This window comes from Streptomyces sp. NPDC002623, assembly GCF_053592635.1.
Window position 1 is genome coordinate 1 of sequence record NZ_JBSFWB010000032.1, and the last position, 55,056, is coordinate 55,056.

The window sequence follows — 55,056 nt, forward strand, 5'->3', positions numbered from 1 at the left end:
GAAGACCAAGACCGGCTACACCACCGACGCCGACGCCCTGGCCTGAAGGGGCGCGGGGCGCTGACATCTGCGGCTCCGCCGCGATGGGGGTCCCCCCCGGTCGAGCGCAGTCGAGAGTGGGGGAGCGACCGGCCACGATGGCGCCGCAGCGGAACGACGGCGCATCGCGGCCCCGCGGCGGAGCCGCATATCGACACGGTCAGCGGAGCGCTCAGCTCTCGAAGCTGACCACGGCGCGGACGCGCTTGCCGACCGGCACGCGCTCGGCGGTGACCTCCGCCGCCAGCGCGTGCACGATCTCCAGACCGTGCCGGCCGATGCGCTCGGGGTCCTTCGGGAAGCGCAGGGGCAGCGCGTCGCTGCTGTCGTAGACGCACACGGTGACCGAGGCGTCCGTACCCTCCAGCTCCAGGATGTACGGGCCGTTGCTGTGCCGGTCGGCGTTGGTGACCAGTTCGCTGACCACCAGCATCACCTCACCGCTCGCCCGCGCGCCGATCGCGGCGCACCATTCCGTTCTGAGCTGGTCGACGAAGTGGGCGGCGAAGGCGCGGGCCTCGGCTATGCAGCCGGGTTCACCGGTGTAGTGCTCCGCCCGCCGCAGCGGTTCCACGGGTACGTCGAAACCAGTCGGTACCACTGCCCCGTCCAGGTGCTCGATCATGCGTTTCTCTCTCGGAGGCCGGACTGGCCGGACGCTGCTGTGCACCTGTGCTCGTACCCCGTGCCGGGCCGTGCAGTCCCCGTCCGTCGTCACACCGTCCCCGCGCCGCTCAGGCGGCTCCTCACGCAGCGGAGATCGCGGGCGCCGACCGGGACTCCGGCAGCGAGGAGAGCGAGCTCTCCGGCAGGCCCGTGACACCGGGCACCAGGCCCGGCGGCGAGCCGAAGCCCGGGGGCTCTGCGCTCCGCAGCGCGGAACTCGGGGGCTCGGACGACGGCGGCTCGGGGCTCTCTTCGTCGGAGCCCGGGGGTTCCGGGGCCGGCGATTCGGACGACGGGGACTCGGGGGCGGGCGACTGCGAGGGCGGAGGCTCCGACGACGGGGGTGTCGACGGGGACGGCGAGGACGTCCCGGACGACGACGGCGGCACACAGCCCGACGGCTTGCCGCTCGCGTTCCCGGGCGGCGGGACGCACTTCGACGGGGAGGTGGGCGAGCCGGGGCCGGTCGACGGGCTCGGTTCGCCGATGATGATGGACGGCGTCTGCTTGGCCGGCGGCTTCGTGGGCCGGTCCTTGTGGACGTCGTCGCCCCGCGGTCGGGCGATCCAGTGGTGGTCGGGATCGGGGTCGTAGAGCACGAAGACGTCGATCACGGTCCTGGACGGGCTGACGACCACGGTCGTCGAGGGGCTGTACGACGGCCAGGTGCTGCCGGTCCGCTTGTAGCCGCCTTGCTGGGCGACGGGCGGGGTCAGCGGGTTGCCGCAGGCGCAGCGCACCTTCGGGACGCCGTACGCGTCGATCAGGACGGCCGTGCCGGCCTGCAGGACGGCCTGGTAGGCGGTCGCGGCGCCGTCGCGGTATCCGTGGTTGGTGACACGGGTGTCCAGACGCAGCTGCACGGGGGTGAGGGAGCGCAGGTAGGCGGGGACCTGGGAGGGGGCGACGCCGGCGACGCCCGCGAACGCCCGGTTCTTGGCGGGGACGGCCGTGAGGGCCTTGATCTGATGCTCCACGTCGCAGCTGGAGACGTTGAGGGTGCCGCCGTACAGTCCGGCCTGTCCCCCGTCGACTGCGGGGACGGTGTTCGCGGGCGGGGTGGAGGACGACGGCGCGATGGAGGCCGGCGAGGCGGAACTCCTGGTGGGGGACTCCGTGTAGCCGTCCGGGCCCGGGTCGCCGGCCGGCAGCATGAAGACCTCGCCGGCCTGGTGGGAGGAGCTGTCGCCGCCCGGCAGGGTGAGCACCAGGGCGAGGGCCGTGGCGGCCACGACGGCGGCGGTGATCAGCGCGACCCGGGGAGCGGACCGCCACCACGGCCGTCGCGGTTCCCCGCCGCCGTCCGAGGAGTCGGCGGAGTCGTCGTCGGGCGGCGGCGGGGTGGGCGGCTGGGAGGGCGGTCCGGAGGGGTTCGAGGGCGGCTCCGAGGGGCCCGACAGCGGTCCGGAGGGCGGCCCGGCCGGTTGCCCGCCGGAGCGGCCGGTGCTGGGGTCTGTGGGGCGGCCTGATGACGGCGGTCCGACGCTCACAAGCACTCCCGACGTGGGTTTTCCGCGACGGTTCATCCGATGGAACCGATCCGAGCCCGCTCGGCGGCGGGGTCGTCCGAGAGGTCGTACGCGGGGCCGTGCGGCCGTCCTGACCGGGCCCATCCGATATACGCCGCTTTCTTCCACAACGAACCCATTGTGTGCTCCGGTCGGGCGCCGCTCGCAAGCCGGGCGTCCGTCGGGCGCCGGGCGGACGCGGACGGCCCACCCGACGGGCGCGCGCCCCCGGGGCTGCTTAGCGTGGACAGGGTGAGCGTGCGCACCCTGCATGACCAGGCAGTATCCCGCCACGGGTGGGTTCAGGCGGTCGCCGCGGCACTCGCCGGGCTGATCGCCATGGTGGTCATGGCCGCGCTGGGTCTGTGGGCGGCGGGCGCCTCGGATCTGCCCCAGGGCGCGTTTCCCCAGGTGGTCGCGGCGACCGTCGTCACCGCCGTGGGCGGCACGGTCGAGCTCTCCGGCAGTGCCGGTGGACTCGCCGACACCCAGGTCGGACTGACCGTGACTCCGCTGTCCGTCACCCTCGTCGGGGCGCTCGTCGTCGGCGCGGGATTCCTGCGGCCGCTGCGGCACCGGGCGGTCGCCGGGGCCCCGGAGCTGGCCGGCTGGGCCGTCCGGATCGCCGTGGTGTGGCTGCTCGGCCTGCTGGGCCTGGCGCTCGCCGCCAGCAAGACCTTCACCGTCGACCTCGGCGACGACACGCTCAGCCAACTCGGGGACCTGTTCGGCGTCCGCCCGAAGGTCGGGTTCACCACGGACGTGCCGCTCACCCTGCTGTTCGGGCTGCTGTGGCTGGCCGCGGTGCTGGCGCTGGCGCTGCTGGTGTCGCGCGGGGCTCCGCTGCCGGCCCGGCTGCTGCGCTTCCAGGAGTCGGTGCGGCCCGCCGCCCACGCGATGGTCGTGCTGCTGCTCGCGTGCGTCGCCCTGGGGCTGGTCATCGCCCTGGTCGTGGCGGCGACCCGCGGCCAGGCCCGGGAGACCTTCGCGGTGATCCTGCTGGGCCTGCCCAACCTGGTGTGGCTGGCGTTCACCATCGGGCTGGGGGCCACCTGGAACGGGCATGTGCAGGGCCCGTTCGGGCTGCCCATGCCGCATGTGCTGGACGAGGTGCTGCGCGGCGACGACACGGCCGCGCTCAACCTGAGCAGCATGGCCGAGTACGACGGCCGGGTGTGGTGGCTGGTCGTGGTGGACGCCGTGCTGCTGCTCGGGGCGGCGTTCGTGATGGCGGCCCGTTCCCCGGCCCGGATGCGGGCCTGGCAGCACGCCGTGCACATGGCGCTCGCGCTGGTGCTCACCGTGCTGACGCTCTGTCTGATCGGCCGGATCACCGCGCACTACGGCCTGACCGTGCTCGGCGTCAACGACCTCGCGGGCCTGTCCGGCGACCTGTTCCTGCATCCGGACATCTGGCCCGCCCTCGGCCTGGCCGCGCTGTGGGGTCTGGTCACCGGCTTCCTGGGCGCCCTGGCGGCCCGACCGGTGCACCGCCGGGGCGAGACGCCGTCGCCTTGACGGCGGTTCAGGGCTGACGCGGGTCGAGGACCGGGCGGGCCCAGCTCGGGGGGCGGGGTACGGGGCCCGACGGATCGGCCGGTTCCGTCGGGGGGCGGGGCGTGCGGTGGCCGCCGGTCTCCGTCGTCCTCAGTTCCGCGACGAAGGCGGCGCAGGTGGGGTGGCGGGACTCGGGGTTCTTGGCGAGGGCCCGGGCGAACACCCCGTCGACCTCCCGGGGGAGGTCGGGGCGCACCTCCGTCAGGGGCGTCGGGTCGGCGTTCTGGTGGGCCCAGAGCAGGGCCATGTCGTCGTCGCGGAGATAGGGCGGTCGGCCCGCGAGGCACTCGTAGACCACACAGGCGAGTCCGTAGACGTCGCAGCGGCCGTCGACCGGCCGGCCCGAGATCTGCTCGGGGGCGACGTAGTCGAGGGTGCCGACGAACTGGCCGACCGTGGTGAACCCGGTCAGCGACAGCGACTTCTTCGTCAGGCCGAAGTCGGTGAGGTAGACGTGCTCGGGATGGTCGCTGTCGGTGCCCCGGGACACCAGGATGTTGCCGGGCTTGACGTCGCGGTGCACCAGCCCGTGGTCGTGGGCCGCGTCCAGCGCGGAGGCGACCTGCGCGGCGATCCGGACGGCGGTCGACAGCGGCAACGGACCCTTCCGGTCGAGGAGATGGCGCAGGTCGCTCCCCTCGACGTACCGCATGGCGATGTACAGCACGCCGTCGGTCTCGTCCGCCTCGAACACGGGCACGATGTGCGGGTGGTCGATCGCCGCGGCCACCCGTGACTCATGGGTGAAACGCTTGCGGAAGGTGTCGTTGCGGGCCAGTTCCGGGGCGAGCAGTTTGAGCGCGACCGTCCGGTCCAGGCGCAGGTCACGGGCGCGGTAGACGACGGCCATCCCCCCGCGTCCGATCTCGCGCTCGATGCGATAGCCGGCGACCTGGCGGCCCACCGGTTCGGAGGGCCGGCCGGCGAACGGGCTGGTGCCGCGTTCCATCAGGGTTCCCGGTCGGGGTGCACGATCCGGGTGGGGGCGTGGGACTGGCCGTCGAGCACGTCGGTGGCGTCGGGGTCGCCGGTCCCGGCGGTCGCGTCCCTCGCGTCGAACGCGTCGTCGGCCTCGGGCGGCCGGTCCGTGGCGTAGGTGCTGAGGCGGGTGCCGTCGCCGTACACCCAGCGCCTGCGGGCGAAGTCGTACAACCACATGTCCTCGCCGTCGACGACCACCCCGATCCGCAGGCCGTGGGTGCGGCGGCGGAAGGACTCGCCGTCGAGGCCGCCGTCGGCCATCTCCTCCACCGCCGCCCGGTAGCGGGCGAGGGACTGTTCGGCGCGGCCGAGGAGGGGGCGCGGGTCGGCGGAGGTCGCGAGGGCGCTGTCGGAGCGGGGCGGGTCCTGGGGGACGGCGACCAGGAAGCGGCCGTCCACCCAGGCCGACCAGCCGTTGGAGCACAGCACATGCCCCCAGTCGCCGCGCCGCTCCATGAGCCGGACCGGCAGCAGCGCGTCGAGCGGCACGGTGGGCCGGGTCGGGTCGGGGGCCTCCCAGGCGGGCATGCCGTGCTGGGGGACGACGTGCGTGGGACGGAATCCGGGAGTCGTCATCGGCCGCCCCTTACTTCCGCATCACGACGGGCTCGTGGCGGCGCAGCAGCCGGGACACGGCGAATCCGAAGACCACCGAGAGCACGACGAGCATGCCCATGTTGACCAGCCACACCCCCGTCGAGTGCTCGAACAGCGGGTCGGCGGTCTTGGCGCCGGGCACGATCCGGGCCAGATCGATGGTGCCGGCCATCGCGCCGAACGCCCATCGCGCCGGCACGAGATAGGCAAACTGCTCCAGGACGGGTTTGCCGTCCAGCTTCAGCAGTGCGCCGCAGAAGACCACCTGGACGACGGCGAGCAGCACCAGCAGCGGCATCGTCACCTCCTCCTTGCGCACGAGTGCGGAGACGAGGAGGCCGAGCATCATGGCGGCGAAGGAGAGCATGGCGACGGCCACGGTGATCTCGAGCAGCGGCGGCATCAGGACGCCCTTGCCGCCCGGTGCGTTGAGGTCGACGCCGAGCAGGGCGACGAGCGTCAGCACGACCGCCTGGACGACGGTGATCGTGCCCAGCACGACGACCTTGGACATCAGGTACGCCGATCTGGACAGGCCGACGGCCCGCTCCCGCTGGTAGATCACCCGTTCCTTGACGAGTTCGCGCACGGCGTTGGCGGCACCGGTGAGCACGCCGCCGACGCACAGGATGAGCAGCGCGTCCATCGCGCTGTCCAGCCCGAGCTTGCTGCCCGCCAGGGCGCGGTCCATGGCGCCCATGATGAACGGCAACGCGATCATGATGGCCAGGAAGGTGCGGTCGGCGCTGAGCGCGGCCGTGTAGCGGCGGATCAGGGTGCCGAGCTGGGCGCCCCGGCTGCGCGGCCGGGGCGGCGGCAGGACGATCACCGGGCCGGAACGCGGCAGCCGGGGCTGCTCGCTGGAGTTGACGACGTACTCCCGCCGGAACGGCGACTCCTGGAACTCCCCCGCCCAGTCCCGGTCGTGGTCGCCCTCGAACGCCTCGAACGCCTCGGGCCAGTGCTCGAAGCCGAAGAAGGCGAGGGCGTCCTCGGGCGGGCCGAAGTAGGCGACCTTGCCGCCCGGCGCGAGCACCAGCAGCCGGTCGCACACCTCGAGGCTGAGGACGCTGTGGGTGACGACGATGACCGTGCGGCCGTCGTCGGCGAGGCCGCGCAGCATGTTCATCACCGAGCGGTCCATGCCGGGGTCGAGGCCGGAGGTCGGCTCGTCGAGGAAGAGCAGCGACGGCTTGGTCAGCAGTTCCAGGGCCACGCTGACCCTTTTGCGCTGGCCGCCGGAGAGGCTGTGCACGGGTTGCTCGGCGCGCTCTTCGAGGCCCAGTTCGCGGATGACCTCCTCGACCCGTTCACGGCGCTCGGCCTTGGCGGTGTCCTGCGGGAAGCGCAGTTCTGCGGCGTAGGAGAGGGCGGCGCGCACGGTGAGCTGGGCGTGCAGGATGTCGTCCTGCGGGACCAGTCCGATGCGCTGGCGCAGCTCGGCGTAGTCGCGGTAGAGGTCGCGGCCGTCGTAGACGACCGTGCCGCGGTCGGCGGGGCGCTGTCCGGTGAGGGCGTTGAGCAGGGTGGACTTGCCGGCGCCGCTGGGTCCGACGACCGCGAGCAGGCACTTCTCGCCCACCGGGAACGACACGTCGTCGAGGAGGACCTTGCGGCCGTGGTCGACGGTGACGGTGAGGTCCTGGACGTCGAGGGAGACCTCGCCGGTGTCGACGTACTCCTGGAGTTCGTCGCCGACCAGGCAGAACGCGGAGTGGCCGATGCCGACGACGTCGCCGGGGCCGAGCGGGGCGCGGGTGACGGGCGCACCGTTGAGGTAGGTGCCGTTGTGGCTGCCCAGGTCGAGGATCTCGTGGCCGCCGTCGGGCAGCGTGCGCAGTTCGGCGTGCCGGCGCGAGACGACGAGGTCGTCGACGACGAGGTCGTTGTCGGTGGCGCGGCCGATGCGGACGGTGGTCGTCGGCATCGGCCGGACGTTGGTGGGCTGTTTGAAGGTGCTCGTCAGCGCGGGCATGGAGACGGCCGTCGGGCGTTGCACCGCACGCGGTCGGCGGTCCGACAGGGAGACGCAGGGCCCGTCGGACGGACTGCCGAAGCGGATGACGCTGCCCGGGCCGACGCCCCACTCGCGGATCCGGCGGCCGTCGGCGTAGGTGCCGTTGGTGCTGTGTTCGTCCTCGACGGTCCAGTGGTCGCCCTCGGGCCGCAGCACGGCGTGATGCCAGGAGACTCGGGTGTCGTCGATGACGACGTCGCTCAGTGGGTCCCGGCCGACGTGGTAGTCGTGGCCCGGGAACAACACCAGGGAGCCCGACTCGGTCTCCAGCACGAGTTCGGGCGCAGTCGAGGAGACCGGACGCTCCGCCATGCCCTGATTCTATCGATTGATCACCTTATGTGCCCGACGGGAAGATCCGTGCCGGGCGTCAGCCGACGGAGACGACGAGGGCCGGGAGGGTGCGCTGCATGCGCAGCGCGTCGACGGACTCGGCGAGCAGTTCGTACTCGGTGGTCTCGTCGCCGACCGCGATCCGCACGAGCCGACCGCCCGCCAACTCGTCGGCCACCAGCTCCTGCCGGTCCACGTCCGCGCACCAGGCCCGCAGCAGTGCGGGCACGTCGGGCACGGTGTCGGCCACCGGGACCAGGGCCCCTCGCGGGAAGTGCTCGCTCTCGGGCTGCGGATCCAGCCGTTCGGCCATCCAGGACGCCCGGTCGCGCAGCCACCACAGGGCGAGCGCCAGCGTCGGCGCACGATAGGTGCCGAGCGGTACGCCGATGCGCCGACCGTCACAAACGCCGTACGCCGTGACATGGCACAGGAATTCGTCGTGCACGTCTCTCTCCCCCGGTGCTCGCCTGTCGGTTGCGCCTCGCTTCCGTGCGGCTCCTGTGAGTGAAGTGCCTTGACGTTCGAGTATGTTCACTACTGAAACAGTGTCACCATGACTTTCCGGCCAGTCTCTTGGCATATTCGCCGATGTTCATGGCCGAAATACGGCGAGCGCCCAGGCGCGACGTCATCACCTGACGGAAAATCGACCAGGGCGGCGGGCGCGGGCAGGCCGGTCACCTCGCGATGACACCGCGATCACACCGGATCGACGAAGGCCGCCGATCCCGGTCCTGACCAGGGTCGACGGCCTCGGCGCGGGCAGGTTTCCCCCTGCCCGCGCCTACTGAGCGTGACGAAAACGCCGTGGCTGACTGCTTCGAGGCCGAAACGCGCGCCGCGGAGTCGTTCCTGGCCCTCAGCCGTTGATCACCGCGTCGATCCGGGTCAGCTCGGCGTCCTCGAAGTCCAGGTTGTCCAGGGCGCCGACGCTGTCCTCGATCTGCCGGGCGCTGCTCGCGCCGACCAGCGCGGAGGTCACCCGGCCGCCGCGCAGCACCCAGGCCAGGGCGAGCTGGGCGAGGGACTGACCGCGGGACTTGGCGATGTCGTCGAGGGCACGCAGCTTGCCGACGAGCTCCTCGGTCAGCGCCTCGGAGTTCAGGAACGGGCTGTCGCTCGCCGCGCGCGAGTCCTCCGGGATGCCGTCCAGGTAGCGGCCGGTCAGCAGACCCTGCTCCAGCGGCGAGAAGACGATCGAGCCGACCTGGAGCTCGTCCAGGGCGTCGAGCAGGCCCTCGCTCTCCGGGCGGCGGTCGAGCATCGAGTAGCGCGGCTGGTGGATGAGGAGCGGGGTGCCCAGCTCGCCGAGGATCCGGGCGGCCTCGCGGGTCTGCTCCGCCGAGTAGTTCGAGACGCCGACGTAGAGCGCCTTGCCCTGCTGCACTGCGGAGTGCAGGGCGCCCATCGTCTCCTCCAGGGGAGTCTCCGGGTCGGGGCGGTGCGAGTAGAAGACGTCGACGTAGTCGAGGCCCATCCGGGTCAGGCTCTGGTCCAGCGAGGACAGCAGGTACTTGCGCGAGCCCCACTCGCCGTACGGGCCGGGCCACATCAGATAGCCGGCCTTCGTGGAGATGATCAGCTCGTCCCGGTAGGGCGCGAAGTCCGCCTCGAGCGCCTCGCCCAGCGCGGACTCGGCGGCGCCGGGCGGCGGGCCGTAGTTGTTGGCCAGGTCGAAGTGGGTCACGCCGAGGTCGAAGGCGCGGCGCAGGATGGCCCGCTGCGTCTCGACCGTGCGGTCCGCCGGGCCGAAGTTGTGCCACAGTCCGAGCGACAGCGCGGGGAGCTTCAGGCCGCTGCGTCCGGTGCGCCGGTAGGGCATGTCCGCGTAGCGGTCGGGGTGTGCGGTGTACAACGCGTCTCCAGGAGATCGGTTTCAGCGAGATCAAGTTCTTGCAGATGACATCCACTCTGGCGCTGCCCACAGCAGTGGTCCAACAGAAGAATCCGATGAGATTCAGCGGATAGGCTTCTCAATCATGGAACTGCGCCACCTCCAACACTTCGTCGCGGTCGCCGAGGACCAGCATTTCACCCGGGCCGCCGAACGCCTGATGGTCTCCCAGTCGGGCCTGTCGGCATCGATCCGGGCCCTGGAGCGGGAGCTGCGCGCGCCCCTCTTCGTGCGGACCACCCGGCGGGTGACGCTGACGGAGGCGGGCCGGGCGCTGCTCGCCGAGGCGGAGCGGGTCCTGGCGCAGGTGCGGGCGGCCCACGAGGCGGTGGCCGCCGTGCAGGGCGTGGTCCGCGGCACCCTGTCCGTGGGCACCGAGCAGTGCATCGCGGGGGTGCATGTGGCGGGGGTGCTGGCGGCGTTCCGACGGCGGCATCCGGACGTGGAGATCCGGCTGCGGCAGACCGGCTCCGGCGCGCTGGGCGAGGAGGTGGCGGCCGGCCGGCTCGACCTGGCCTTCGCCTACCGCACCCAGACGGACACCGATCAGCTGCGCTGTGTACCGCTGGCCACCGAGCCGATGTACGTGCTGTGCCATCCCGACCACCGCCTCACCGCGGCGGCGGCGCTCACTCCGCAGGACCTGGCCGGCGAGGTGTTCGTCGACTTCCACCCGGACTGGGGCCCGCGCCGCGCCACCGACGTCGCGTTCGCCGAGGCGGGGGTGCGGCGCACGGTCGCCCTGGAGGTCAACGACGTGCACAGCCTGCTGGACCTGGTGGACGAGAACCTCGGCGTCGCGGTCGTCCCGCGGCACTTCCGGCACAAGCGCGAGGGGCTCACCGCGCTCGCCCTCAAGGGCACCGGCGAGGCCCGGTACGAGACGGTCGCCCTGCTGCCGCCCGCCCGCGCGACCAGCCCGGCGGCCCGGGCGCTGATGGGGCTGCTGGAAACAGGGGGCGCGTGAGCGCGCGCTGCGCGATGGTGGACGTATGCATGCGAAGGACATCCTCATCGACGGGTACGACCGCATCCGGGAAGAGGTCCACGCCGCCGTCGAGGGCCTGGCCCCCGACCGCCTGGGCGCCCGGCCCGGCGACTCGGCCAACTCGATCGCCTGGCTGATCTGGCACCTCACCCGGGTCCAGGACGACCACATCGCCGACGCCTTCGGGCTCGACCAGGTGTGGCTGACCCAGGACTGGGAGAAGCGGTTCGGGCTCGACCTGCCGCGCCATGACACCGGGTACGGGCACAGCGCGGCACAGGTGGCGAAGGTGCAGGTGTCCGAGGGCGGCCTGCTGACCGGGTACCACGACGCCGTGCACGCGCAGAGCCTGACGGCGCTGCGCACGCTGACGGCGGCGGATCTGGAGCGCGTCGTGGACGAGCGCTGGGATCCGCCGGTCACGCTGGGCGTACGGCTGGTCAGCGTCCTGTCCGACGATCTCCAGCACGTCGGACAGGCCGCCTATGTCCGCGGACTGCTTCAGAGCGCTACCGCGTAGCCCGGCAGGACGACGTCCTCGATGAGGGCCTTGCGCTCGTCGAACGGGATGAACGCGCTCTTGAGGGCGTTCACGGTGACCGTGCGCAGGTCGTCGACGGTCCAGCCCGCCTGCTCGACGAGCAGCGACATCTCGCGGGTCATCGTCGTGCCGGACACCAGCCGGTTGTCGGTGTTGAGGGTGACCCGGAAGCCGAGGTCCTTCAGCGCGGTGATCGGGTGCTCGGCGATGGAGTCGGCGGCGCCGGTCTGGAGGTTGGAGGTCGGGCACATCTCCAGGGCGATCCGGCGGTCGCGCACCCAGCCGGCCAGCCGGCCGAGCTTGCCGTCGACGATGTCCTCGGTGATGCGCACGCCGTGCCCGATGCGCTGGGCGCCGCACACCTGGAGGGCCTGGTGGATGCTGGGCAGCCCGTGGGCCTCGCCGGCGTGGATGGTGAAGGGGACGCTCTCGCGGCGCAGGTGCTCGAAGGCCTCGAGGTGGTCGGCGGGCGGGAAGCCGTCCTCGGCGCCGGCGATGTCGAAGCCGACGACGCCGGCGTCCCGGAAAGCGACGGCCAGGTCGGCGGCCTCACGGACGCGGTCGAACATCCGCATCCCGCAGAGCAGGGTGCCGACCCGGACGGGGGTGCCGGCGGCCGCGGCCTTGGCCATGCCCGCCGCGAGGCCCTCCTGGACGGTCTCGACGACCTCGCCCATGGTGAGACCGCCGTTGGTGTTCAGCTCGGGGGCGTAGCGCACCTCGCCGTAGACGACACCGTCGGCGGCGAGGTCGAGAACGTACTCCTCCGCGGTGCGCAGCAGGCCCTCACGGGTCTGCATGACGGCGAGGGTGTGCTCGAAGGTGGCTATGTAGCGCACCAGGTCGCCCGAGTTGGCCGCGTCGAAGTACCAGTCGGCCAGCGCGTCGGGGTCGGTGGTGGGCAGGGTGTGGCCGACCGCTTCCGCGAGCTCGACGACGGTGGCGGGGCGCAGGCCGCCGTCGAGGTGGTCGTGCAGGACGGCCTTGGGCAGCCGGCGGAGCGTGTCGGTGTCGATGCGGGGCGCGGTCATGTGCGTGTTCCTCGGCAGGTGGTTCGGGTTCGGCAGGTGGTTCTCAGGCGGTGGCGGGCTGGAGCAGGTCCCAGCGGTTGCCGTACAGGTCCTGGAAGACGGCGACGGAGCCGTACGGCTCGTGGCGGGGCTCCTCCAGGAAGGTCACACCGGCGGCGAGCATGCGGGCGTGGTCGCCGGCGAAGTCCTCGGTGTGCAGGAAGAACCCGACGCGGCCGCCGGTCTGGTCGCCGACGCGGGCGCGCTGGGCCTCGCCCTTGGCGCGGGCGAGCAGCAGTCCGACGCCGTCCTGGCGGTCCCCCGGCCGTACGACGACCCAGCGGGCGCCGTCGGGGCGGGGTTCGTCCTCGACGAGCCGGAAGCCGAGCGCCTCGGTGTAGAAGCGGATCGCCGCGTCGTAGTCGTCGACGACGAGGGTGACCAGGGCGATGCGACTCATCGGGGCCTTTCGGGGTGCGTGCGGAAGGCTTCGGGAGCCGTTCCGGAGGTGCGATTGACGGGAGACGTTATACGTAAAACTACGCGGACGCCAGTCGCCTCCGCGCGGGCGGTCCCGACGGTTCGCCTAGGTCGCAAGTCCGAGGCGGAGGCCGGGCCGTGGCCCGAGGCGGGTGGCTCTCTTCGCGGCTACCGTCCCGGACATGAAGATCACCGAGCCGCCCCGCAGTCCCGAGCGGCGCAAGCAGGACCTCCTGGACCGGCTGGAACGCGAGACGGACGTCTGGGTCGCCACGGCCGACCGGGAGGGCCTGCCCTGCCTCGTCGCCCTGTGGTTCGTCTGGGACGGCGCGCACCTGTGGCTGGCCACGCGGCCCACGAACCCCACGGGGCGCAATCTCCGGGACGGCCGGCGCGCCCGGCTGGCCTTCGGGGACACCCGGGACGTGGTGCTCGTCGACGCGGAGGCGGAGACGTTCCCGGCGCAGGACGTGCCGGCGGCCGCCGCCGAGGCGTTCCTGGCGAAGACGGGCTGGGATCCGCGCCGGGAGCGCGCGGAGTACGCCTGGTTCCGGATGCGGCCCATGGCGGTCCAGGCCTGGCACGAGGTGCATGAGCTGCCCCAGCGGCAATTGATGCGGGACGGGGTGTGGGTCGTTCAGGACCCGCGGTGAGCCGCGTTCCCGGCGAGACGGCCGGGGTTGCCGGCACCTGTGCCGGGGAGCGGTGCGCGGCGGCCCGGCCACCGGCAGCGCGGCGCCGGGCCTCCCGCGTCCGTGTCGTTCAGTGCAGCGGCTTCTCCAGCACCGCCTTGCGGTGGCCGAACGTCTCGATGGAGTAGCGCCCGTGGTAGCTGCCCATGCCGCTCTCGCCCACGCCGCCGAACGGCAGGTCGGAGACGGTGAGATGGGCGAGGGGCAGACCCAGGCCGAGTCCGCCGGAGGAGGTCTCGGCGGCGATGCGGCCGCGCGTGTCGTCGGATTCGGTGAACACGTACAGGGCGAGCGGCTTGTCGCGGTCGTTGATGAAGGCGATCGCCTCGTCCAGGCCGTCGACCGTCACGATCGGCAGGATCGGGCCGAAGATCTCCTCCCGCATGACGGGCGACGCGGGGTCGACGTCGGCGAGGACGGTCGGCGCGATGTACTTGTCCGTACGGTCGTGGGCCCCGCCGACCACGGTCCGGCCGGAGTCGAGCAGCCCGGCGAGCCGGTCGAAGTGGCGTTCGTTCACGATGCGGCCGTATTCGCCGGAGGTCTGCGGGTCGGCGCCGTAGACCGCCTCCACCGCCCGCGTCAGCAGGGGTTCGAGGGCGGCGGCCGTCGCCGGGTCGGTGAGGACGTAGTCGGGGGCGACGCAGGTCTGGCCGGCGTTGAGGAACTTGCCGCGGGCCAGCCGCTCGGCGACGACGGCGAGATCGGCGTCGCGGTCGACGAACGCCGGGGACTTGCCGCCGAGTTCGAGGGTGACCGGGGTGAGGTGCTCGGCGGCGGCGCGCAGGACGATCCGGCCGACGGCACCGTTGCCGGTGTAGAAGATGTGGTCGAAGCGCTCGGCCAGCAGAGCGGTGGTCTCCGGGATGCCGCCCTCGACGACGGCGACCGCGTCGGTGTCGAGGTGGGCCGGCAGCAGCCGGGCCAGGGCGGCGGAGGTGGCGGGCGCGAGCTCGCTGGGCTTGACGACGACCGCGTTCCCGGCGGCGAGGGCGCCGACCAGCGGGGCGAGCAGCAGCTGCGCCGGGTAGTTCCAGGGCGCGATGACGAGGACGACGCCGAGCGGGTCGACCTGCGTCCAGGCCCGCGCGTCGGCGCCCAGGTGGGCCGGGACCGGGGCGGGCTCGGGGCGCAGCCACTCGTCCAGGTGGTCGAGGGTGTGGTCGATCTCGCGGACGGTGAAGTCGATCTCGGTGCGGTAGGCCTCGGTGGAGCTCTTGCCCAGGTCGGCGTGGAGGGCGGCGGCCAGTTCGGCGCCGTCCTTCGTGAGCAGCTCGCGCAGTCGGCGGAGCTGGTCCGTGCGCCAGGCGACGGGCTTGGTGCGGCCGGTGCGGAAGGTGGCGCGCAGCCGGGCGACGACGTCGGCGGGCTGCTCGGGGCCGGCGGACTGCTCGGGGGTGGCGGCGGTGGTCACGGTGCCTCGCTGGGGTGCGCGGGCCTGTCGGCCCTGGGTTCTCGGGGTTTTCCGGGGCGAGCGGGAAGCTCGACGGAAGCTCGGTGTATATGCCAACCTTTCACGTACCAAAATACATTCCCGGGACGAGGAGGTTCTCAGGGACCCCGGCGGGCGAGCTCGCGCACCCGCCGCTCGAGGAAGGCACGTTCCGCCGGGTTCTCGCTCAGCGCGAGGGCCGTCCGGTAGGCCCCGACGGCCTCGGCGGCCCGGTCGAGGCGACGCAGCAGGTCGGCGCGGACCGCGTGCCAGACGTGGTAACCGTCGAGGTCGAGCGCGTGGACGAGGTCCAGGGCCGGCCCCGGTCCCTCGGTCTCGGCCACGGCGACCGCCCGGTTGAGGGCTGCCACCGGGCTCGGGGCGAGCGCCATCAGCTGGTCGTACAGGGCCAGGATCTGCCGCCAGTCGGTGTCGGCGGCGGTCGGCGCGTCGCTGTGGACGGCCTGGACGGCGGCCTGGATCTGATACGGCCCGGGCCGGTCGCGGCGCAGGCAGCGCCGCACGAGCGTCTGTCCCTCGGCGACCAGCTCCCGGTCCCAGCGGTCGCGGTCCTGCTCGGGCAGCGGCACGAGCGTGCCGTCGGCCGTCTCGCGTGCGCCCCGGCGGGACTCGACCAGCAGCATCAGCGCCAGCAGTCCGGTGGCCTCGGGCTCGTCCGGCATCAGCTCGGCGAGGAGCCGGCCGAGGCGCAGGGCCTCCGCGCACAGGCCCGGATCTCCCCCGTACCCCTCGTTGAAGATCAGGTAGACGACGGCGAGCACGCCCTTCAGCCGGTCGGGCAGATCGGCGTCGCGCGGCACGCGGTACGGGATGCGCGCGTCGCGGATCTTCGCCTTGGCGCGGACCAGGCGCTGGGCCATGGTCGGCTCGGGAACGAGGAAGGCGCGGGCGATCTGCGCGGTGCCGAGACCGCCGAGGAGCCGCAGGGTGAGGGCGACCTGCGCCTGCGGGGCGAGCGCGGGGTGGCAGCAGGTGAAGATCAGCCGGAGCCGGTCGTCGCGCACAGGGCCCTCCTCCACGGGCGGGTCGGCCTCGTACAGCAGGGCGGCCTCGGCCTGACGGGCGTCCCGGGTGGACTCGCGGCGCAGCCGGTCGACGGCCCGATTGCGGGCGGTGGTGATGATCCAGCCGGCCGGACTGGGCGGCACACCGGTCTGCGGCCAGCGCCGGACGGCCGTGGTGAAGGCGTCCTGGACCGCTTCCTCGGCGAGGTCGATGTCGCCGAGGAAGCGGACGAGGACGGAGACCGCGCGCCCGTACTCGGCACGGAAGACGGCCTCGACGTCGGTGGTGTCGGGCACGGTTCAGTGGCTGTCGGCGAAGGGGCGCACCTCGATGGGGAGGGTGGTGGCCAGGGCGGCCTTCCTGCCCCACTCCAGGGCCTCGTCCAGGTCGGCGGCCCGGATCAGACAGAGGCCTCCGAGGTACTCCTTGCCCTCGGCGTACGGCCCGTCGGTGATGAGCACGTCGCCGTTTTCGGGGCGCAGCACGGTGGCCGTCTCCGGTCCGTGCAGTCCGCCGGAGAAGACCCAGACCCCGGCGGCGCGCAGCTCGTCGTTGTAGGCCGCCACCCGGTGCATGATCTCCGCCAGCTCGTCGGGGGGCGGCGGCGTGCCGCCCGTGGGCTGGACCACGCTGAGCAGGTAGTGCTGCATGACGTCCTCCTTGGCGTCGTTCGGTCTGTGTCACCTCCTACACGAACGGCAGTCCCCCGGATCGACACCCCACACCGGGAATCGGGAAAGAATCTTGCCCATGACCGCACCGCACCCCCTCCTCGTCCGGGCCCGCCGCCTCGCCGACGACCTGCTCGCCCCGCACGCCGAACAGGTCGACCGGGCGGAGGTGCCGGTCGGCCATCTGACGGAGATCAGGCGCTCGGGTCTGCTCGGCCTGAACGCGCCGCACGAGTACGGCGGGGCCGCGGCCCCCGGCTCGGTGGTGCGCGAGACGGCGGAGATCCTGGCCGGGGCCTGCTGCTCGACCTGGTTCGTGCAGACGCAGCACCACACGCCGGTGCTGACGCTGGTCAGGAGCGAGGGCCCGGTGCGCGAGCGGCTGCTGGGCCGGCTGGCTACCGGCGAGCTGCTGTCCGGGGTGGCGTACGCGCATCTGCGGGCGCACCCGCGCACACCCGTGCGGGCCACCCGGGAGCGGGGCGGATGGCGCTTCGACGGGACGGTGCCCTGGTACACGGGGTGGGGCCTGAACGATGTGCTGCTGCTCGCCGGGGTGACGGAGGCGGACGAGGCGCTGTTCGCCTTCGCCGAGGCGCGGGAGCAGCCGGGTCTGCGGGCCTCGGCCCCGATGCGCCTCGCCGCGCTCACGGCGGCCCGCACGGTCTCGCTGGAGCTGGACGGACTGTGGCTCCCGGAGGAGGCGGTGGCGCTGCGCACCCCGTACGCGACCTGGTCGGCGACGGACCGGCTCAAGACGGTGAACGCCAACCCGGCGGTCTTCGGCATCACGGAGACGGCGCTGACCCTGCTGGACGAGGACACGGCGAGCCCGCTGCACGCCCGCCTGACGACGGTCCGCGACCGGGCCTACGCACTGATCGACACCGCGAAACCCCACGAGCACCTGGCGGAACGTCTGGCCCTCAAGACACAGGCGTCCGAGGTGATGCAGGCAGCGACCACGGCGGCGGTGGTCACGGGCGGCGGCCGCGCGATGCTCCTGACGAGCAGGGCCCAACGCCTGGCGAGGGAAGCCCTGTTCCTCCTGGTCCAGGGCCAGACGGTGGAATCGCGCAGGGCGCATCTCGACGCCCTGGTCTTTTAGGGGCGCGGGGAACTGCGCGAGCAACCACCCACGACATGCAAGCCGCCATTCAACGGATCCCCCGTCTCAGTGGGCGAACGGCACCTGCACCGACGCCACCTGCTTGCCGGCCGGATGCTCCCAGACCCGCTCCTCGGCCAGCCGCGGCAGCACCCCCTCGCCGAACCAGTAGGCCTCCTCCAGATGCGGATACCCGGACAGCACGAACTCCTCGATGCCCAGCGCCGCGTACTCCTTGATCCGCTCGGCGACCTCCTCGTGGCTCCCCACCAGCGCGGTCCCCGCGCCCCCGCGCACCAGACCGATCCCGGCCCAGAGATTGGGGTGGATCTCCAGCCCGTCACGGCCGCCGCCGTGCAGCGCGAGCATCCGCTGCTGGCCCTCGGACTCGCTGCGCGCCAGCCCGGCCTGCACGGACTTCACGGTGTCGGGGTCGAACCCGGCGAGCAGCCGGTCGGCCTCCGCCCAGGCCGCTTCGGAGCTGTCGCGGGTGATGACGTGCAGCCGGATGCCGAACCGCAGGGTGCGCCCTTGCTTCGCCGCGAGCGCCCGGATCCAGGCGATCTTCTCGGCGACCTGGGCCGGCGGCTCGCCCCAGGTGAGGTAGACATCGGCGTGCCGCGCGGCGATCTCCCCGGCGATCGGCGAGGAGCCCCCGAAGTACACCTCGGGCACCGGATCCGGCACCCGGGCCAGCTTCGCGTCCTCGACCCGGAGGTGCTCACCCTTGAGGTCGACGGTCTTGCCCTCCCACAACTTCCTCACGATCTCCAGGAATTCGCCCGTACGGCGGTAACGGTCGTCCTTGTCCAGGAAGTCGCCGTAGGCCCGCTGCTCGTGGCTCTCGCCGCCGGTGACGACGTTCAGCAGCAGCCGTCCGCCGCTCTGCCGCTGGAAGGTGGACGCCATCTGCGCGGCGAGCGTCGGCGAGACGAAGCCGGGCCGGAAGGCGACGAGGAACTTCAGCCGCTCGGTGTTCTGGCTGACCATCGCCGTCGTCAGCCAGGCGTCCTCGCACCAGGCGCCGGTCGGGGTGAGCGCGCCCACGAAACCCAGGTCCTCGGCGGCGCGGGCGATCTGGCTCAGATAGGCGACCGTCGGCGGCCGGTCCCGTCCGGAGGCGGTGGCCGGGGTGCCGTGGCCGCCGCCGACGACATGGCGGCTGTCGCCGTTGGTGGGGAGGAACCAGTGGAAGGTGAGAGACATATGGGGGGTCTCCGATCGAGGGTGGGGGCTGGACTTCAGCTCGCCGCGGCCAGGTACGGCGTCCGTCCCAGCGCGGCCGAGAACTGGTCGACGACCTGGGTGAGCGCCTCGGTGGCGGCCGGGGCGACCGTGACGGAGCCGTCCTCGTGGGCGGTGATGTCCTTGTCGAGGGTGAACCAGCCCTGCACGATGTGGGCCGCGCCCATGGAGTTGAGGACGGGACGCAGGGCGTAGTCGATGGCCAGGACATGGGCGGTGGAGCCGCCGGTGGCCAACGGCAGGACCGTCTTTCCGGTGAGCGCGTACTGCGGCAGCAGGTCGAGGAGCGCCTTGAGGACGCCGGAGTAGGAGGCCTTGTAGACGGGGGTGCCCACGACGACGCCGTCGGCGCGTGCGAACAGCTCGGTCGCCTCGACGATCGCCGGGTGCCGGAAGTCCGCGCCGAGCAGGGCCTCGGCCGGGATCGTCCGGACGTCGAGCGGGATCACCTCGTGGCCCTGGGCCGCGAGCCGCTGGTCGAGGTGGCGCAGCAGACGGCCGGTACGGGAGAAGGCGGAGGGGCTGCCGGAGACGGACAGGACGGTGGCCATGGGTCCTCTTTCACGGAACGAAGCGAAGCGATGCGATGCGGTGCAGTTGCGGTGCAGTTGCGGTGCCGCACGGCATGCGGGAATCCTGGTGCGGAGTGTTTTCGGGCACGCCGAATTCGAAGGGCGCGTCGACGCCCGGGATGCAGGGTTGCCAAGACGCAGGCGGACGCGGCGAATTCAGGCGGGGAAAGAAAAAGCGCGGCGGATCTCCGGAAGGGGATCAGGCCGCGACGCAACAGGAGGCGCTGGAGACGCGCGCGAGATCGACATGGCGTCGCCGCGTGAGGTCCAGTCGCTTCTTCATGCTCTTGATCGTGGCAGCCGTCCGCGACGGCAGTCAAGGAAAACCCGACCGGTCTCGGATCGCGGACCAATGCGTGGCGTGGACCTTCGGTCGGGTCGGCTCCGGACGTGTCGCGGACAACCGTCGTCAGAAGTGCGCCTGCCGGGGATCGGCGCGATCATGTTCGGGCCGATCGGCCAGGGCTGCGCGCGGCGACCGCGTCCGTCCCCCGCCGTCGGTCATCATCGGCCACCATGAACGTCTCGCTCGTCCTGTTCACCTGTGATCTGCGCCTGCACGACCATCCGCCGCTGCGGGCCGCCCTCGCCGGATCCCGGCGGACAGTGCCGTTGTTCGTGCGCGACCGGGCCGTGGCCGAGGCCGGGTTCTGCGCGCCCAACCGGCTGGGGTTCCTCGCCGACTGCCTGCGGGATCTCGACGCGGGGCTGCGGGCGCGGGGCGGGCGGCTGGTGGTCCGCTCCGGTGACCTGGTGGAAGAGGTGTGCCGGGTGGCCACCGAGACGGGGGCCGGCGAGGTGCATGTGTCGGCCGACGTGAGCGCGTACGCGCAGCGCCGTGAGGAGCGGTTGCGGCGCGCGCTGGCGGCGGGCGTACGACTGCACGTGCATGACACGGTGACGACCGCGGTCGCGCCCGGAACGCTGACCCCGGCCGCGTCGGACCACTTCGCGGTGTTCACGCCCTACTTCCGGCACTGGTCGCGGCAGCCGCTCCGCGACGCGCTCGGCGCGCCCCGGACCGTGTCGGTGCCGGACGACGTCGCCTCCGAGCCGCTGCCCTCGCACCGGGGTCCGGCGCCGGGCGGGGAGATCGAGGGGCGTGCGCGGCTCGACGGCTGGCTGCGGGACGGCATCGCCTGCTACGAGGACCGGCACGACGACCTGGCCGGCGACGCGACCTCCCGGCTCTCGCCCCATCTGCACTTCGGCGCCCTCTCCCCCGTCGAACTCGTCCACCGGGCGCGGACCATGGGCGGCCCGGGCGCCGAGGCGTTCGTACGGCAGCTCGCGTGGCGCGACTTCCACCGCCAGGTGCTGGCCGTACGGCCGGCCGCGGCGGTCGCCGACTACCGCCCCCGGCAGGACCGTTGGCGTACGGAGCGGACGGCCGGCGCGGACATCGAGGCGTGGCGGGAGGGCCGTACCGGCTATCCGGTCGTGGACGCGGCGATGCGGCAGTTGCGCGCCGAGGGCTGGATGCACAACCGGGGCCGCCTGCTGACCGCGAGCTTCCTCACCAAGACGCTGTACGTCGACTGGCGGATCGGCGCCCGGCACTTCCTGGACCTGCTGGTCGACGGGGATGTGGCCAACAACCAGCTCAACTGGCAGTGGACGGCGGGCACCGGCACCGATTCCCGGCCCAACCGGGTTCTCAACCCCGTCGCCCAGGCGAGGCGGTACGACCCGGACGGGGCGTATGTCCGGCGCTGGGTGCCCGAGTTGGCGGGGGTCGCCGGCGGGGCGGTGCACGAGCCGTGGAGACTGCGCGGCCCGGACCGGGCGGCGGCGGCCGGTTACCCGGAGCGGATCGTCGACCTCTCCGACGGGCTCGCGCGCTTCAGACAGGGCCGGGGGCTCGGGTGAGTTCCGCCCTTGCCCGAAGCCCGCGGTCACTCGTGCAGGGGAAGGAGCGCGGGTCGCTTCGCCGTGCGGCCGTCGCCGGAGGAGCGGCCGCGCAGACGGCGGCCGAGCCACGGGCCCAGGAACCCGGCGGCCCAGCGCAGTTCGCCGAGGCCGGCCCGCAGACCGGACGGGACCGGGTGCGGCGGGGCGGGCAGCGGGTGGGTCCAGGAGTCGTCGCTGCCCGGCAGGCCGAGGGCGTGGGCGACGGCGGCGGCGATCCGTTCGTGACCGAGCGGGGAGGCGTGCAGCCGGTCCGCGCTCCACAGCCGCGGGTCGGTGACCACGGTGTGTCGGCCGGCGTCGGCGACGACGACGTCGTACCGGTGGGCCGCCTCGCGGATGCGGGCGTTCAGGGCGAGGACCCGCGGGGCGAGTGGCCGGGCGAGCGGGATGAGCCCGGTGGGGTCCGGGAAGGTGACGGTGGCGACCCGGGCGCCCTGCCCGGTGAGTGCGGCGAACGTGGCATCCAGGTGGCCGGCGACCTCGTCGACGTCGAAGCGGGGGCGCAGCAGGTCGTTGACCCCGGCGACGACGGTGGCCAGGTCGGGGCGCAGCGCGAGCGCCGGGCCGAGTTGCTCGGCGCGCACCTGGCCCGCGAGACGGCCGCGCACGGCCAGATTGGCGTATCGGAGGCCCGGGTCGTGGTCGGCGATGTGCGCGGCGAGCCGGTCGGCCCAGCCGCGCAGGCCGGTGCTGTCGTCGCCGTCGCCGAGTCCCTCGGTCTGGCTGTCGCCGAGGGCCACGTAGCGCGTGTAGTGGATCTCCGTGCCGGACATGGGAAGCCTCCGGTTCGGTGTGTGGAACGCGGACGCGGAACCACTCGAACTCCCGAACTCAGCCTACTCACTTTTTTAACTATTCACACCGGTGTCCATGACGGCCCGGCAGGCACGTCCCACCTCTACACATAAAGGCCAAATAAGCGCAGAATGAACAGGCGCGGCACTTACCGCACACCGCACCGAAGCGGTCGGGCCCTGAAAGTCAAAGGAGACGAATCATGGCCAACGTCTCGCCCACCAGAGGTGACATGTCGACGCACCCCGATGTATCCGAGATGCAGGCGCGGTACGCCCGCATGCTCGATGGTCGTGATGTGGCGCTCGTGGACGGACCGGTGTTCCTGCTCGGTCTGTACTGCGCCGTGTCCCCGTGGATACTCCACTACACCGCCAGCCAGCCCGCGCTCGTGACCCACAACCTGATCGTGGGCATCGCGATCGGCCTGCTGGGACTCGGATTCACCGCGGCTCCCGCCCGTATGTACGGTCTCAGTTGGGCCATGTGCGCGGCGGGCATCTGGATGATCATCGCGCCGTGGGTCGTCGGCGACAGCCCGGACGCCGGTGTCGCGGTCAACAACATCATCATCGGCGCCCTCGCCCTGATCCTGGGGCTGATGTGCACGGCCACGGCGGCGAAGAGCACGCCGAAGCCCTAGTCTCCCGACCTCCCCCGACATCCGGAAGGACGGCCGGGTCGACCCGCACATGCGGGCCGGCCCGGCCGTTCCGCAGTGCCGCGTGTCTGTCGGGCCGGCTCAGTCGCCCGGCATCAGCCACGGCTCCTGGGGCAGGGTCCGGCCCGTCTCCAGGAGAGACTTGAGGTTGGACAGGACCGCGGGCCAGCCGAGCGACACATCGGCGAGCGCGCCCTCGTCGAGGAGATCCTCGTGGGTGACGGTGAGGCGGACGATGTCGGCGTGCGGGCGGATGTCGAAGGTGACCCGGGAGCGCCGGTCCGGCCGGCCCTCCTCGTCGGGCGAGGCCCAGGTGGTGACCAGCCGAGTGGGAGGCTCGCTCTCGACGACGGTGCCGACGACGTCCGCGATGCCGGTGCCGTCCGTGCGGACGTGTTCCCAGCGGGAGCCGGGCCGCCAGTCGGAGACGTTGCTGTGGCCCCAGTAGGCGGCGGTCAGGTCGGCGTCGGTGAGCGCTTCCCAGACCCGCTCCGGCGTACTGGCGATGTAGGTGACATAGACGAAGGTGGGCTTGTCGGTCATGGCTTCCTCGGCTCGTCGTCTGACGTCGGAGAGCACGCGCAGCCGCGGGCGCTCGAACTTGTCGATCCACCGCTCCTGGATCTCGTGGAGCGGGACCGGGTTGAGGTAGTGCAGCTTCTCCCGCCCCCGCCGCACCGTCACGACCAGGCCGGCGGCCTCCAGGACGGCCAGGTGCTGGGTCACGGACTGGCGCGCCATGTCGATGTGCGCGCACAGCTCGCCCAGGGTCTGGCCGTTGCGCTCGTGCAGCCGGTCGAGAAGCCGTCTGCGCGTGTCGTCCGCCAGCGCCCTGAAGGCCTTGTCCATGCCCGGGTCCGGCTCCGGGTCGTCTCCTGATCGCACACCCAACGTTATGCAGGCGATTACCTGCATGTCAACCGGACAACCCGACGGGAGCCTCGACGACCCGACGGAGGCCGGACAGCCGTGCGCCCGCCGACACCCTGTGGGGAGGGTGATCGACGGGCGCACCGTCATCGGCATCGCAGCTGACGTGCCGGCCGGGATCGACCGGCGGTGGGGATCAGCTGACGTTGAGCGCCGTGTCGTCGATGACGAACGACGTCTGGAGGGTGGACCCTTCGACGCCGGTGAACGTGATGGTGGACGTGGTGCCCGCCAGGGAGGCGAGGCTGAAGCTCTTCAGGGCGTATCCACTGGCCGCGTTGAGGTTGGAGTAGGTGGCCAGGGTGGTGGATCCGGCGGTGACCGTCAGCTTGTCGTACGCGGTGCTGGTGGTGGTCTCGGCCGTGTCGATGTGCAGATAGAAGCTGAGCGTGGCGGTGGTGCAGCCGCTCGGGATGGTCACCGTCTGGGACAGCGTGTCGGTGTGGGCGGAGCCGTAGCCGTCCAGCCATGCCTTGTACGAGCCGGTGCGCGCCGCCTGGCTGCTGGAGTTGGTGATGATGCCGCTGGTGGCGGTCCAGGTGGTGTTGCCGGACTCGAAGCCCTGGTTGCCGAGCAGCTGGGCGGCGGTGCAGGTGCCGTCGCCGCCGTCGTCCCCGCCGCCGCTGTCGCTCCCGCCGGCCAGCCACTCGGTCGCGTTGAGGGCGAGGGCCGCGTTGGTGGCGCCGGAGTCGTTCCAGCCGTCGTAGAGGGTGTTGCCGGACTGGCCGGTGTCGTCGTCGATGGGCGAACTGTCGCCCCAGAAGGCGACACGGCCGCTGCCGAAGGTGCTGGTGGCGAAGAAGGCGCCGGTGTTGCCGGAGTAACCGGTGCGGTAGAGCAGGCCCTTGACGCTGGAGTTGTCGGCGGGCTTCAGAGTGGCCGTGGTGCCACTGGCGATGAGGCTCTTGGTGACGGTGCCGAAGGAGCCGTGCAGGACGGGGTCGCTGCTGTCGCTGATGGCCGACGGGTAGTCCGAGCTGATGCTCAGCGAGTCGATGGAGAAGCCGAACGGGTCGGTGGAGTCGACGCTGTTGTTGGTCATCAGGTCGTTGAGGATCTCGACCGCGTCCTCGCCGTCGTTGTTGCGGTCGGCGCCGGTGTGGTCGGAGACCATGAACAGACCGCCGCCGTTCTTCACGAAGTTCATGATCGCCGTCTTCTCGGCGGTGGTGAACAGCGTGTTGGGCTCCGGAAGGACCAGCGTGTCGAAGTTCGACAGGTCGGTCGTCGAGGAGCCGCCGTAGGTGAGGGCGCCGGTGGCGGTCTTGAGGCTGTAGTCGCCGGTCTTCTGGAGGGCGACGCCCCAGGAGGAGATGGCGCCGGTCCAGTCGCTCTCGGAGGACGGCGAGGAGTCCTCGCCCAGCGGGTCGGGCTGGCTGGTGGAGATGATCCAGTCGGCGTTGCCGGCCGTCTCGGCGTGGCCGTTGTCGAACAGGATGCGGTGGGGGGTGGCCGCTTGCGCGGGCGTGGCACTGGTGGAGACCTGAAGGGCGGCTCCGGTGACGAGCAGCCCGAGGCCGGCCAGGAGGGTGGGGACCTTGCGGCGGGATCTCTGTGATCCGAGCATCCGGCGAACCTCCGTGGGGAAGGGGGGACACGAGGCGGGTGCGGGCGCCAAATCTGCGCGCGTAGACCTGACATCGAAGGGTTCTACACGCGTGGAACGATTGAAAGGTACATGGCATTACTGGTCCGTGAACATCAAAGGCGCGCAATAACGCGAACAGAAACGTCGACAGCCGTCGGCCGCGAAGCGGAACGGACTGCCCCACCCCCCCAGCGGGCACAAGCACTGCAATGGCGTCTCGCTAGGGAAGCGGAGGGCGGAGATGGAGATCGACGGCCTGATCAGTGCCATCTTCATCGGCATCATCATCGGCGTACTGGGGCGGCTCGTCGTCCCCGGCCGCCAGCGCATCGGCGTGCTGTGGACCATCGCCGTCGGCATCGTGGCGGCGCTGATCGGTTCCGCGCTCGCCGCAGGGATCGGCGTGGGCGACACCAAGGGCCCCGACTGGATCGAGTGGCTCATCCAGATCGGCCTCGCCGCCGTCGGCGTCGCGGCCCTGGACCGATCGAAGGGCCGCCGCTGACGGACGAAACACCGGCGCCCGCAAGGGGCGCGGGGAACTGCGCGACCAGCCACGACGGCGCCGCAGCAAAACGACGACACATCGCGGCACCCCCAGCGGAGCGCTCAGCGCGCGTACACGTACGGGGTCGTCGTGCTGACCGCGGCGAAGCCGAGGCGCTCCAGGATGGGGCGGCTCTGGGACGAGGCGTCGACCTGGAGGTAGCGGTAGCCGCGCTCGGCGGCGATCCGGGCGCGGTAGGCGATCAGGGCACGGTAGATGCCGCGTCCGCGCCAGCCCTCGACGGTGCCACCGCCCCACAGACCGGCGAACCGCACTCCGGGGATCAGTTCCATCCGCGCCGAGCTCACCGGCACGTCCCCGGCCATCGCGAGGAGGGCGACGAGGGCGTCGGGGTCGCCGGCGAGCCGGGCGAGCAGGAGGTCCCGCAGCCAGGAACCGTCGCGGCCGAAGGCCTTCTCGTTCGCCTCGACCATCAGCTCGACGCCCGCCCGGTCGGTGACCGGGACGATGCGGACGCCGTCGGGCAGTACGACGTCGAAGAGCTGGTCGCCCGTCTCGCCGATCATCAGGGTCTCCTCCGGGTCGGCCGTGAAACCGGCCGCCGTGAGCCGTTCACCGAGGTCGGCGGGGCTGTCGTGGCCGTGCAGCTTCCACTCGAACTCCTGGCCGAGCCCGGTGAAGTAGGCGATCTGCGCCGCGATCGCCGCGTCGGCCCCGCCGGAGTCCAGGTCGGACCACAGGACGCCGCTCCAGCCGCCGTGGCCGCCGATGTGCCGGACCACGCCCCCGGTCCGCTCGACGCGGGCGTCGGAGCTGTCGGGACGCGCGCCTTCGCGCATTTCCCGGTCGTACAGGGCGAGTACCGCGGCATGATCCATGCCGCCCACTCCAGCACCTCGGCGCGGCCCCCACAACGCAATTAGCGCCGCGTCACCGCCGCCAGATACGCGCTCAGCCGGTCGCGGTTGCGGGCCAGACAGTCGATCCGGGCCTGGATGCGGTCGATGTGCCCCTCCAGAAGGGCGGCGGTCTCGGGGGTCAGATGCTGTACGGGCAGGACGATCTCGTCGGGCCCGGACAGGTACGGCAGGATCGCGCGGATCATCTCGGTGGTGAGGCCGGAGTCGAGCAGTCCGCGGATCTGCTGGACGTCCCGGACGGCCGCCTCGCCGTAGTCGCGGTAGCCGTTCTCGCCGCGGTCGGGGTGGAGCAGGTCCTGCTCCTCGTAGTAGCGCAGCAGCCGGGTGGGGACGCCGGTGCGGTGCGCGAGGTCGCCGATCTTCATGACGCACTCCCCAGGCCGGTCGGCAGCTCTTCGGCGGCTCTTCGGCGGCTCTTCGGCGGGCCGCCCTTGCCTTCACACTGATGTGAACGTTCGACCATGGTCGCATGTCCACCGCATCCATGGTCAAGGGCACCGCCGTGCCCACTCCCCTGCCCTGGTCGGGGCTGCTCGCCCTGTCCACGGCCGCCTTCACCGCCGTGCTGACCGAGTTGCTGCCCGCCGGGCTGCTGCCCCGCATGGCGCCGGCCCTCGGCGTGTCCGAGGCGCGGGTGGGCTTCCTGGTCACGGGCTACGCGGCGGCCTCGTTCGCGGCGGCGATCCCCATGACCGCCCTGCTGCGCGGGCTGCCGCGGCGGCCGGTCCTGCTCGGCGCCCTGCTGGGCTTCGCGCTGAGCAACGCGGTGGTCGCGCTGTCGTCCTCGTACGGCGTCACCTTCGCGGCGCGGCTGGCGGCCGGTGTCATGGGCGGCACGCTGTGGGCGATGCTCGCCGGGTACGCGGCCCGGATGGTGCCGGCCGAGCGGCGCGGCCGGGCGATCGCCGTCGTGCTCGCCGGCATCACGCTCGCGCTGGCGCTGGGCGTGCCGGCCGGGACCGCGCTGGCCGGGGCGGTGGGCTGGCGTGCGGCGTTCGGTCTGCTGGCCGGGCTGGCGGTGCTGCTGATGGGCTGGGTGCGGTGGCGGGTCCCGGGCTTCCCCGGCGAGGCGCGGGGCGAGCGGGTGCCGCTCGCCGGGGTGGCCGTGCTGCCGGGGCTCCCCGTGATCCTGTCCGTCACGCTGTTCCTGCTGCTGGGCCACCAGGTGATGTACACCTACATCGCCCCGTTCACCGAGCACGCGGGCTTCGGCCGCACGGATGTGGTGCTGCTGGTGTTCGGGGCGTCCACGGTGGCCGGGATCTGGGGGACGGGCCTGCTCGTCGACCGGCGTCCGCGTGCCACGCTGCTCGGCGCGCTCGCCCTCTGCGCGGCGGTCATGCTCGCGCTCGGCCGCTCCGCGGACGCGCCCGCCGCGCTGCTGGCGTCGGTCGCGCTGTGGGGCGTGTCCTTCGGCGGGGCGCCGACCCTGATCCAGACGGCGCTGGTGCACGCGTCGGGGCCCGCCGCCTCGGACGTGGCGACCTCCCTGCAGACCACGGTGTACAACGCGGGCATCGCGGGCGGCTCGCTGACCGGAGGAGTCGTACTGGAGCGGTGGGGCGCACCAGCACTGCCCTGGACGGCGTTCCCGCTGATCGCGCTGGCTCTGACGGCGGTCGCGGTGGGCCGCCGGCACGCCTTTCCGGCGGTCCCGGGCCGACGGCCCGACGGCGGCTGAGCACGCCCGCAGGCCCCGGTTCGACAGGTCGGCAGGTCGATGGGTCGACAGTTCGGCTGCCGACCTGTCGACCCATCGACCTGCCCGACGGGGACCTGCGGGTCGTCCGTCCGGCGGGACGGGAGCGGCTCAGCGCTCCGTGCGCGTGCGGAACCTTCGGTAGAGGGCCGCGCCGCCGAGCATCATGGCCGTGCTGCCGACGAGGGCGGGCAGCGTGGCGTCGGCTCCCGTGTGGGCGAGCGAGGACACGGCATCGGGCGCCGCGGCCTGCGCCGCCAGGGCCGGGGCCGGGGCCTGCGGGTTGTCCTTCGGACCCGGGGCCTGAGGCTCCGAGGGCGGGTGGTGCCGGACCGGCGGCTCGGGCTCGGAGGGATGCCCCGGCTCGACGGGTTCCTCGCCGGGCTCCTCGCCGGGTCCCTCGCCCGGTTTCTCGCCGGCGACGTTGGCGGACTGGTTGCCGAACGCCGGGTTCGCGATGCCGACGACGTTCACGCTGTTGCCGCTGACGTTCACCGGGAGATGGACCGGCAGCTGGACACCGTTGCCGGAGACGACGCCCGGAGAGCCCTGGGCGCCGCCCTGCGCGGTGGCGCCTCCGTCGGAGGTCGCGCCGGGTGCCCCGGGAGCGGCGGCCTTGCCCTTGTTGGCGCAGGTGTTGCCCGCGGCGGGGTTCAGCACGCCCACCACGTTCACCGTGTTCCCGCACAGGTTCACCGGGAGGTTCACCGGCAGCTGGACACCGTTGCCGGAGATCAGCCCGGGCGAGCCTGCCGCGGCGCCGTTCGCCGCCGAGTCGGCGTGTGCGGGCAGTGTCACAGCCATCGCGCCGGAGACTGCGGCGACGGCCAGCACACCGGTTCGGGTAACCCGTCTCATGGGGTCCCTGCCTTCCAGACATGAGTCGCGGGCAGTCGCCCGCACCCGTTAGAACGCCGACGAACCATCCGGGTTATGCCAGAACGCCCTTTCGCACCGTTCTGTCGCCCGGAGGCGGGTCACGAGGAGGCCGCTTATCGTGATCGAGGGCGCCGCCGCGGACCGCTGCAGGCGTCCCTGGAGGCGCTGATGCTGGCCAAGCTGTCGACGCGGCCCGGGCTGCGACGCTGTGCGCTCGCCGTGACCGCCGCACTGACCCTGCTGGGGGCGGGCCTGCCGACGGCCACCGCGAGCGGCTCCGGCGACGCGGACGACCGCCCCGATCTGTCCCGGTTCTACGGTCAGAAGGTCGTATGGTCGGCCTGCAAGGGCGAAAGCATGCCCGACGACCTCCAGTGCGCCAAGCTGACGGTCCCCGTCGACTACGCCCACCCCAAGAAGGGCACGCTCGACCTCGCGCTCGCCCGCTATCGGGCCACGGGCGACAAGCGTGGCTCGGTGGTGCTCAACTTCGGCGGCCCCGGCGGCCCGGGAGTCCCTGAACTCGCCATCGGAGGCAAGGGGTTCATGGATCTCACCGACAGCTACGACGTGGTCACCTTCGATCCCCGGGGCGTCGGCCGCTCCTCCCCCGTCAGCTGCGGGGACGGCGAGGAGAGCGGGCTGGCCTCGCTGGACGACGACTCGGCGCTCTCCGATCCACGGAGACTGCTCGCCCAGCTGAAGCAGGCGGCCGCCGACTGCACCGAGCACTCCGGTCCGGTCCTGCCGCACATAGGCACCGTCGACGCGGCACGGGACCTGGACGTGATGCGGCAGGCGCTGCGCGACAAGAAGCTCAACTACCTCGGCTTCTCGTACGGCAGCCGGCTCGGCGCGGTCTACGCCGCCCAGTTCCCCGACAAGGTGGGCCGGGTGGTCCTGGACGGCGTCGACACGCTGACGGAGCCGCTCACCGAGCAGGGGATCGTGGGCGCCCGGGGGCAGCAGGTGGCCCTGGACGACTTCGTCGGCTGGTGCGTGAAGGACATCGCCTGCCCGTTCGGCCAGGATCCGCGCGTGGCCCGCCAGGAGGTCGTACGGCTCGTCCGCTCGCTCGACGAGGATCCGCTGCCGACCGACTTCGGCGGCGACTTCACCGGCCAGGACCTCGTCGGGGCCCTCGGGCAGGGGCTGTACAGCAGGGAGTTGTGGCCGCTGCTGGAGCGGGCGCTGGCCCAGCTGGTCGAGAGCGGCGACGCCGGCGGGGTGCTGGGTTTCGTGGGCGGCGGCTTCGCCCTCCCGCTCCCCTTCACGCTCCGCACGCCACTCCCGACACCGCTGCGCACGCCACTCCCGACACCGCTGCGGGCACCGTTGCGGACATCCCTCCGCGACGAGCCCTCCCCCGGTGCGCTGGTCGACGCGGAGGACGTCCCTCACGACAACCTGCCCGCCGCGCTGATGGCGATCAACTGCGCGGACGACCCGGACCGCCCCACCGCCGAGCAGATCACCGCGGACCTCCAGCGGCTGCGCGCCGCGTACGACAAGGCGTCGCCGGTCTTCGGGCAGTACCGCCTCACCGAGGTCCTGATGTGCTACGGCCGCCCCAAGGGCACCGACTACATCCGCGACGAGGTGAAGGACCTCGACTCCCCGAAGCTGCTCCTGGTCGGCACCCGAGGCGACCCGGCGACCCCCTACCGCTGGACCGAGGAGACGGCCGAGCGGCTCGGGGCCTCGGCCGTGGTGCTCGACAACAAGGGCGAGGGCCACACCGGGTACGGGTCGTCCAAGTGCGTGCACCGCAAGGTCGACGACTTCCTGCTGTACGGCTCCCTCCCGCCGAACGGCAGTTCGTGCGGGCCCGAAGAGGACGACGACTGAGTGCGCCGCTTCCTGCCGCTGCTGCTCGTCGCCCTCACCGCGGCCGGGGCGACGGTCGCCTCGTTCGCCCTGTCGGCCCGGTGGTGGCTCGCGGCCGGGCCGCTGCTGGCGCTGACCTGTCTGGGCGGCCGGGACCTGCTGCAACGCCGTCGCTCCCTCCCGCGCAACTACCCGCTCCTCGCCCATCTGCGGTACCCGACACGGTCGGCGCGCACCAGCGATGCCCGCGCGGCGGAGGGAGCGGAGGGGGACGAGTTCCTGGTGCCGTCGCTGCGCCCGGTGGAGGCGGCCGAGGAGCCGCCGGTGGTGCGGGTGGGCGGGCCCGACTGCCGTCTGCCGTACGACATGGCGCTGCTGAACGTGTCCGCGATGAGCTTCGGGGCGCTGTCGCCGCAGGCGGTCCTCGCTCTCAACCGCGGTGCGGCACTGGGCCGTTTCGCGCAGGACACCGGGGAGGGCGGGCTGTCCGAGTACCACCTGCGGGGCGGCGGCGACCTCGTCTGGGAGATCGGGTCGGGATACTTCGGCTGTCGCGCTCCCGACGGCGGCTTCGACGCACGGGAGTTCGCCGACAAGGCGGCCCTGCCCGAGGTGAAGTGCGTGTCGGTGAAGCTGTCCCAGGGGGCGGCCCCCGGAAGCGGCGGGGTGCTTCCGGCCGCGAAGGTGAGCGCCGAGGTCGCGCGGGAGCGGAGGGTTCCGGAGGGCGTGACGGTGGTGTCGCCGCCCTGTCACCGGGAGTTCTCGACGCCGCGGGAGCTGGTGCTCTTCCTGGCCCGGCTGCGCGAGGCGGCGGGCGGCAAGCCGACCGGGTTGAAGCTGTGCGTGGGGTCGCGGCGGGAGTTCCTCGCCCTCTGCCGGGCGATGGCGGCGGAGGGGGTGACACCCGACTTCGTGATCGTGGACGGCTCGGAGGGCGGCACGGGTTCCGGCCCGACGCAGGCAGCCGGGCGGCTCGGCATGCCGCTCACCCAGGGGCTGATCACCGTGCACAACGCCCTGGTCGGCGTCGGGCTCCGGGACCGGGTGCGGATCGGGGCGAGCGGCCGGGTGGCCACCGGCGCGGACATCGTCGGACGTCTCGCGCAGGGCGCCGACTACACGAACGCGGCCCGCGCGATGATGCTCGCCCTCGGCTGCGTCCGGGCCCGACGCTGCCACACGGGCGCCTGCCCGGCCGGCGTCGCGACGCAGGACCCGTTGCGGGCACATGCGTTGAACGTCGCCGACAAGGCCCGGCGGGTCCTGCACTACCAGCGCGAGACGGTCCGCGACGCCGTCCGGATCATGGCCGCGATGGGCGTGCGCGAGCCCGGCGAGCTCACCCCCGCCCATCTGCTCCGCAGGTCCGGGCCGGGCGGGCTGCGCTCGTACGCGGAGCTGTACGACTGGCTGGCGCCGGGCGAACTCCTCGCCGGGCCGCCGGAGTCATGGGCGGCGGACTGGAAGGCGGCGACCCCGGACGGCTTCGGCTGAGCGCCGTCCGCGGGACGGCCGCTACGGCTTGACGGTCACGAAGGAGTCGATCGCCGCGGTCAGTTCGGCCGGCTTCTCGACGGGGAGCTCATGGCCGGCGTCGAGGATGCGGACGACCGCGTCCGGATAGGCCTTGGCCATCCGCAGCATCTGCTGCACCGGGAGCTGGATGTCGTGATAGCCGTGGATCATCAGGGTCGGGGCCTGGATCTCCCCGACCCGGTCCAGGACGTCGAAGGCCCGCATGGCGCCGTACAGCGTCATGACCACCTCGCGCGGGGTGTCCGCGGAGGCCTTGACGTACGCGCGGATCTCGTCGCGGGGGTAGCCGGGAGCGAAGGCCCGCTGGATGTTGGCGGCGACGAACAGCTTGAACGGGACGAGGGTGGAGGCCCCCATCAGCAGGCCTCTGCCCCGGCTGTAGGTCATCCGGCCGATGGAGTTCACCAGCACCATGCGCTCGACCCGTTCCGGGTGGGAGAGGGCGACGGTCTGCGAGATCATCCCGCCCATGGAGTGGCCGACCAGCACGAACCGCTCGATCTCCAGATGGTCGAGAAGGGCGAGGAGGTCACGCGCCAGTTCCGCGACCGTCTTCACCCCCGCCCCGCTGCTCTCGCCGTGCCCGCGCAGGTCGAAGCGGATCACCCGGCGCCGCTCGGCGAAGTGCGCCACCTGGTGGTCCCAGCGGCGCCGGTTCGCGGTCCAACCGTGCACGAACACCAGGGGCACGCCGTCGCCGTCGCGCGGGCCCTCGTCGTCGTACGTCAGTGCTGCGCCCTCGACTTCGAGCTGCGGCATGGGTGCCTCCTGCAGTGCTGTCCCGGTTACTGACGCGTACGGTAACCGGCGGCGGGGGTCGGCGTCACCGTCGTCCGCCGAGAAAAAAATCCCGGCGATGCCCCGCGGACGAATCGGACCTATCGTGCTCATATGGAGTACGCACTCAGCCCCGCGACCCTCTCCGAACTGCGCCGCCCGCGCCCCTATCCCGCAGTGTCCGTGCTGACGCCGACCCATCGCCGGGGACCCGAGAACGCCCAGGACCGGGTCCGGTTGCGCAATGTCGTGGCCGAGGCGAAGAAGCAGCTGGACGCCGACCCGGCGGTCACCCGCGAGCGGCGCGCCGACGTCGCCGAGCAGCTCGACCGGGCGCTCGCCGAGATCGACCTGGCGCACACCGAGGACGGCCTGGTCATCTACGCGGCCCCGGGCGAGCACCAGGTGTGGTCCCTGGCCCGCGCCGTCCCCGAACGCGTCGTCTTCTCCGACACCTTCCTGACCCGCAACCTGGTCTCCGCCCAGGCCTCGGAACGGCCGTTCTGGGTGCTGTCGGTCTCCGCCGACCGCGTCACGCTGTGGAACGGCGGCGCCGACCGGGTCGTCGAGGCGGACAACAGCGGCTTCCCGCTGACCAGGAGCCGGGAGAACTTCGACGCCGAGCGCCGGGAGCGGATCGGCGACCTGCCCAGCACCTTCCGCGACGAGGACACCCGTCACTTCCTGCGCGAGGCCGACTTCGCGATGAGCCGGCTGCTGCGCCTGGCCCCGCGGCCGCTGTACGTCACCGGTGAACGGGCGGCGCTGTCGGCCCTCGACGAGCTGGGCACCGTCACCAAGGCCGCCGTGCACATCCCGCACGGCGGACTGTCCCACGGCACGCCGGACGCGGTGTGGCAGGCCGTGCGCCCGATGGTCGCCGCCGAGGCGCTCAGGAGCGTGGACACGGTCAGCCGGGCGCTGGAATCGGCGCTCGGCCGCAAGGAGTTCGCGGCCGGCGTCGACGAGGTCTGGCAGAGCGCCCGGGAGGGCCGGATCCGGCTGCTGGCCGTCGAGGAGAACTACCGCGTCACGGTCCGCGACGACGGCGACCACCTCGTCCCGGCCGTGAGCGGCGACCTCGACGCCCGCGAGGACATCGTGGACGAGATCGTCGAGCAGTGCCTGGAGACGCGCGCCGACGTGCGCTTCGTGCCCGACGGCGCCCTGTCCGACGCCGACGGGATCGCGGGGGTCCTGCGGTACTGACGCCGTTCCCCCGCGGCGCGGCTCTCAGACGTTGCCGAGCAGGGCCTGCAGCCCCTGGTCGACCGCGGCGCCGACGTCCTCCCGGCCCGCGGCGACCACCGCGTAGCTGCGCAGCAGGAATCGGCGCAGGGCGCCGCTGTCGAACTGGAGCAGGGCCATCCCGAGCGGGGAGTGGAACTCCATCACCGTGCGGTCCGGCCCGCAGGGCCAGATGTGCACGTCCCCGCTCCCGGCCGGGCCGCTCACGCCCTGCTCCAGCAGGGCACGGGCGAAGGTCCAGGTGACCGCCTCGCCGGCGAGGGAGACCTCCGACGGGAAGTCGACGTGCACGGCGAAGGGGTCGGTGGCGGCATAGCGGAGCGTGGCGGGCACGGGCAGCTCCTGGTCGTCCGCGGTGATCAAGCTGGCGCGGACGGGTTGTTCAAGAGTGATGTCCATGCATGTACGACCTCATAGAGGCGCTTCGCATTACGCGAAACCGGGATCGAATTCATGTGACCTGCGTCACATGGGTAGACCTATAGAACATAAAGCCGTAGAACGCGAGCCCGACAGCCACCTCGCCCCCCTCAGGAGTCCCCCAAGTCACGTACGTCACCTACGACTTGATCCCCTCCGGGCACCCATGACCCACCCCTCGCCGACCCTCCGCGAGGACACTGGCATATGCCGGAAGCATCACCGAATCGTGTGTTGCCAAATCCCTTACAGGGTGTCGCGGGCTGTGCAACAGTCGTAACGGCCCTTGCGTCAGCCTTCGTCGTACCGTTCCCGCATCGGAGTGCGTCATGCCGCCCCATGTCTCTGCGGACCGCTCAGCCGCCCAGCCGCCAGGGCGCGGCTCGGTCGACGCGCTGATCACCCAGACACGACGGCTCAAGGGCGACATGGACGCGGTTCGCCAGACCGCGCAGGACGACGGAACGGACCCGCAGGGCCGCTGGCAGCGTGCGCTCTACGATCTCGCCCTGCACCAACTCGACGACCTCGACGCACACTTGGCCCAGCTGCGGGACGGCCCGCCGCCGGTGCCGGCCGCCGCGCCCGCGACCGCCCGGCGCGAGTCGCTGCTCAGCCGGGTCGGCAGCGCCGAATGGAACCTGCTGACGGACGAGGCCGTGTGGTCCGAGGAGCTCTACCGGATCCTCGGCCGCGACCCCTCCGCTCCCCCGCTCACCCTCGACGAACTGCCCTCCCTCGTCCTCGACGAGGACCGGCCGAAGCTCACGGCGATGGTCACGGACTGCCTGATCGACGCCCGGCCCATCGACGGGGAGTTCCGCGTCCTCCGCCCGGACGGCGAGCCGCGCACCGTGCACATGATGGGCGAGCCCGTGCTCGACGCCGAGGGCGGCACCGCCTCGATGTGGGCCGTCCTGCGGGACGTGAGCGAGGTGCGCCGCAGCCAGCGCACCGTGCGCGAGAGCGGTGACTCCCTCCAGCGCCAGCGCCACCGGGCGCAGACCGAGCACCGGCTCGCGGTCGAACTGCAGGAGGCCGTCCTGCCGCCGTGGCGCGGCTCCGTGCGCCTGCCGCACCAGGGCCCCCGCTCGCTCGACCTCGCCGCCCACTACCTGCCCGCCGCGACGACCTCGCTGATCGGCGGCGACTGGTACGACGCCCTCGAACTCTCCGACGGCCAGACGCTGCTCAGCGTCGGCGACCTCACCGGACACGGCCCGGCCGTCACCTCGACCACGGCGATGCTGCTGGGCGCCCTGCGCGGCATGGCCATGGCAGGCACCCGGCCCGCCCAACTGATGTCCTGGCTCAACCAGTTACTCGACGCCGCCGTCCAGCCGGCCCTGGGCAGCGCCGTCTGCTGCCGCTACCGGCCGGAGACCCGGACCCTGGCATGGGCGCAGGCCGGACACCCCGCCCCGCTGCTGTTCCGCGACGGGACGGGGCGCCGGCTGACCGCACCGGAGGGCGTGCTCCTCGGAGCCACCGCACACGCCGCCTACGGGCAGGCCGAGGAGACCCTCGAAGAAGGCGACCTGCTCCTGCTGCACACCGACGGACTGGCGCCCGCAGAACGGCTCCTCGCACTGGCCCCCCGGCTGTGCGCTCCGCGCAGCGCACAGGACTGCATACGGATCGTCCTGGAGGAATGCGACCAGGCCGAACGTGCGGACGACGCCTGTGTGCTCGTCGCCCGGGTCACCAGGTGAGCCTCACCACTTCGTGAGCCTCACGTCTGGGCGCTGCTGCCGGACCTGCCCCCCTTCTGCTTCGGCAGGGCCAGCCTGATCTCCTCGCGCAGCTCGCTGATCCTCGGGTAGTTGGCGTACTCCGCGGTGAGGCGGTACATCTGGCTCAGCCGGTCCCAGGTGCGCCGGGAGGAGTTCGACCCCATCGACATCAGGGCCAACCGGGCGAACCGGTCCGCCTGTTCGGGGTCGTCCGCGATGAAGCAGGCGGACGCCATGGACAGATGGTCGAAGATCTTCGACCGCTCACGCCCGTCGACGCGCAGCGCCAGGGCCTTCTCCGCATAGTGCTGGGCGTGCACGGCGGCCTGCGGGTCGAACTCGGCCAGCGTGCGGTAGGCCAGGGCCTGCATGCCGTACAGATCCTCGTCCCGGAAGGTCTGCATCCAGGACGGCGGTGTCACATCGCCCTTGTCGGAGACGAAGAGGTCCTCCGCCCGGCCGAGGGTGCGGCGCATGGCCTGTCCCTTGCCCATCGACGCCTGTGCCCAGGCCTCGATGGTGTGGAACATCGCCCGGGTGCGCGGCAGCACCTCGCCGCCGGCCCCGGACTGGGCCAGATTCATCAGGTCGAGGGCGTCGTCCGGCCGGCCGAGGTGGACCATCTGGCGGGCCGCCCGGGAGAGCGCCTCGCCGGCCCGCGGCCGGTCGCCGCCCTCGCGCGCCGCGTGGGCGGCGATGACGAAGTACTTCTGGGCCGTGGGCTCCAGGCCGATGTCGTGCGACATCCAGCCCGCGAGAACGGCGAGGTTGGCCGCGACGCCCCACAGGCGCCGCTGGAGATGGGTGGGGTGGTGGTAGGCGAGGATGCCGCCCACCTCGTTGAGCTGTCCCACGACGGCCTTGCGTTGCAGCCCGCCACCGCGGGCCGCGTCCCAGGCTCGGAACACCTCGACCGAGCGCTCGAGTTCGTCGACCTCCTCCGTTCCGATGGGGGCCGCCTCGTAGCGGTCGAACCCAGCGGGGTCGGCATGATGGAGGTGGGGATGGTCGATGACGGTTGCGTCGGCGGAGAGGGTGGGGTCGGTGTGGAGCCACTCGTACATGGCACTGCTGAGAGCTGATCCCGCGGCGAGCGCTGCACCCGCGCCCACCAAGCCGCGTCGGTTGAGCATGAGGTCCATTCCCGTGAATTCGGTGAGGACCGCAGCAGTCCGTTCGGGCGCCCACGGCACACCGTCGGGATGTTCGACACTCCCGCCGCCGGGCCGTTTCCCTGTACGCCCGTGCCGGACCAGACCGAGGTCCTCGATGGTCACGACACGGCCGAGACGCTCGGTGAACAGAGCCGCCAGCACCCGCGGCACCGGATCGCGCGGGATCTCTCCCGTGTCGATCCACCGCCGCACCCGGGAGGTGTCGGTCGACAGTTGGGGGTGGCCCATGGCCGCCGCCTGCCGGTTGACCAGCCTCGCGAGTTCACCCTTGGACCAGCCGGCCAGGCCGAACAGATCCGAGAGACGGGTGTTGGGTTGTCCGCTCACGTCAAGCCCCCAGGTTCTCGGCTGAGTTGACAGTAGCCCCGGGAAAGTTGCCGGGCGACTATTCGCCAGGGTTCGCCAGGGTTCGCCAGATGGTGTGCCACTGGGCGACGGGTGTCAGGTAGGAAAGCGCCACCCCGACCCGGTCGCCGAGGGACACTCCCCAGGGTGCACCCGGGTGGACCGGTCGGGGCAGCGTTCTGACGTCCGGCACACGAAGGGATCTGTTTCTCCCATGTACGCAGCATCGTCCTCCGTGTCCGCCCCGCCCCGGTCGCTGCACTCCCGCCCGGGCGGCGGCGGCCCCTACCTCGACCCTGCGCGGTCGGCGGGCCCCGCGCTCGGCGCGGGTCTGACCCGGCGCCCCGCGGCGATCGGCACGCAACCGCTCAGCGGAAGACTCGACCTGTCCGGCCCTCAGGGCGCCCAGCTGCGCACGGCGATCGCGTCGGTGCACCGGATCTGCCCGGAGTTCGCCCCGGTCCAGGTGCTGCGCCGCAGCGGCCGCTCGGTGCTCCTGGTCGGCACGACAGGACGCAGTACGGCCGTCGCCAAGTGTTTACTGGACCACTCCCCTGTATGGGCGGAGCGGATCCGGCACGAAATAGCCGCGTACCGCACGTTCGTCCGGCACCGCCCCCCGGTGCGGGCGCCGAGACTGATCGCGGCGGACCCGGACAACTGCACACTGGTGATCGAGCGGATGCCGGGGCGCGTGGCGGCACTTCAGCGGCATCCCACCGAGGCCCCGCCCCGGGCGGACGTACGGGCGGCGCTCGGCGCGATCTGCCGGCTCAACGCCTGGCGGCCACCGGCGGGGACGTTCGACGCGCCGCTCGACTACGCCGCCCGGATCTCCCGTTATCACGAGCTGGGTCTGCTCACCGACCGGGACCTGGGCGACCTCCAGAAGCTGCTGCACGGCATCGCGGCCACCGCGGGCCGGCAGGGCATGGGCCAGTTCTGTCACGGCGACGCCCTCCTGTCGAACATCCTTCTCTCACCGGCCGGTCCAGTGCTGGTGGATTGGGAGCACGCAGGCTGGTATCTGCCGGGCTACGACCTGGCGACGCTGTGGTCGGCGCTGGCCGACGCACCGGTGGCGCGCCGTCAGATCAGCCAGATCGCCCAGTCGGCGGGCCCGGCCTCGCGGGACGCCTTCCTGGTGAACCTGATGCTGGTCCTCACCCGCGAGATCCGTACCTACGAGACGGCCGTGCAGCGTTCGATGCACGACACGACCCCGACGGCCCCGGGGGCGGCCCACCCGGGTGCCGCGCCGTCCGGCGAGGAACAGCGCCTGCTGCTGCGGCGGCTGCACGACGACTGCCAGCTCGCCCGACGGGCGGTGCGGGCGGCGGTCGGCACTCGCTGAGGGGACGAAGGTCCGCGGTACGCCCCGACACGGCGCACCGCGGACCTTCGTATGTTCGAAGGCTTCCTCTGTGCGGACGCGGTGTCTTGCCGAGGGAAATCACCCGTATATGAGCATGATTGACAGGTTATCGTCCCACGCCGGCTCGTCCCCCAGGAGACCGCCTTGCGAAAACCCGTCATTCCCCCCGGACCCCCCGGACGAACCCGTAGAGCCGCAGGCGCCCTGGCGTCGGCGGCTCTGCTGCTCCCGCTGCTCGGCGCGGCGTCGCCGGCCGACGCGACCGAGCCCACTGCCCCGGCGACCGGCCTGCAGCGGGCCTTCGCCGCCGCGGCCGCCGAGTACCACGTGCCGCAGAGCGTGCTCCTGGGCGTCTCCTATCTCCAGTCCCGCTGGGACACGCACGGCGGAGCGCCGAGTGTGATCGGCGGCTACGGCCCGATGCACCTCACCGACGCCCGCACCGCGCTGGCCGGCGCCGCGCACCACGGCCAGGGCGCACGGGACGCCCGAGGCGGCTCCGCGCGCCCGGCCCCGCATCCGTCCGCGGGCCTGAGACCTCCGTCGAGCGGCGAGCTCCCGGCCCGCCTCAAGACCCTGCCGAGGGCGGCGGAACTGACCGGTCTGAGCGCCGCGGACCTGCGCACGGACCCCGCCGCCAACATCGCGGGCGGCGCCGCGCTCCTCGCCGCCGCCCAGCGGCAGCTGGGCGAGCCCCTGAGCGCCGACCCGGCGGACTGGTACGGCGCGGTCGCCGACTTCCCGGGCGCGGACGACAGCACGACGGCCGCGGCCTACGCGAACGACGTCTTCGACGTGCTCCGCACCGGCGAGCGGCGCACCACGGACTCCGGTGAGACGGTCGCCCTGGCCGCGCAGCCGGGGCTGGTCCCGCGCCGGGCCCAGCTGCGGAAGTCCGGTCTGCGCACGGTCTCCGCGGCGGGCACCGAGTGCCCGACGACGGTGTCCTGCGAGTGGATCGCGGCGCCGTACGAGGAGTTCGGCGACAACGACTACGGCAACCACGACGTCGCCGACCGGCCGGCCTCGCCGGGCATCAAGTACATCGTCGTCCACGACACCGAGGGCGGCTGGGCCGGGGTGCTCAACATGGTCCAGGACCCCACCTATGTGTCCTGGAACTACTCGCTGCGCTCCACCGACGGCCATGTCGCCCAGCATGTGAAGGCGAAGGACGTGGCCTGGCACTCCGGCAACTGGTACGTCAACTCCAAGTCGATCGGTCTGGAACACGAGGGGTTCCTCGCCTCCCCGGACTCCTGGTACACGGAGGCGATGTACCGGTCGTCGGCGCGCCTGGTGACGTACCTGGCCGAGAAGTACGCCGTCCCGCTGGACCGGCAGCACATCCTGGGCCATGACAACGTGCCCGGTCCGACGGCCGCGTCCGTCTCCGGGATGCACACCGACCCGGGCCCGTACTGGGACTGGCGGCACTACTTCGAGCTGATGGAACAGCCCTTCGCCGCCGCGGCCGACAGCGACGGCGGCCTGGTGACGATCCGGCCGGACTACACCGCCAACAAGCCGGTGTACACCGACTGCGGCGGGAAGGGCCTGCCGTGCGCGGCGCACGGTTCCGGCGCGGTGCGGCTGTACTCCGACCACGACGAGAAGTCCGCGCTGGTCAAGGACGTCGGCCAGGGCTCGGGGCCGACCGCGGGGGTGAACGACATCTCCGCGCGGGCCTCGACCGGCCAGCAGTACGCGGTCGCCGACCAGTGGGGTGACTGGACGGCGATCTGGTACCTCGGTGAGAAGGCCTGGTTCAAGAACCCGGCGGCGCAGCCGGCGGCCGTCCCGGCGACCGGTCGGACGGTGACCCCGAAGGACGGCCGCGACAGCGTTCCGGTGTACGGCCGCGCCTACCCCGAAGCGGGGGCCTACCCGGCGGGGGTGCCGGTCCAGGCGGTCTCGGCGCTGCAGTACACCCTGCCGAAGGGCCAGAAGTACGTGGTCGGGGACAAGGTGCCGGGCGAGTACTACTACGCGACCACCTTCGCCACCGGATCGCACCGGGTCGTCGTCGGCCAGGACATGTACTACGAGATCCAGTACGGCCACCGGGTGGCGTTCGTGCGGGCCGCGGACGTCGAGCTGACGGCGTCCTAGCCGGACTTCAGCCCTGCTGGAACAGCTCCGCCGGGAGCGGCTTCAGCAGGGCGTACAGGTCGTCGGTGATGGGGCGGTCCCAGGCGGCGATGGTCACCAGGACGTTGTCGCTGCGGTCGAACTGCACGCAGGAGATCCGCCCCTCGGAGAGCTTCAGCCGGCGCACGATCAGCAGGTTGTCGCCCTGCATCACGGGCATGTCCTCGGTGCCGACGACGGTCACCTCCTCGTCGTTCTCCAGTGCGAGCAGCAGCTGGGCGACCTCGAAGGGGACCTCGCCCTCGTCCACCTCGCGGGCCGGGGAGCCCTCGGGCAGATTGCCGATGATCATCGCGGGGCCGCGACCGCCGAAGAGGTCGTAGCGCAGGAAGACGCCCTGGCAGCTGCCGTCCGGGGCGGGCAGCAGGCCGGCGCCCAGATTGCCGGGCCAGTCGCCCGGGTCCATGGCCAGTACGTCGAAGTCGGGCCCGGCGGGCGTGGCGCTACGGCGGCGGAGGAACGACATGCGGCCATGGTACGTGCTGCCGTTCGGCGATGTTCTCGCGTGTGGGTCGGATGTCGGGTGCGGGTCCGTCCCGGCTGGTCGCGCAGTTCCCCGCGCCCCTTGGTGGGACGGGTCGGCGTCCGCAATCAGCGGGCGTGGGACTGGTGCGCAGTTCCCCGCGCCCCTGAGGTGGACACCTGAACGTTCGTGACTTGTGGGCGTCGGTGTCGGCCTCGTGCGCGGTTCCTCGCGTCCCTGGGTGGGTGTCAGTGGGGGTCTGTCGGGGGGACTACTGCCACCGGGCATGCCGCGTGCAGGAGGACTGCGTGGGTGACCGAGCCGAGCATGCGGGCGGGGGTCAGCAGACGGCGGCGGTGGCGGCCCACCACGACCAGGTCGGCGTCCTTGGAGGCGGCGACGAGGAGGGCCGCCGCGTCGCCGGGGGCGGGGAGCGGGTCCGCGTGGACGCCGGGGTGGCGCTCGAGGTGCGGGGCGAGGAAACCGTCCGCGAGGGCGGCCGTCTCGTGCTCGAGGGCGTCCTGGTCGTAGAGCGGGGCGGGCAGGTCGCCGGGGGCGGTCCAGGTCTCGATCGGCCAGGGGTAGGCCGCGATCACCTGGAGGCGCGCGCCGAGCAGGGCGGCCTCGGTGAAGGCCAGGTCGAGGGTGGTGTCGTCGGGGCTGTCCACCTTGAGGCCCACGACCACCCGGGGGCCGGGCTCGGCCGGCAGTACGACGTCGACCGTGCGGCCCGGTCGGGGCACGACCACGACCGGGCACTCGGCGTCCCGGGCGGCCGTCAGGCTGTTGGAGCCGAGCAGCAGGCTCGCGAAGCCGCCGCGGCCCCGGGAGCCGAGCACCAACAGCTGGGCCTCGGCGCCCAGTTCGGGCAGCAGTGCACCGGGCGCGCCGTCGAGGCCCACGTACTCCGGGCGCGGCCCGTACTCGGCCGCGGTCGGCCGGGCGCGGGCCTCGGCGAGCACCGGGTCGTCCTCCGGCGAAGGCGGTACGACCGCGGGGGCGCCGGGCGGCGTCCAGACGGCGTGGTGGCGTACGTGCGCCACGCGCAGCGGCGCTCCGCGGCGGTGGGCGGCGTCGCGGGCCCAGTCGAGGGCTCGCCAGCCGTCCTCGGAACCGTCGACCGCCGCGACGACCGGCAGCGTGCTCATGGTCCTCACCTCCGGGAACTCGACCTTCGTCCTGCTGGAGCCAGCCTTGCCCAGGCGGGGCCCCAGGAGGGGGTACGAGGTCGCGTGTCCGGAAATCGAGGAGGAACACCCCCGGTTCGGCCGGTCTCAGGTCAGGTCGAACTCCCCTTCCCGTGCCCCTGACACGAACGCTCCCCATTCGGCGGGCGTGAAGATCAGGGAAGGGCTCTGGGGGCGGCCGCTGTTGCGCATCGCGATGAATCCCTCGACGAAGGCGATCTGGACATCCCCCCGACCCTGGCTGCTGGACTGCCACTCGGCGTTGCTGAGGTCCAGCTCCGGCTTGTCCCAGCCCGTGAGCGGCTGCTGCTGGATGGTGCTCTCGGCCACGTCCGTGCTCCTCCCGGTCGGTCGTCCGCGGGTCAGCCTAGCGATCGGTTCCGGACGCGGACAGAGCACGTGAGAAGGACCTTTCGGGACCCCGTGCGGGACCCCGTTCAGGACTGCGGGGGCGTCGCTCCGACGAGCCACATGGAGAAGAACTGCGAGCCGCCGCCGTAGGCGTGCCCGAGGACCCTGCGGGCCCGCTCCACCTGGTGTTCCCCGGCCTGTCCGCGCACCTGGAGCGCGGCCTCGGCGAAGCGGATCATGCCGGAGGCGCCGATGGGGTTGGTGGACAGGACGCCTCCCGACATGTTGACGGGGAGGTCGCCGTCGAGTTCCGTGACCCCGGCCTCGGTGAGCTTCCAGCCCTCGCCCTCGTCGGCGAAGCCGAGGTTCTCCAGCCACATGGGCTCGTACCAGGAGAACGGCACGTACATCTCGACGGCGTCGATGTCCCGGCGCGGGTCGGTGACGCCGGCCTGCCGGTAGACGTCGGCGGCGCAGTCCTGGCCGGCCCGCGGCGACACGGCGTCCTTCCCGGCGAAGAGGGTCGGTTCGCTGCGCATCGCGCCGCCGAGCATCCAGGCGGGCGGGCGGGGCGCGCGGGCGGCGCCGGCCCGGTCGGTGAGGACCATCGCGCAGGCCCCGTCGGAGGAGGGGCAGGTCTCCGAGTAGCGGATCGGGTCCCACAGCATGGGCGAGGCCTGGACCTTCTCCAGGGTGATGTCGTGCTCGTGGAGGTGCGCGTAGGGGTTCTTCAGCGCGTTGCGCCGGTCCTTGTACGCCACCAGGGAGCCGACGGTGTCGGGCGCGCCGCTGCGTCGCATGTAGGCGCGCACGTGCGGTGCGAAGAACCCGCCGGCCCCGGCGAGCAGCGGCTGCTGGAAGGGGATCGGCAGGGACAGTCCCCACATGGCGTTGGACTCGGACTGCTTCTCGAAGGCGAGGGTGAGCACGGTGCCGTGCACCCGGGCCGCGACGAGGTTCGCGGCGACGAGCGCGGTGGAGCCGCCGACCGAGCCCGCCGTGTGCACGCGCAGCATCGGCTTGCCGACCGCGCCGAGCGCGTCGGCGAGGTACAGCTCGGGCATCATGACGCCCTCGAAGAAGTCGGGGGCCTTGCCGATGACGACGGCGTCGACGTCGGCCCAGGTCAGCTCGGCGTCGTCGAGGGCGCGCCGGGCCGCCTCCCGGACCAGCCCGGCGATCGAGACGTCCCGCCTGGCCGCGACGTGCTTGGTCTGGCCGATCCCGACGACGGCCACGGGCTCCTTGCTCATCGCGGTTCCCCTTCGAGTACGGCGACCAGGTTCTGCTGGAGACACGGGCCGGAGGTGGCGTGGGCGAGGGCGCGGTCGGACTCGCCCCGGTGGATGCGGGCGGCGGCCTCGCCGATGCGGATGAGGCCGGCGGCCATCATCGGGTTGGCGGCGAGGGCGCCGCCGGACAGGTTCACCCGCACGCTGTCGTCCAGCCGCAGCGCCTTGCGCAGGACGACCTCCTGTGCGGTGAACGGCGCGTGCAGTTCGGCGGTGTCGACGGGCCGTTCGAACGCGCCCGCCTTCTCGGCGGCGAGGCGGGTGGAGGGCGAGTCGGTGAGGTCGCGCACGCCGAGCGAGTGGGCCTCGATGCGGTGGTCGATGCCCCGGATCCAGGCGGGCCGGGAGCACAGTTCGCGGGCGCGTTCCCCGGCCGCGAGGATCACGGCGGCGGCCCCGTCGCCGACGGGCGGGCAGTCGCCGGTGCGCAGCGGCCGCACGGCGTAGTCGCCCGGGGGGACCGAACCGCGCAGCTGGGCATGGGAGTTGAGGGTGGCGACGCGTCGGCTGCGCGTTCCGATGGCGGCGAGGGCGCTCTCGTCGGTGTCGCCGGCGTCGATCAGGGCCTGTGCCTGGAGCGCGGCGAGGGCGACGGAGTCCGGCCACAGGGGGGCGACGTAGTACGGGTCGAGCTGGCGGGTGAGGACGTCGCGTACGGAGCCGGGCGAGGACTTTCCGTAGGAGTAGACGAGCGCGGTGTCGGCGTCTCCCGTGAGCAGCTTGGTCCAGGCCTCGTACAGCGCCCAGGCGCCGTCCATCTCCACATGGGACTCGGAGATGGGCGGCCAGGCGCCGACGCCGTCGAGGGCGAGGGTGAAGGAGAAGGCGCGGCCGGCGAGGTAGTCGCTGGAGCCGGAGCAGGTGAAGTCGATGTCGGCGGTCTTCAGGCCGGTCCGGTCGAGGACGCTGTGCAGGACCGGCATGAGCATCTCGACCTCGGAGAGCTCGTCGGTGGTGCGCCGGACGTCGGTCTGTGCGAAGGCCACCACCGCGATGTCGCGGAAGCCTGAGGGTTCCTCGCGGGTCACAGCAGCTCCTTGTAGACGTCGTAGTCGGCGTCGGGTTCGCCGGTGGGCCGGTAGTGGTCGGGGTAGCGGGCGCCCTGCGTCCACACGGGTTCGACGCGCAGCCCCATGCGGACCTGGTCGTAGGGGATGCCGCCGATGCGTCCGTGCAGCGCGAGGTCGGCGCCGTCGAGGGCGATGTGGGCGTAGACGTACGGCACTTCGATGTCGAGGTTCTTCGCCTTGATGTTGACGATGCAGAAGGTGGTGACCGTGCCGCGCGGCCCGACCTCGACCTGTTCGGCGGTCGGGACGCCGCAGGTGGGGCAGGCGCCACGCGGTGGCACGTACACCTTGCGGCAGGACGGGCAGCGTTCGCCGACCGTGCGCTGGGTGGCGAGCGCGGCGATGTAGGCGGACTGGGCGCGGCCGGGCGAGTAGCTGTAGTCGAGGCGGGCGGGGGCGACGATCCCGGAGACGCGCTCGCCTTCGAACTCTCCCGGGTGGCTGCCGGACGGCCGGCCCGGTTCGCCTGTGTACGGTTCGAAGCAGGCGATGTCGGTGATGGCGCCGGTGCGTTCCTCGGCCCAGCGGATCCGGACGCGCATTCCGGTGCGGACGGCGTCCGGGCCGGGGGCGTCGAGGGCGTGCAGCAGGGCGGTGTCGGCGCCGTCGAGGCGGACCAGGACCCAGGCGAAGGGGGTGCCGAGGGGCTGGCCGCGGCGGGGGGCGTGGTTCCAGGCCCAGGTGGTGACCGTGCCGGTGGCGGCGACCTCGACGAGATCGTGGATCTCCTCGGCGGTGACGGGGTCGTACTCGACGGGCGGGACGAGGGTGCGGCCGTCGGTCGCCTTCACCCCGAGGACGACCCGTTCCCGCAGACCGGTGAGAAACGCGCTCTGCACGGGCCCGAGAGACCGGGTGAACGGAAACTCGACGACAAGCGGCGCTTTGAGAACGTCAGGCATCGTGGGGCTTGCCTCCTTGGAACATCGGCGTGAGGAGAGCGCCCCTCAGGGGCGCGGGGAACTGCGCGACCAGCCACAACGGCCCCGCAGTCGGCGATTGGCGAGAATCCACCCCTACGTTCGCCGGTAAACAGGCGCCCGTTTCTCCGCGAAGGCCCGAGCTCCTTCCTTGGCGTCGGCAGTGTCGAACACCGGCCACCCCCGCACGAGTTCCGCGGCGAGCCCGTCCTTCTCGGTCAGCTCGGCCGTCTCGTACACCGAGGCCTTGACCGCCTCCACGGCCAGTGGCCCGCACGCGTTGACCCGTTCGGCGATCTCCAGCGCCTTCTCCAGGGCCGTGCCGTCGGGGACGACATGTCCGATCAGGCCGATGTCCGCGGCCTCCCGTGCGCTGTACGGCCGCCCGGTGAGCAGCATCTCCAGGGCGTGGGTGCGCGGGATCTGGCGTGGCAGCCGGACCGTGGAGCCGCCGATCGGGAACAGTCCGCGCTTGACCTCGAAGAGGCCGAAGGTGGCGGATTCGCCCGCGACGCGGATGTCGGTGCCCTGGAGCATCTCGGTGCCGCCCGCCACGCAGTACCCCTCGACGGCGGCGATCACCGGTTTGCGGGGGCGGTGGTGGCGCAGCATCGCCTTCCAGTGCAGATCGGGATCGGCCTTGAGCCGGTCGCGGTACTGCTGTCCCGCCATGTCCTGGCCGGCGAGGGCCTTGAGGTCCATGCCGGCGCAGAAGGAGCCGCCCGCGCCGGTGAACACGATCGAGCGGACGGATTCGTCCTCGTCGGCTTCGAGCCAGCCGTCGTACAGGCCGACGAGCATGGCGATCGAGAGCGCGTTCTTGGCCTCCGGCCTGTTGAGCGTGAGCACGAGTGTGGCGCCTTCGCGCTGCACGGTGAGGTGTTCGGTTCCGCCCATGGCACATCTCCCCTCGGAAAGAACGAGAACAGGTTGCAGGAGGTGTGATGGCAGTTCAAGGGTTTTCTGACAGTCAGTCAGATTTCTTGGCGAGAACCCTTCCCAGTTGCCGCGCCCTTTGCTCTGATGACCGACGAACCGTCCCAGGAACGCGCGCGCCCGAGGTCAGGAGGAGCGGTGGAGTACAACATTGCCGACCTGTTCGAGTCGGTCGTCGACGTGGCGGCGGACCGAGAGGCGCTCGTGTACGTCGACCATCCCGGCACGGGCGGGGAACGCCGGCTGACGTACGCGGAGTTGGACGCCGCCGCCAACCGGATCGGCCACCATCTGATCGACAGCGGGATCCGTCCCGGCGAGCATCTCGGCCTGCATCTGTACAACGGGGTCGAGTACCTGCAGACGGTACTGGGCTGTCTGAAGGCGCGGATCGTGCCGGTCAACGTCAACTACCGGTATGTGGAAGAGGAGTTGGTCTACCTCTACCGGGACGCCGATCTCGTCGCGCTCGCCTTCGACGCGGAGTTCACCGACCGGGTGGCGGCCGCGCTGCCGCAGACGCCCGCCCTGCGCCACCTGATCCGGGTCGGCCCGGCCGGCGACGGCATCGTCTCCTTCGCCGAGGCCGAGGCGGGCGGCTCACCCGAGCGCGGCTTCCCGGCCCGCTCGGGCGACGACCAGTTCATCATCTACACGGGCGGCACGACCGGTATGCCCAAGGGCGTGATGTGGCGTCAGGAGGACCTGTTCTTCTCTGGGTTGGGCGGCGGCTCGCCGACCGGGGAGCCGGTGAAAAAGCCGCAGGAGATCGCCGAGCGGGTCGCGGCGGGAGGTACGGGGATCACCTTCTTCCCCACTCCCCCGCTGATGCACGGCACGTCCACCCTCACCACGTTCATCGGCTTCAACTTCGGCCAACGCGTCGTGATCCACCGCAAGTTCGTGCCGGAGGAAGTGCTGCGGACGATCGAGAAGGAGAAGGTCACCAGCATCTCCCTGGTCGGCGACGCGATGCTGCGGCCCCTGATCGACGCGCTCGAAGGCCCGATGAAGGGCACGGACTGCTCGTCGGTGTTCAGCGTGTCCACGTCCGGGGCGATCATGTCGGACACGGTCCGCCGTCAGTTCCGGGCGCTGCTGCCGAACGCGATGCTGCTGAACAACTTCGGTTCCTCGGAGTCCGGCTTCAACGGCACGGCGACGGAGGACTCGGGGCCCGAGCGCGGGTTCCGCGTCCGGGTCAACTCCCGTACCCAGGTGCTCGATCCGGCGACCCACGAACCGATCGCGCCGGGCGAGGTCGGGCGCGTCGCCCAGCGCGGCCATGTGCCCCTCGGCTACTACAACGACCCGGTGAAAACGGCCGAGACCTTCTTCGAGAAGGACGGCGAGCGCTGGGTGCTGCTCGGCGACATGGCGACCGTCGACGAGGACGGCGTGGTCGTCGTCCTCGGGCGCGGCTCGCAGTGCATCAACACCGGGGGCGAGAAGGTGTACCCGGAGGAGGTCGAGCAGGCGCTGAAGTCGCATCCGGACGTGTACGACGCCCTGGTGGCAGGGGTGCCGGATCCGACCTGGGGCAGCCATGTGGCGGCGGTGGTGCAGGTGCGCCGGGGCGCCCCGCTGCCGTCCCTGGAGGAGATCCAGACGCACTGTCGCACCCGGCTCGCCGGCTACAAGATCCCACGTCAGCTGGTGCTCGCGGAGTCCATCCGCCGCTCGCCGAGCGGGAAGGCGGACTACCGGTGGGCGCGGGAGGTGGCGGTGGCGGAGAACGGCTGACCCGCCGCCAGGAAGGCTGCGACACGACGGACGAACCATTCCGGGTCGTCCAGCCACGGATAGTGGCCGGCGCCGGGCTGCACGGCGAGTTCGGCGTTCGGAAAGGCGTCGGCGAGGAGCCGGGCGACCTCGGGCCGGGGCCCGCCGTCCACCTCTCCGGCGAGCACCAGGACCGGGGCGGCGACCCGGGCGAGGGCGCCGCGCAGGGCGGGCGGGTCGAAGGCGTCCGGATCCAGGAAGACTCCCTCCGCCTCGACGTTGGTCTGCTCGTCCGCGGCGGCGTCGTGGGAGCGTGCGGTGTCGTCCCAGCGCCCGTAGAAGAAGGCGGCGACCGCCGTCCAGTCGGGTTCGCCCTCGCCCGCCAGCCACGCCTCGAACGCCGGGAACGCCGTGGCGAACCACGGCTCGTCCCTGCGCAGCCGGGCCGCCTCCAGGCGTTCCTCGGGCGTGGCGGGCCGGCCCAGGGCCCATGGGTTCGCGGCGATCAGCGCGAGCCGGGACACCCGGTGCGGGTACCGGGCCGCGTAGAGCAGGGCGAGGCTGCCGCCCGCCGAGTGCGCGAGGACGTCGATCCGCTCCAGCCCGAGCCGGACGCGCAGCGCCTCGACGTCCTCGACCTGCCGGTCGCAGCGGTAGGTGGCCGGGTCGGCGGGGACCGCCGAGTCGCCGGTCCCGCGCAGATCGAGGAGGACCAGGCGGCGGTGGGTGGTGAGCCCGCCCAGGTCGCCGAGGTAGGCGGAGGCCCGCATGGGGCCGCCGGGCAGAACCACGACGGGGTCGCCCTCGCCCCGGAGGCGGTAGGCGAGCTCGGTGCCGTCGGGGGCGGTGAAGGTCGGCATGGCCCGATCCTCGCCTCGGGGACCGCCGGGCCGCAACGGAAATCCTGACCGCCCTCTTGCCCGACGCCCCTCGGCCTGGATTACGATCACGAACACCTCGACCGAATGATCGGTCGCCCGCTTTGGTGAGGTTCTGGCGAGGGAGTGGCTCATGACGGACGCGCGGGACCTGCTGGACGAGGGCGAGCGCCTCGACGAGGACGCGCTGCGCGCCCTCCAGCTGGAGCGGCTGCGGGCCTCGCTGCGTCACGCGTACGCGCGCGTGCCCTTCTACCGGGACTCCTTCGACCAGGCGGGGGTCCACCCCGACGACTGCCGCAGCCTTGCCGATCTGTCCCGTTTCCCGTTCACCGTCAAGGCGGACCTGCGCGCGCACTACCCGTACGGGATGTTCGCCGTCCCCCGGGAGCGCATCCGCCGGGTCCACGCCTCCAGCGGCACAACCGGCCGGCCGACGGTCGTCGGCTACACGGACGCGGATCTGTCCATGTGGGCGGACATGGTGGCCCGTTCGATCCGCGCCGCGGGCGGGCGGCCCGGCGACACGGTCCATGTGGCGTACGGCTACGGCCTGTTCACCGGCGGCCTCGGCGCCCACTACGGCGCCGAACGCCTCGGCTGTACGGTAGTCCCCGCATCCGGCGGTATGACGTCTCGTCAGGTCCAGCTGATCCAGGACCTCCGGCCCCGGATCATCATGGTGACCCCGTCCTACATGCTCACGCTGCTCGACGAGTTCGAGCGGCAGGGCGTCGACCCGCGCTCCACCTCGCTGCGGGTGGGGATCTTCGGCGCCGAGCCGTGGACCGAGCGGATGCGCCAGGAGATCGAGGAGCGGTTCGCCATCGACGCCGTCGACATATACGGGCTGTCGGAGGTGATCGGCCCGGGGGTCGCGCAGGAGTGCGTGGAGACGAAGGACGGGTTGCACATCTGGGAGGACCACTTCTATCCGGAGGTGGTCGACCCGATCACCGGCGAGGTCCTGCCGGAGGGCGAGGAGGGCGAGTTGGTCTTCACCTCGCTCACCAAGGAGGCCATGCCGGTCGTCCGCTACCGCACCCGCGACCTGACCCGGCTGCTGCCGGGCACGGCACGCGTCTTCCGGCGGATGCGGAAGGTGACCGGGCGCAGCGACGACATGGTCATCCTGCGCGGGGTGAACCTCTTCCCCACCCAGATCGAGGAGATCGTGCTGCGCACCCCGGCCGTGGCGCCCCACTTCCAGCTGCGGCTGACCCGCGAGGGCCGCCTCGACGCCCTCACGGTGCGCGCGGAGGCCCGGGCCGACGCCACCCCCGCGGACCGGGAGGCGGCGGCGCTGGCCGTCGCGGCGGCCGTGAAGGACGGCATCGGCGTGTCGGTCGACGTCGAGATCGTCGACCCGGAGTCGCTGGAGCGGTCGGTGGGCAAGATCAGGCGGATCGTGGATCTACGTCCGCGGGAGTGACGGCGCGCGTCACGAACCGAACCGGTCCCGCAGCTCCCGCTTCAGGATCTTGCCGCTGGCGTTGCGCGGGAGTTCGTCCACGAAGAGCACCCGCTTCGGGGCCTTGAAGGGGGTGAGCCGCTCGCGGGTGTGGGCGATGAGCTCGTCCTCGGTGACCTCGCCGCGAGGGACGACGACGGCCGTGACCGCCTCGATCCACTTCTCGTCGGGCAACCCGATGACCGCGGCCTCGGCGACGCCCTCGTGGGTGTAGAGGGCGTCCTCGACCTGGCGGGAGGCGATCACCACGCCACCGGAGTTGATGACGTCCTTCACCCGGTCGACGATGGTGAAGTAGCCGTGGGCGTCGCGGACGGCGAGGTCGCCGGAGTGGAACCAGCCCTCGCGGAAGGCCTCGGCGGTCTCCTCGGGCTTGTCCCAGTAGCCCTCGCACAGCTGCGGGGAGCGGTAGACGATCTCACCGGGTGTCCCGTCGGGGACGTCCTTGCCGTTCTCGTCGACGACGCGGGCGTCCACGAAGAGGACCGTGCGGCCGCAGGAGTCCATGCGGCCCTTGTGCTCGTCGGGAGCGAGGACGGTGGCGAGCGGGCCGATCTCGCTCTGGCCGAAGCAGTTGTAGAAGCCGAGCTTGGGGAGCCGTTCGCGCAGGCGCTCCAGGACCGGCACCGGCATGATCGACGCCCCGTAGTAGGCCTTGCGCAGCCCGCTCAGGTCACGGGTGGCGAAGTCGGGGCGGTTGGCCAGAGCGATCCAGACGGTCGGCGGGGCGAAGAGGCTGTCGACCCGGTCCGTCTCGACGAGGTCGAAGAGCTGGGCCCCGTCGGGTGCGTCGAGGATGAGGTTCGTCGCGCCGACGGCGAGGTACGGCAGCAGGAACACGTGCAGCTGCGCGGAGTGGTAGAGCGGGAGCGAGTGCGCGGGACGGTCGCCGGCGCTCAGGTCGAGGGCGGCGATCGCGCTCAGGTATTCGTGCACCAGCGCGCGGTGGGTCATCATCGCGCCCTTGGGCAGGGCCGTCGTGCCGGAGGTGTAGAGCAGCTGCACCAGGTCCTCGGTGCGCGGCTCGGGGCCGTCGTACGGCTCGGTGTCCGCAAGGCGGGCGAGGAGCGAGTCGTCGGCGTCGCGCAGGGGCAGCGTGCGGACGTCGTCGGGGAGTCGCGCGGTGAGATCCGGGTCGGCGAGGACGAGCGCGCTGCCCGACTGGCCGACGATGTAGGCCAGGTCGTCGCCGGTGAGGTTCTGGTTGACGGGGACATGGACCAGGCCCGCGCGGGCGCAGGCGAGGAACGCGATGAGGTAGGCGTCGGAGTTGTGGCCGTAGGCGCCCACCCGGTCGCCGGGGGCGAGCCCCTGGCCGAGCAGGACGCTCGCCGCGCGCGAGACGGCCTCGTCGAGTTCCTCGTAGGTCCAGGTGCGGTCGCGGTACTCGACCGCGACGCGGGCCGGGGTGCGGCGGGCGCTGCGCCGCAGCACCCCGTCGACGGTGGTACTGCCGTGTCCGGGCGTCATGACTCATGATCCTCGGGCGGCGGCCGGGGCGGGTCAAGTCGCCCACGCGGACGCCGGGATCAGGCCACCTCACCGGCCACTCCGGTGCGCCCTTCCGGGACTCCGACGATGCTGACGATCGTCTCCGCACGGATGCCCTCGCCGAGCACCGCGGCCACCGCGTCGGCCGTGGCGGCGATCAGGCGGGCGGGGGCGTCCGGGATCTCGGGGAGGTGGTAGGCGGCCTCGCGCATGCTGAGGGTGAGCTGCGGCGCGATCCGGGCGGTGGGCAGGCCGCCGATGCCCCGCCGGTGGCTCGGGATGCCGATGAGGTCGACGCCGACCAGAGTGCGCAGCCGCTCCCCGTAGACGGAACCGACCGCGTCGGCCAGCGCGCCGATCAGCCGGGGTTCGACCGTCCCGTCGAGGGCCTCTTCGCCGATGTGCACGGTGTAGTGCGGCATGACGGATCTCCGTTCGCGTCGGTGCGTAGCATGGCGACTCGGCCGGCCGGCCAAGCCGAACAAAATAGCTTTGACTGCAAAGATAATGCGAGGAGTGCCGGATGTCCATGCCCCTGCCCATGCCCGCCGCCGGCGGGGACGAGGGCGTCGACGCGACCGTTCGTGAGCTGTTGCTGCTCATGCCGCGGCTGGTGGGCAGGGCGAAGCGGATTCCGGTGCCGGAGGCGCTGCGGTCCTTCTCCCTGGCCCCGCGCCACCTCTCCCTGCTGGCGTATCTGCTCCTGGACGGACCGATGACCGTCAACGAGCTGGCCGCGCGCCTCGAGGTGGCCCCCACCACCGTGAGCCTGCTGATCGGCGACCTCAGCCGGAAGGGGATCCTGGAGCGGCGGGAGGACGACAGGGACCGGCGCCGGCGGATCGTCGCCATCGCGGACGTCCACGAGCCGGCGATCGCCGGCTGGCTCGCCCCGGGCGCGGCGGCCTGGCGCACCGCCCTGGCTCCGCTGACGGCGGATCAGCGACGGCTGTTCGTCGACACGCTGCTCGCCTACGAGGCGGGCGTGGACGCGGAGAGGGACTGAGCCGGGCGCTTCGGGACCGCCTGTGCGACCGCGACGAGCATGGCCGCCGCCATGGTCAGGAGCCCTGCTACCAGCAGCACCCCCATGACGGCAGTGGGGTGGAGGGGCGCACGCCCGGCGTAGGCCGTCGCGGTGATCGCGCCGAACGCGGCCGCGTACCCGAGCGCCGCCACGCCCACCACCGCGCCCGCCGCACGCGCGCTCAGCCGGCCCGCCTCGCACAGGACGGCCAGCAGGGCGAGGGCCTGGAGGCCGTGCAGACCGACGGCGTGGGCGAGTTTGGCACTGCCCGCGGCCCCGAAGAGCACCTCGTACGGCACGTGTCCCGTGTCGTCGAACGCCTTCTCGCCGATGGCGGCCATCTTCTGTCCGATGGCTCCGGCCGCCAGCACGGCCGTCAGGCCCACGAGCACGGCGACCCGGGACGCGGC

The 55,056-nt window shown here is 72.3% G+C and carries 53 protein-coding genes (1 of these 53 only partly in view); 18 read left to right on the top strand and 35 right to left on the bottom strand.

What is annotated here, in order from left to right; genetic code table 11:
• Positions 1–211: 211 nt before the first annotated feature.
• Together ACWD4O_RS38110 and ACWD4O_RS38115 are read right to left on the bottom strand one after the other, a co-directional pair.
• Complete coding sequence (locus ACWD4O_RS38110; protein ID WP_451287281.1) at positions 212–664, bottom strand: ATP-binding protein; 453 nt, start codon at positions 662–664, stop codon at positions 212–214.
• 121 nt (positions 665–785) lie between these two features.
• Positions 786–2,195: a DUF6777 domain-containing protein gene (locus ACWD4O_RS38115; RefSeq protein WP_451287283.1), complete on the bottom strand. Its 1,410-nt coding sequence runs from the start codon at positions 2,193–2,195 to the stop codon at positions 786–788.
• Between the two features lie 270 nt (positions 2,196–2,465).
• On the opposite strand from ACWD4O_RS38115, the gene ACWD4O_RS38120 reads away from it, so the two are divergent.
• Positions 2,466–3,731: a streptophobe family protein gene (locus tag ACWD4O_RS38120; RefSeq protein WP_451287285.1), complete on the top strand. Its 1,266-nt coding sequence runs from the start codon at positions 2,466–2,468 to the stop codon at positions 3,729–3,731.
• A 7-nt stretch (positions 3,732–3,738) separates the two neighbouring features.
• Here ACWD4O_RS38120 and ACWD4O_RS38125 read toward each other — a convergent pair whose 3' ends face one another.
• The 5 genes from ACWD4O_RS38125 to mgrA all read right to left on the bottom strand — a co-directional run bounded on the left by ACWD4O_RS38125 (position 3,739) and on the right by mgrA (position 9,556).
• Positions 3,739–4,719 carry a serine/threonine-protein kinase gene (locus tag ACWD4O_RS38125; RefSeq protein WP_451287287.1) on the bottom strand — a complete coding sequence of 327 codons (981 nt, stop codon included), beginning with the start codon at positions 4,717–4,719 and terminating at the stop codon, positions 3,739–3,741.
• Entirely contained in the window at positions 4,719–5,327 is a 609-nt protein-coding gene (locus ACWD4O_RS38130; protein ID WP_451287289.1) for a hypothetical protein, read from the bottom strand. The genes ACWD4O_RS38125 and ACWD4O_RS38130 overlap by 1 nt, the downstream gene beginning before the upstream one ends.
• Positions 5,328–5,337: 10 nt before the next feature.
• Entirely contained in the window at positions 5,338–7,677 is a 2,340-nt protein-coding gene (locus ACWD4O_RS38135) for an FHA domain-containing protein (RefSeq protein WP_451287291.1), read from the bottom strand.
• Between the two features lie 58 nt (positions 7,678–7,735).
• A complete protein-coding gene (locus ACWD4O_RS38140) occupies positions 7,736–8,146 on the bottom strand; it encodes a hypothetical protein (protein WP_451287293.1) in 411 nt (136 codons plus the stop codon).
• 414 nt (positions 8,147–8,560) lie between these two features.
• Entirely contained in the window at positions 8,561–9,556 is a 996-nt protein-coding gene (gene mgrA, locus ACWD4O_RS38145; RefSeq protein WP_451287295.1) for an L-glyceraldehyde 3-phosphate reductase, read from the bottom strand.
• A 124-nt stretch (positions 9,557–9,680) separates the two neighbouring features.
• Between mgrA and ACWD4O_RS38150 the strand changes: the two genes are divergently transcribed.
• Both ACWD4O_RS38150 and ACWD4O_RS38155 read left to right on the top strand, forming a co-directional pair.
• Entirely contained in the window at positions 9,681–10,562 is an 882-nt protein-coding gene (locus ACWD4O_RS38150) for a LysR family transcriptional regulator (RefSeq protein WP_451287297.1), read from the top strand.
• A gap of 25 nt (positions 10,563–10,587) precedes the next feature.
• Positions 10,588–11,103 (top strand): mycothiol transferase, encoded by a 516-nt coding sequence (locus ACWD4O_RS38155; RefSeq protein ID WP_451287299.1) that lies wholly within the window; start codon positions 10,588–10,590, stop codon positions 11,101–11,103.
• Here the strand turns inward: ACWD4O_RS38155 and ACWD4O_RS38160 are convergent.
• Positions 11,085–12,155 (bottom strand): adenosine deaminase, encoded by a 1,071-nt coding sequence (locus ACWD4O_RS38160; protein ID WP_451287301.1) that lies wholly within the window; start codon positions 12,153–12,155, stop codon positions 11,085–11,087. The genes ACWD4O_RS38155 and ACWD4O_RS38160 overlap by 19 nt on opposite strands.
• 43 nt (positions 12,156–12,198) lie before the next feature.
• A complete protein-coding gene (locus tag ACWD4O_RS38165; protein WP_451287303.1) occupies positions 12,199–12,594 on the bottom strand; it encodes a VOC family protein in 396 nt (131 codons plus the stop codon).
• 202 nt (positions 12,595–12,796) lie between these two features.
• On the opposite strand from ACWD4O_RS38165, the gene ACWD4O_RS38170 reads away from it, so the two are divergent.
• On the top strand, positions 12,797–13,267 hold the full coding sequence (locus ACWD4O_RS38170) for a pyridoxamine 5'-phosphate oxidase family protein (protein ID WP_451287305.1): 471 nt from the start codon (positions 12,797–12,799) through the stop codon (positions 13,265–13,267).
• 109 nt (positions 13,268–13,376) lie between these two features.
• Here the strand turns inward: ACWD4O_RS38170 and ACWD4O_RS38175 are convergent, their stop codons facing one another.
• From ACWD4O_RS38175 to ACWD4O_RS38185, 3 genes are all read right to left on the bottom strand, one after another.
• Positions 13,377–14,720, bottom strand: coding sequence for an aldehyde dehydrogenase family protein (locus ACWD4O_RS38175; protein WP_451287307.1), 1,344 nt, complete (start codon positions 14,718–14,720; stop codon positions 13,377–13,379).
• Positions 14,721–14,857: 137 nt separating this feature from the next.
• Positions 14,858–16,060, bottom strand: a complete 1,203-nt coding sequence (locus ACWD4O_RS38180; RefSeq protein ID WP_451287309.1) for an RNA polymerase sigma factor — start codon at positions 16,058–16,060, stop codon at positions 14,858–14,860.
• 3 nt (positions 16,061–16,063) lie between these two features.
• Positions 16,064–16,414 carry a YciI family protein gene (locus ACWD4O_RS38185; RefSeq protein WP_451287311.1) on the bottom strand — a complete coding sequence of 117 codons (351 nt, stop codon included), beginning with the start codon at positions 16,412–16,414 and terminating at the stop codon, positions 16,064–16,066.
• Positions 16,415–16,514: 100 nt separating this feature from the next.
• On the opposite strand from ACWD4O_RS38185, the gene ACWD4O_RS38190 reads away from it, so the two are divergent.
• Complete coding sequence (locus tag ACWD4O_RS38190) at positions 16,515–17,543, top strand: acyl-CoA dehydrogenase family protein (protein WP_451287313.1); 1,029 nt, start codon at positions 16,515–16,517, stop codon at positions 17,541–17,543.
• 66 nt (positions 17,544–17,609) lie between these two features.
• Here ACWD4O_RS38190 and ACWD4O_RS38195 read toward each other — a convergent pair whose 3' ends face one another.
• The 3 genes from ACWD4O_RS38195 to ACWD4O_RS38205 form a co-directional block, all read right to left on the bottom strand.
• Entirely contained in the window at positions 17,610–18,749 is a 1,140-nt protein-coding gene (locus ACWD4O_RS38195; RefSeq protein WP_451287315.1) for an LLM class flavin-dependent oxidoreductase, read from the bottom strand.
• 35 nt (positions 18,750–18,784) lie between these two features.
• Positions 18,785–19,339, bottom strand: a complete 555-nt coding sequence (gene ssuE, locus ACWD4O_RS38200) for an NADPH-dependent FMN reductase (RefSeq protein WP_351909819.1) — start codon at positions 19,337–19,339, stop codon at positions 18,785–18,787.
• Positions 19,340–19,559: 220 nt separating this feature from the next.
• Positions 19,560–19,643: a putative leader peptide gene (locus ACWD4O_RS38205; RefSeq protein ID WP_351909959.1), complete on the bottom strand. Its 84-nt coding sequence runs from the start codon at positions 19,641–19,643 to the stop codon at positions 19,560–19,562.
• Positions 19,644–19,876: 233 nt separating this feature from the next.
• On the opposite strand from ACWD4O_RS38205, the gene ACWD4O_RS38210 reads away from it, so the two are divergent.
• On the top strand, positions 19,877–21,229 hold the full coding sequence (locus ACWD4O_RS38210) for a cryptochrome/photolyase family protein (protein ID WP_451287317.1): 1,353 nt from the start codon (positions 19,877–19,879) through the stop codon (positions 21,227–21,229).
• Positions 21,230–21,255: 26 nt separating this feature from the next.
• Here ACWD4O_RS38210 and ACWD4O_RS38215 read toward each other — a convergent pair whose 3' ends face one another.
• Positions 21,256–22,044 (bottom strand): SGNH/GDSL hydrolase family protein, encoded by a 789-nt coding sequence (locus tag ACWD4O_RS38215; RefSeq protein WP_451287319.1) that lies wholly within the window; start codon positions 22,042–22,044, stop codon positions 21,256–21,258.
• Between the two features lie 224 nt (positions 22,045–22,268).
• Here ACWD4O_RS38215 and ACWD4O_RS38220 point away from each other — a divergent pair, with 224 nt between their 5' ends.
• Positions 22,269–22,709, top strand: a complete 441-nt coding sequence (locus ACWD4O_RS38220) for an SPW repeat protein (protein WP_451287321.1) — start codon at positions 22,269–22,271, stop codon at positions 22,707–22,709.
• Positions 22,710–22,808: 99 nt separating this feature from the next.
• Here ACWD4O_RS38220 and ACWD4O_RS38225 read toward each other — a convergent pair whose 3' ends face one another.
• Positions 22,809–23,576, bottom strand: coding sequence for an ArsR/SmtB family transcription factor (locus ACWD4O_RS38225; protein WP_451287421.1), 768 nt, complete (start codon positions 23,574–23,576; stop codon positions 22,809–22,811).
• 217 nt (positions 23,577–23,793) lie between these two features.
• Entirely contained in the window at positions 23,794–25,224 is a 1,431-nt protein-coding gene (locus tag ACWD4O_RS38230; protein ID WP_451287323.1) for a hydrolase, read from the bottom strand.
• 262 nt (positions 25,225–25,486) lie between these two features.
• On the opposite strand from ACWD4O_RS38230, the gene ACWD4O_RS38235 reads away from it, so the two are divergent.
• Positions 25,487–25,750: a GlsB/YeaQ/YmgE family stress response membrane protein gene (locus ACWD4O_RS38235; RefSeq protein ID WP_451287325.1), complete on the top strand. Its 264-nt coding sequence runs from the start codon at positions 25,487–25,489 to the stop codon at positions 25,748–25,750.
• A gap of 104 nt (positions 25,751–25,854) precedes the next feature.
• On the opposite strand, the gene ACWD4O_RS38240 is transcribed toward ACWD4O_RS38235, so the two are convergent.
• Both ACWD4O_RS38240 and ACWD4O_RS38245 read right to left on the bottom strand, forming a co-directional pair.
• On the bottom strand, positions 25,855–26,631 hold the full coding sequence (locus tag ACWD4O_RS38240; protein WP_451287327.1) for a GNAT family N-acetyltransferase: 777 nt from the start codon (positions 26,629–26,631) through the stop codon (positions 25,855–25,857).
• Between the two features lie 41 nt (positions 26,632–26,672).
• Positions 26,673–27,038, bottom strand: coding sequence for a MerR family transcriptional regulator (locus ACWD4O_RS38245; protein WP_451287329.1), 366 nt, complete (start codon positions 27,036–27,038; stop codon positions 26,673–26,675).
• A gap of 104 nt (positions 27,039–27,142) precedes the next feature.
• On the opposite strand from ACWD4O_RS38245, the gene ACWD4O_RS38250 reads away from it, so the two are divergent.
• Positions 27,143–28,354, top strand: a complete 1,212-nt coding sequence (locus tag ACWD4O_RS38250; protein WP_451287331.1) for an MFS transporter — start codon at positions 27,143–27,145, stop codon at positions 28,352–28,354.
• A gap of 129 nt (positions 28,355–28,483) precedes the next feature.
• Here ACWD4O_RS38250 and ACWD4O_RS38255 read toward each other — a convergent pair whose 3' ends face one another.
• The gene (locus tag ACWD4O_RS38255; RefSeq protein ID WP_451287333.1) at positions 28,484–29,230 is read right to left on the bottom strand and encodes a chaplin; all 747 of its coding nucleotides are present in this window, start codon (positions 29,228–29,230) and stop codon (positions 28,484–28,486) included.
• Positions 29,231–29,419: 189 nt separating this feature from the next.
• On the opposite strand from ACWD4O_RS38255, the gene ACWD4O_RS38260 reads away from it, so the two are divergent.
• Both ACWD4O_RS38260 and ACWD4O_RS38265 read left to right on the top strand, forming a co-directional pair.
• Entirely contained in the window at positions 29,420–31,099 is a 1,680-nt protein-coding gene (locus ACWD4O_RS38260) for an alpha/beta hydrolase (RefSeq protein ID WP_451287335.1), read from the top strand.
• Positions 31,100–32,572, top strand: a complete 1,473-nt coding sequence (locus ACWD4O_RS38265) for a glutamate synthase-related protein (protein ID WP_451287337.1) — start codon at positions 31,100–31,102, stop codon at positions 32,570–32,572.
• A 21-nt stretch (positions 32,573–32,593) separates the two neighbouring features.
• Here the strand turns inward: ACWD4O_RS38265 and ACWD4O_RS38270 are convergent, their stop codons facing one another.
• Positions 32,594–33,373 carry an alpha/beta fold hydrolase gene (locus ACWD4O_RS38270; protein WP_451287339.1) on the bottom strand — a complete coding sequence of 260 codons (780 nt, stop codon included), beginning with the start codon at positions 33,371–33,373 and terminating at the stop codon, positions 32,594–32,596.
• 132 nt (positions 33,374–33,505) lie between these two features.
• On the opposite strand from ACWD4O_RS38270, the gene ACWD4O_RS38275 reads away from it, so the two are divergent.
• The gene (locus tag ACWD4O_RS38275; protein WP_451287340.1) at positions 33,506–34,600 is read left to right on the top strand and encodes a baeRF3 domain-containing protein; all 1,095 of its coding nucleotides are present in this window, start codon (positions 33,506–33,508) and stop codon (positions 34,598–34,600) included.
• A 24-nt stretch (positions 34,601–34,624) separates the two neighbouring features.
• Here ACWD4O_RS38275 and ACWD4O_RS38280 read toward each other — a convergent pair whose 3' ends face one another.
• Complete coding sequence (locus ACWD4O_RS38280; protein ID WP_450950638.1) at positions 34,625–35,038, bottom strand: SsgA family sporulation/cell division regulator; 414 nt, start codon at positions 35,036–35,038, stop codon at positions 34,625–34,627.
• A 350-nt stretch (positions 35,039–35,388) separates the two neighbouring features.
• On the opposite strand from ACWD4O_RS38280, the gene ACWD4O_RS38285 reads away from it, so the two are divergent.
• A complete protein-coding gene (locus ACWD4O_RS38285) occupies positions 35,389–36,771 on the top strand; it encodes a PP2C family protein-serine/threonine phosphatase (protein WP_451287343.1) in 1,383 nt (460 codons plus the stop codon).
• Between the two features lie 20 nt (positions 36,772–36,791).
• Here the strand turns inward: ACWD4O_RS38285 and ACWD4O_RS38290 are convergent, their stop codons facing one another.
• Positions 36,792–38,294, bottom strand: a complete 1,503-nt coding sequence (locus tag ACWD4O_RS38290; RefSeq protein ID WP_351909863.1) for a DNA-binding protein NsdB — start codon at positions 38,292–38,294, stop codon at positions 36,792–36,794.
• A gap of 232 nt (positions 38,295–38,526) precedes the next feature.
• Here ACWD4O_RS38290 and ACWD4O_RS38295 point away from each other — a divergent pair, with 232 nt between their 5' ends.
• Together ACWD4O_RS38295 and ACWD4O_RS38300 are read left to right on the top strand one after the other, a co-directional pair.
• Positions 38,527–39,666: an aminoglycoside phosphotransferase family protein gene (locus tag ACWD4O_RS38295; protein ID WP_451287345.1), complete on the top strand. Its 1,140-nt coding sequence runs from the start codon at positions 38,527–38,529 to the stop codon at positions 39,664–39,666.
• 165 nt (positions 39,667–39,831) lie between these two features.
• A complete protein-coding gene (locus ACWD4O_RS38300) occupies positions 39,832–41,799 on the top strand; it encodes an N-acetylmuramoyl-L-alanine amidase (RefSeq protein ID WP_451287347.1) in 1,968 nt (655 codons plus the stop codon).
• A gap of 7 nt (positions 41,800–41,806) precedes the next feature.
• Here ACWD4O_RS38300 and ACWD4O_RS38305 read toward each other — a convergent pair whose 3' ends face one another.
• From ACWD4O_RS38305 to ACWD4O_RS38335, 7 genes are all read right to left on the bottom strand, one after another.
• Positions 41,807–42,304, bottom strand: coding sequence for a hypothetical protein (locus ACWD4O_RS38305; protein ID WP_351909869.1), 498 nt, complete (start codon positions 42,302–42,304; stop codon positions 41,807–41,809).
• 245 nt (positions 42,305–42,549) lie between these two features.
• Positions 42,550–43,449 (bottom strand): universal stress protein, encoded by a 900-nt coding sequence (locus ACWD4O_RS38310; RefSeq protein ID WP_451287349.1) that lies wholly within the window; start codon positions 43,447–43,449, stop codon positions 42,550–42,552.
• Positions 43,450–43,575: 126 nt separating this feature from the next.
• Positions 43,576–43,818 (bottom strand): DUF397 domain-containing protein, encoded by a 243-nt coding sequence (locus ACWD4O_RS38315; protein WP_079657699.1) that lies wholly within the window; start codon positions 43,816–43,818, stop codon positions 43,576–43,578.
• 107 nt (positions 43,819–43,925) lie between these two features.
• A complete protein-coding gene (locus ACWD4O_RS38320) occupies positions 43,926–45,092 on the bottom strand; it encodes a thiolase domain-containing protein (RefSeq protein WP_451287351.1) in 1,167 nt (388 codons plus the stop codon).
• Entirely contained in the window at positions 45,089–46,159 is a 1,071-nt protein-coding gene (locus ACWD4O_RS38325) for a thiolase domain-containing protein (RefSeq protein WP_451287353.1), read from the bottom strand. The genes ACWD4O_RS38320 and ACWD4O_RS38325 overlap by 4 nt, the downstream gene beginning before the upstream one ends.
• Complete coding sequence (locus ACWD4O_RS38330) at positions 46,156–47,103, bottom strand: Zn-ribbon domain-containing OB-fold protein (RefSeq protein ID WP_451287354.1); 948 nt, start codon at positions 47,101–47,103, stop codon at positions 46,156–46,158. The genes ACWD4O_RS38325 and ACWD4O_RS38330 overlap by 4 nt, the downstream gene beginning before the upstream one ends.
• Positions 47,104–47,217: 114 nt before the next feature.
• The gene (locus ACWD4O_RS38335; protein ID WP_451287356.1) at positions 47,218–48,018 is read right to left on the bottom strand and encodes a crotonase/enoyl-CoA hydratase family protein; all 801 of its coding nucleotides are present in this window, start codon (positions 48,016–48,018) and stop codon (positions 47,218–47,220) included.
• A 177-nt stretch (positions 48,019–48,195) separates the two neighbouring features.
• On the opposite strand from ACWD4O_RS38335, the gene ACWD4O_RS38340 reads away from it, so the two are divergent.
• On the top strand, positions 48,196–49,800 hold the full coding sequence (locus ACWD4O_RS38340) for an acyl-CoA synthetase (RefSeq protein ID WP_451287358.1): 1,605 nt from the start codon (positions 48,196–48,198) through the stop codon (positions 49,798–49,800).
• Here the strand turns inward: ACWD4O_RS38340 and ACWD4O_RS38345 are convergent.
• Positions 49,758–50,639 carry an alpha/beta fold hydrolase gene (locus tag ACWD4O_RS38345; RefSeq protein ID WP_451287360.1) on the bottom strand — a complete coding sequence of 294 codons (882 nt, stop codon included), beginning with the start codon at positions 50,637–50,639 and terminating at the stop codon, positions 49,758–49,760. The genes ACWD4O_RS38340 and ACWD4O_RS38345 overlap by 43 nt on opposite strands.
• A gap of 151 nt (positions 50,640–50,790) precedes the next feature.
• Here ACWD4O_RS38345 and paaK point away from each other — a divergent pair, with 151 nt between their 5' ends.
• Complete coding sequence (gene paaK, locus ACWD4O_RS38350) at positions 50,791–52,089, top strand: phenylacetate--CoA ligase PaaK (RefSeq protein ID WP_451287361.1); 1,299 nt, start codon at positions 50,791–50,793, stop codon at positions 52,087–52,089.
• Positions 52,090–52,098: 9 nt separating this feature from the next.
• On the opposite strand, the gene ACWD4O_RS38355 is transcribed toward paaK, so the two are convergent.
• Positions 52,099–53,598: an acyl-CoA synthetase gene (locus ACWD4O_RS38355; RefSeq protein ID WP_451287363.1), complete on the bottom strand. Its 1,500-nt coding sequence runs from the start codon at positions 53,596–53,598 to the stop codon at positions 52,099–52,101.
• 59 nt (positions 53,599–53,657) lie between these two features.
• Positions 53,658–54,041: a hypothetical protein gene (locus tag ACWD4O_RS38360; protein WP_451287365.1), complete on the bottom strand. Its 384-nt coding sequence runs from the start codon at positions 54,039–54,041 to the stop codon at positions 53,658–53,660.
• 119 nt (positions 54,042–54,160) lie between these two features.
• Here ACWD4O_RS38360 and ACWD4O_RS38365 point away from each other — a divergent pair, with 119 nt between their 5' ends.
• Complete coding sequence (locus ACWD4O_RS38365; RefSeq protein ID WP_358806222.1) at positions 54,161–54,625, top strand: MarR family transcriptional regulator; 465 nt, start codon at positions 54,161–54,163, stop codon at positions 54,623–54,625.
• On the opposite strand, the gene ACWD4O_RS38370 is transcribed toward ACWD4O_RS38365, so the two are convergent.
• On the bottom strand, positions 54,592–55,056 hold the end of the coding sequence (locus tag ACWD4O_RS38370) for a hypothetical protein (RefSeq protein ID WP_451287367.1). 465 nt of this gene lie beyond the right edge of the window; only the last 465 of its 930 coding nucleotides appear in the window; the start codon falls outside the window, past its right edge; it ends in the stop codon at positions 54,592–54,594. The two genes, ACWD4O_RS38365 and ACWD4O_RS38370, sit on opposite strands and share 34 nt — an antisense overlap.

What these genes read in the sequence shown, in the direction of transcription:
- ACWD4O_RS38230 (WP_451287323.1), bottom strand. Translation starts at nt 25,224, where the DNA reads ATGCTCGGATCACAGAGATCCCGCCGCAAGGTCCCCACCCTCCTGGCC.
- ACWD4O_RS38285 (WP_451287343.1), top strand. Translation starts at nt 35,389, where the DNA reads ATGCCGCCCCATGTCTCTGCGGACCGCTCAGCCGCCCAGCCGCCAGGG.
- ACWD4O_RS38130 (WP_451287289.1), bottom strand. Translation starts at nt 5,327, where the DNA reads ATGACGACTCCCGGATTCCGTCCCACGCACGTCGTCCCCCAGCACGGC.
- ACWD4O_RS38245 (WP_451287329.1), bottom strand. Translation starts at nt 27,038, where the DNA reads ATGAAGATCGGCGACCTCGCGCACCGCACCGGCGTCCCCACCCGGCTG.
- ACWD4O_RS38355 (WP_451287363.1), bottom strand. Translation starts at nt 53,598, where the DNA reads ATGACGCCCGGACACGGCAGTACCACCGTCGACGGGGTGCTGCGGCGC.
- ACWD4O_RS38310 (WP_451287349.1), bottom strand. Translation starts at nt 43,449, where the DNA reads ATGAGCACGCTGCCGGTCGTCGCGGCGGTCGACGGTTCCGAGGACGGC.
- ACWD4O_RS38320 (WP_451287351.1), bottom strand. Translation starts at nt 45,092, where the DNA reads ATGAGCAAGGAGCCCGTGGCCGTCGTCGGGATCGGCCAGACCAAGCAC.
- ACWD4O_RS38185 (WP_451287311.1), bottom strand. Translation starts at nt 16,414, where the DNA reads ATGCAGCACTACCTGCTCAGCGTGGTCCAGCCCACGGGCGGCACGCCG.
- ACWD4O_RS38305 (WP_351909869.1), bottom strand. Translation starts at nt 42,304, where the DNA reads ATGTCGTTCCTCCGCCGCCGTAGCGCCACGCCCGCCGGGCCCGACTTC.
- ACWD4O_RS38255 (WP_451287333.1), bottom strand. Translation starts at nt 29,230, where the DNA reads ATGAGACGGGTTACCCGAACCGGTGTGCTGGCCGTCGCCGCAGTCTCC.
- ACWD4O_RS38225 (WP_451287421.1), bottom strand. Translation starts at nt 23,576, where the DNA reads ATGGACAAGGCCTTCAGGGCGCTGGCGGACGACACGCGCAGACGGCTT.
- ACWD4O_RS38215 (WP_451287319.1), bottom strand. Translation starts at nt 22,044, where the DNA reads ATGTCCGGCACGGAGATCCACTACACGCGCTACGTGGCCCTCGGCGAC.
- ACWD4O_RS38235 (WP_451287325.1), top strand. Translation starts at nt 25,487, where the DNA reads ATGGAGATCGACGGCCTGATCAGTGCCATCTTCATCGGCATCATCATC.
- paaK (WP_451287361.1), top strand. Translation starts at nt 50,791, where the DNA reads ATGACGGACGCGCGGGACCTGCTGGACGAGGGCGAGCGCCTCGACGAG.
- ACWD4O_RS38330 (WP_451287354.1), bottom strand. Translation starts at nt 47,103, where the DNA reads ATGCCTGACGTTCTCAAAGCGCCGCTTGTCGTCGAGTTTCCGTTCACC.
- ACWD4O_RS38205 (WP_351909959.1), bottom strand. Translation starts at nt 19,643, where the DNA reads ATGAAGAAGCGACTGGACCTCACGCGGCGACGCCATGTCGATCTCGCG.
- ACWD4O_RS38360 (WP_451287365.1), bottom strand. Translation starts at nt 54,041, where the DNA reads ATGCCGCACTACACCGTGCACATCGGCGAAGAGGCCCTCGACGGGACG.
- ACWD4O_RS38275 (WP_451287340.1), top strand. Translation starts at nt 33,506, where the DNA reads ATGGAGTACGCACTCAGCCCCGCGACCCTCTCCGAACTGCGCCGCCCG.
- ACWD4O_RS38335 (WP_451287356.1), bottom strand. Translation starts at nt 48,018, where the DNA reads ATGGGCGGAACCGAACACCTCACCGTGCAGCGCGAAGGCGCCACACTC.
- ACWD4O_RS38260 (WP_451287335.1), top strand. Translation starts at nt 29,420, where the DNA reads ATGCTGGCCAAGCTGTCGACGCGGCCCGGGCTGCGACGCTGTGCGCTC.
- ACWD4O_RS38190 (WP_451287313.1), top strand. Translation starts at nt 16,515, where the DNA reads ATGACCGCACCGCACCCCCTCCTCGTCCGGGCCCGCCGCCTCGCCGAC.
- ACWD4O_RS38240 (WP_451287327.1), bottom strand. Translation starts at nt 26,631, where the DNA reads ATGGATCATGCCGCGGTACTCGCCCTGTACGACCGGGAAATGCGCGAA.
- ssuE (WP_351909819.1), bottom strand. Translation starts at nt 19,339, where the DNA reads ATGGCCACCGTCCTGTCCGTCTCCGGCAGCCCCTCCGCCTTCTCCCGT.
- ACWD4O_RS38270 (WP_451287339.1), bottom strand. Translation starts at nt 33,373, where the DNA reads ATGCCGCAGCTCGAAGTCGAGGGCGCAGCACTGACGTACGACGACGAG.
- ACWD4O_RS38150 (WP_451287297.1), top strand. Translation starts at nt 9,681, where the DNA reads ATGGAACTGCGCCACCTCCAACACTTCGTCGCGGTCGCCGAGGACCAG.
- ACWD4O_RS38295 (WP_451287345.1), top strand. Translation starts at nt 38,527, where the DNA reads ATGTACGCAGCATCGTCCTCCGTGTCCGCCCCGCCCCGGTCGCTGCAC.
- ACWD4O_RS38135 (WP_451287291.1), bottom strand. Translation starts at nt 7,677, where the DNA reads ATGGCGGAGCGTCCGGTCTCCTCGACTGCGCCCGAACTCGTGCTGGAG.
- ACWD4O_RS38195 (WP_451287315.1), bottom strand. Translation starts at nt 18,749, where the DNA reads ATGTCTCTCACCTTCCACTGGTTCCTCCCCACCAACGGCGACAGCCGC.
- ACWD4O_RS38365 (WP_358806222.1), top strand. Translation starts at nt 54,161, where the DNA reads ATGCCCGCCGCCGGCGGGGACGAGGGCGTCGACGCGACCGTTCGTGAG.
- ACWD4O_RS38220 (WP_451287321.1), top strand. Translation starts at nt 22,269, where the DNA reads ATGGCCAACGTCTCGCCCACCAGAGGTGACATGTCGACGCACCCCGAT.
- ACWD4O_RS38345 (WP_451287360.1), bottom strand. Translation starts at nt 50,639, where the DNA reads ATGCCGACCTTCACCGCCCCCGACGGCACCGAGCTCGCCTACCGCCTC.
- ACWD4O_RS38110 (WP_451287281.1), bottom strand. Translation starts at nt 664, where the DNA reads ATGATCGAGCACCTGGACGGGGCAGTGGTACCGACTGGTTTCGACGTA.
- ACWD4O_RS38170 (WP_451287305.1), top strand. Translation starts at nt 12,797, where the DNA reads ATGAAGATCACCGAGCCGCCCCGCAGTCCCGAGCGGCGCAAGCAGGAC.
- ACWD4O_RS38210 (WP_451287317.1), top strand. Translation starts at nt 19,877, where the DNA reads ATGAACGTCTCGCTCGTCCTGTTCACCTGTGATCTGCGCCTGCACGAC.
- ACWD4O_RS38160 (WP_451287301.1), bottom strand. Translation starts at nt 12,155, where the DNA reads ATGACCGCGCCCCGCATCGACACCGACACGCTCCGCCGGCTGCCCAAG.
- ACWD4O_RS38155 (WP_451287299.1), top strand. Translation starts at nt 10,588, where the DNA reads ATGCATGCGAAGGACATCCTCATCGACGGGTACGACCGCATCCGGGAA.
- ACWD4O_RS38125 (WP_451287287.1), bottom strand. Translation starts at nt 4,719, where the DNA reads ATGGAACGCGGCACCAGCCCGTTCGCCGGCCGGCCCTCCGAACCGGTG.
- ACWD4O_RS38250 (WP_451287331.1), top strand. Translation starts at nt 27,143, where the DNA reads ATGTCCACCGCATCCATGGTCAAGGGCACCGCCGTGCCCACTCCCCTG.
- ACWD4O_RS38165 (WP_451287303.1), bottom strand. Translation starts at nt 12,594, where the DNA reads ATGAGTCGCATCGCCCTGGTCACCCTCGTCGTCGACGACTACGACGCG.
- ACWD4O_RS38280 (WP_450950638.1), bottom strand. Translation starts at nt 35,038, where the DNA reads ATGGACATCACTCTTGAACAACCCGTCCGCGCCAGCTTGATCACCGCG.